Genomic DNA, 55,871 nt, shown 5'->3' with positions numbered 1-55,871 from the left:
GACGGCGACTTCTTGGACAAGTTGACCCCCGCTTTGGTCACAGGCCCGACCAAAGGTACGATCGTTTTTAACCCCGATGGTAACTTCACTTACACTCCTAGCCCTGGCTTTGTCGGTACAGATACCTTCACTTACAGCGTTAGCGACGGGGCCGCGACTGTCCCCGCTACGGTGAATATCAACGTCACTAACAGTCTGCCAACAGCACAACCTGACACCTACAGCATCAGTGCGGGAACAGTCCTCAGCGTAACAGTGCCCGGAGTTTTAGCGAACGACTCCGACGCAGATTTAGACACGCTGACTGCTGCGGTGGCCGCAAATCCGACGAAAGGGTCGATCGCCCTCAACAAAGACGGTTCTTTCACTTATACTCCTGACGCAGGCTTTTCTGGAACAGACACCTTTACCTACACAGTCAGCGACGGGATAGTTAACTCTACACCCGCTACCGTAACTGTAAACGTCAACAATAACCCGCCTACAGCCAATTCTGACAGCTATACCACTGCTTTTAATAGTCCCCTCAACGTGACGGGTTTGGGAGTCTTAATCAACGATACAGACCCGGAAAACGACCCGCTGAGTGCGATTCTGGTGACAAATCCGGCTACAGGGTCGATCGCCCTCAACGCTAACGGTTCTTTCACTTATACTCCGAATCCTGGTTTTGCAGGGACAGACTCTTTTACCTACAAAGCTAATGACGGGAAAGCTGATTCTGCGATCGTCACGGCAAGCATTCTTGTAAATACCCCTCCAACTCCAACTCCAACTCCCACGGAAACTCCAACTCCGACTCCCACGGAAACTCCGACTCCGACTCCCACGGGAACTCCGACTCCGACTCCCACGGGAACTCCGACTCCCACAGAAACTCCGACACCAACTCCCACGGGAACTCCGACTCCCACAGAAACTCCGACACCAACTCCCACGGGAACTCCGACTCCCACAGGAACTCCGACTCCCACAGGAACTCCGACTCCGACTCCCACAGAAACTCCGACACCAACTCCCACGGAAACTCCAACCCCCACGGGAACTCCAACTCCAACTCCCACGGAAACTCCAACCCCCACGGGAACTCCAACTCCAACTCCCACGGAAACTCCAACCCCCACGGGAACTCCAACTCCAACTCCCACGGAAAGTCCAACTCCAACTCCCACGGAAACTCCAACTCCAACTCCAACCGGAACTCCAACTCCCACGGAAACTCCGACTCCAACTCCCACGGAAACTCCAACCCCAACTCCAACTCCAACCGGAACTCCAACTCCCACGGAAACTCCGACTCCAACCGGAACTCCAACTCCCACGGAAACTCCGACTCCAACCGGAACTCCGACTCCCACGGAAACTCCGACTCCAACCGGAACTCCGACTCCCACGGGAACTCCGACTCCAACCGGAACTCCAACTCCCACGGGAACTCCAACTCCAACCGGAACTCCAACTCCAACCGGAACTCCGACTCCAACCGGAACTCCGACTCCCACGGAAACTCCGACTCCCACGGGAACTCCAACTCCAACCGGAACTCCGACTCCAACCGGAACTCCAACTCCAACCGGAACTCCAACTCCAACCGGAACTCCAACTCCAACCGGAACTCCAACTCCGACTCCCACGGAAACTCCAACTCCGACCGGAACTCCAGACGATCGCGATTGCATTTGCGAACAGATTACCCTACCCGCGATCGGTTCGATTCCCAGCCCGAATCCAGTCGATCGCACTTTCAATGGCACTGACGGCGACGACTTCCTCATCGGCAGCAATGTCAACGACGTTATCAGGGGTTTCAACGGCGACGACATTCTGCTGGGCCAAAAAGGCAACGACAATATTTACGGGGGACTGCCCAGCAATATCCCCCTTGGCCCCAATGCAGACAAAGACTTGCTGTTTGGCGGCGCTGGCAATGATTACCTCAACGGCGCCGGCGGCGACGATCGCATTTTCGGGGGTAAGGGCGATGATGTGGCGATCGGCGGCAAAGACGATGACTTGATTTGGGGCGACAAGGGCAATGACACTCTAGTTGGGGCTCAGGGTAACGACTGCTTGTTTGGAGGCAGTTTTGACCCGTTTAGCCCTGACTCGACTGGACGCGATTTGCTCTTTGGCGGTGCTGGCAACGACTTCTTGAACGGGGGAGATGCTGCGGATACTCTAAGCGGCGGCGAGGGCAATGATACGGTTTACGGGGGCAAGGGCAATGACGTTGTGGTGGGGGGTACTGGCAACGATCTGCTGTTGGGCGATCGCGGCAGTGATAGCATTTGCGGCGGCGACGGGGACGATACTATTTTCGGAGACAGGCCGATCGGCTTTAACGGCGAGCCAGATTCCCTGTGCGGCGGTGCTGGCAATGATTTGATGTTTGGCAACGGCGGTAGTGACAAGCTATGCGGCGAGGAGGGCAACGATACTCTCTATGGCGGTAAAGGCGACGATTGTCTGATTGGGGGTTTGGGCAATGATATTCTCAGCGGTGACATTGGGCGCGATCGCTTTGTTTTAACAGCAGGTGAAGGCAGCGATCTAATTACTGATTTCACAAAAGGTGAAGATTTGCTGGTGTTAGCGGGCGGTCTAACTTTTGTTCAACTTAGTATTACCCAAAACGCTAATACAGCTTTCATCAGGATTGGTCAGAATGGTCAACTATTGGCTGCTTTGAACGGAGTGCAAGCTAGTGCGATCGATCTGAATGATTTTACCATCTTCGGGTAAGGACTACATAATCTGCCCGCGTCTTGGTGAATGCCGAGCCAGGTATAGAAGTCCCTCAAACGCTTGCATTTTCGTAGCTTGTAGGTGCGCGCTGCCGTTCTAGGGTATTGGTGCGATCGATCGGCTTTACCTCATCCTACCGGCTGGCGATCGGCAATAAATTAGGTTTATTGCCGATCGCCTGTTAAAAGAAAAAGATTTAACGAGCGCAGCCAGAGAGATTTCAAGCGTTTGAGGGTCTTCTTGACCACCTTGAATCTCTCTGGCACAGCACCCTACAGTTTCTCGTTTCCAGGCTCTGCCTTGTATTTAAACGGGAACCAGAGTCGGCTCCAAAGTTGCCACTAATTTGAGATTGTACTCATCCTCAAAAGACGGCTTTTTATAATCCAAACTCCACAGCTCCAGAGCGCAATCGTCTTCTGGATTGAGCGGTTGCAGCCGCAAATGAAACTCTCGAACTTCTGGGCGGTGTTCGCATTTAAAATCCGAAATTGCGCCAATCTGCCGCCTGTCCAAAGCCACAGCCAACCGCAGAAAAGGATGCAACTTACTAACTACTTCCCGGTATTTTTTGGGAATAATCAAAAAATTTTCGTGCTTCTTTTTCGGAGGGTTTTTTCGGTGATAGCGAGCTAAATTAGCAATGACTTCAATCTCTGTTTCAGTGTATCCTAATAACTCACCATTGCGAATTAAATAGTAAGAATGCTTGTGGTGCGCCGAATGACTGACGTACAAACCGCAGTTGTGCAGAATCGCGGCAGCCCACAGCAACTCGCGTTCTTCGGTTCCCCAATTGTGCAGGATTCCTTGAGTTTGGTCGAAAAAATTGAGCGCAAATGCTGCGGTTCTTTCGCTTAGTTCTAAATTGACTTGATATTTGTTAGCCATGTGCAGAGTGCTGCGCTGGCGGATTGAACCTTGATAGCGCAAGCGGTTTTCAATTAAACCGTGCGCCAGCATCCAGTCAACAATTACGCCTTCTCTCAGAGAGCGATCGCAAACAGTCAGCGATTCCATCCCTAATAGTGTCATCGCTTCCTGCAAAATCAAAGCGCCGGCCAGAATAATTTCTGCCCGCTTGTCCGACATTCCCGGAATTGCCAACCTTTCCGAGTAAGAAAGTTTGCGAAAGCGATTGACTAAATCGCGCAAATCTTTTAAACTTAACTGATATCCGGCTAGGGGACTCGGCACTGTTCCCAACTTTTCGCGAGCGTTAATTGCCGCCAGAGTTTCGATGGTTCCAGCAGTGCCAATCAAGCGCAAAGTTTCGCCAGCATTGAAGTGAGATCGCAATTCGTCGATCGGTCTTTCCAGCGAAATCCGAATATAAGCTTGCAAATAAGCAAACTCCTCCCTGCTAATCGGGTCACTTTTGACAAATTGTCCCGTTAAGCGAACAGCACCAATTTTTGTACTGGTGAGACAGCGAGGCTCAGAACTGTCTCCTAAAATCAACTCTGTAGAACCGCCCCCAATATCAATAATCACCTGCGACTGATTGTTAAACTCCATACCGGAAAGAACGCCGAGATAAATTCTCCGCGCTTCTTCCTGACCGGAAATTAAACTCACATTCAGGTCTAATTCTTCAGCAACTTGTTTGAGAAAATCCCGCCCGTTAGGGGCTTCGCGAACCGCACTCGTAGCAACAGCTATAATTTGTTCAGCATTAAAAGTTTTAGCAATATCTTGAAAGCGGCGCAGAGTGGCGATCGCCCTTTCCATAACTTCGGACTTTAAGCACCCTGTCTTAGCATCGCAATCGCCCAACCGAACCGTATCTTTTTCTCTAGCAATAATCGTAAACGCGGGCAATTTCGGATCGATGCGCGCCAGCACCATGTGAAACGAGTTAGTACCCATATCAATAGCAGCAATAATGCGATTTGACTCCGCCGAAGCAAGTAAATTAACCATTGGAGTGTCTCGGGGTTGACAGATATTTATGATTATTTCACGAATCCAGTTAGGCATTCTATTAAATTAGCAAAAAACGGGAAATGCTGACTGGCCAAGACTTTCACCTGTTGAAAATTCCGGCAGAAATGCCATCGCCAGCAGAGATAGTAAGTGATTCTGCCTAAAATTTGATAAGATCTAAAGTTAAAAATCTCAGATCTAGAATTGAAATGCTTAAAGAGCTCGATCGCCAACCCGAATCCACATTGCTAACCGTCGTGAGGCTTTTGAGATGGGACAAACCAGCAGGAAGGCTCATTTTAATGATTCCAGCCCTCTGGGCCGTCTTTTTAGCAGCCCACGGGAAACCGCCCGCAGCATTGGTGGGCGTGATTGTGTTGGGTACCTTAGCCACGAGTGCGGCTGGATGCGTCATCAACGACTTGTGGGATCGCGATATCGATCCCGAAGTAGAAAGAACGCGATCGCGCCCCCTAGCATCCCGCGCCCTCACCGTGCAAACTGGAATAGGAGTTGCATTAATTTCCTTTGCTTGCGCGGCAATTCTCGCTTTTTATCTCAATCCTTTAAGTTTCTGGTTGTGTGTCGCCGCCGTACCAGTAATTATCTGCTATCCCCTAGCAAAAAGATTCTTCCCAGTGCCGCAATTAGTGTTATCAATTGCCTGGGGTTTTGCCGTCTTAATTAGTTGGAGCGCGGCCGTTGGGAAACTAGAATTAGCTACTTGGCTGCTTTGGGGTGCAGTCGTGCTGTGGACGTTAGGATTTGATACAGTTTATGCGATGAGCGATCGCGAAGACGATTTGCGTTTGGGGGTGAATTCCAGCGCGATATTTTTCGGGAATAATGCCGCTAATGCTGTGGGTTTTTTCTTTGTTGGGACTGTCGGTTTATTGGCGGCAATGGGAATTAATCTGCACTTGCACATTGCTTTTTGGATGGCCATTTGTGCGGCGGCACTTTTGTGGTTTTTGCAGTACATTCAACTGCAAAAAGCGGATATTCCTAGGCGGGTTTATGGTCAAATCTTTCGCCAAAATGTTTGGGTGGGGTTTGTAATATTGGCGGGGATGATTATTGGGGAGATTTTTTAGTTTTTTGTTGGGCTTTTCCCGCAGGAAACGGGTGTGAAACTCGAATGATTGAAGTTTGACAGAAGAGCTTCCGATCGATTTAAGCCTGAAAACCTGTGTCTCTTTGCTTTGTATCGAAGTCTCCAACGGCTGCACGATCCTGAAAAAGGGATGTGCGATCGCTTCTTCTCCCTTTTTCAGGATTATTATACATAAATATACTTAGTTATTAATCCAATTGGATTAAACTTTTCGGAGATATTACTGATGCGCTGGCTTATAAAAACTGATATTATTTTTGTGTATTAGACGAAATTATGCTGAATTATTGGAGTATAAAAAACTACGTCTTTTTGTCAGCAGCTAGGGAAATTGGTTACAGGCAACACTTTCACCGGAAGAAAATAAATGTCAAACGGTGCCATTTCCTACTCGTTATTAAACACTGAGTGTAAAGTTTCATTACAAAACGCATAAAAACTCCGGCGCACTTCTGATAGATACATAGTGGCGGAAAGTTAAGCGAGTTTAACGATTTTATAACCTTTTGCTAATTAAGTTGAATTCGCGTGTCGTTGCGCGGGTTTGCGGCAATTGCTTGGCTGTGTCGGCTGATTTTTTCCATAGAAATTTATCAATCAAGGTGCATCATGTCTAATATATCGATCGGCAATCTGAACGACAATTATTTCTCCATCGACTTCGCAGGTAAAACTGACCCCACAGACACCTATCGTTTTAATCGGCTGAATACAGGCAGCTTTCGAGTTACGGCTGAAGGATTTAGTTCCATTGTCGGGATGCAACTCCTCGACAGCCAGGGAAAAGTCGTCAAAGACATCGAAACCAACGGCACAAATTCGGGAACTTTTAGCATCGATAATTTGGGCGCAACCAATTATGCACTCAAAATTTTTGCACCTTCGGGCGATACAAATTATCAAGTTAGTTTAACCCCAGATGGCAAAGTTGACCCGCTGACAGGTTTAGGGGTTGACTCCGGCTTTTTCGCTACAGATTCCACGGGACAAGTTGGCTTTGACTGGTTGCATGACGGCGGCAATTATCAAGGTGAAGTTGCCATTTTCAGCGTGCTGGGAATGGAGAAATTTACCCCTGGTTCTCAGGAATTTATCAAAGAAGCAGCAAGACGATCCCTGACCAATTCTACCTTTGGTCACGTAGTAATTTCTGACCCCACAGAAGGTGCCAATCCGCTATTTAACGGCCGTTTAGGAGAGGGAAATTATAACGAAGGGCAGTACAGCGCCGCGAAAACATTTCCGATGCAACCGGGAGAGGCTTTTGCGGTGATGCTGGTGCCAAATGGTACTGTGCAAGATGTGTTTAAGAATCCCGGTGCCGGCGGTGACAAACGCCCGCTGTTGTCATTATCTAGCACTAATCCAGATGATGCTTGGTTGTACGGTCAAGTAGCAGATGTAACTGGCAACGGCAAGGCATTTGCAATGGAAGATCAGCGCGTCGATCAGGGTTCAGATAAAGATTACAACGATTTGGTTTTCAATTTAACAGGTGCGACGGGCAAAGCAGTGTCGATCGACAAAGTGATCGATCCAAGTAAGGATTGGACTAAACTTGATGGCGGCAATAAATTGATCGATTATGTCAAATCAAAGCAGCCGGTTGCTGTCGCGCCTCCTGTGGAAACGCCACCGATTGATCCAAAACCGCCGGTTGCTGTCACGCCTCCTGTGGAGACAACGCCTCCTGTGGAGACAAAACCGCCTGTGGAGACAACGCCTCCTGTGGAGACAACGCCTCCTGTGGAGACAAAACCGCCGGTTGCTGTCGCGCCTCCTGTGGAAACAACGCCTCCTGTGGAGACAAAACCGCCGGTTGCTGTCGCGCCTCCTGTGGAGACAAAATCACCTGTTGCTGTAGCGCCACCGATTGAGACAACGCCGCCTGTGGTAACGCCACCTGTGGCAACGCCGCCTGTTGCGACAACGCCACCTGTAGCAACGCTGCCGACCCCTCCAACACCACCCGTGCAACCGCCTACGATCGCCCCGGAACCGCCTCTAGTTGGACTTGAGCCGATCGACGATATGTCGCAGCCGATCGACTCCGAACCACCTGTTGAACCCGATGTACCGATTAGTTCGCCGCCAGAAAATCGCGCCTTTATTGGCATCATCGATACTGGGTTTGCGCCGAACAATCCCGATTTGGATTACTCTAAAGTGACTATGGGGCGCGATCGCATTGACAAAGACAGCAATCCTTTGTTTACTGCTGGCACTGGTAACGAACACGGCACATTTAGCTGGGGTTTAGTTAGTGCAATTCAAGGCAACGACAAAGGCATTGATGGCTACAACGATAAAGCGAATGTTTATCTAAGTCGGGCAATTGGTTCTGGGGAATGGGATTTAGCTTTAACTGATTTTGTGGGTGAGGCGAAAGCACAAAAGAAGAAGAATGCGATCGCACTTCTTCCCCTCGATTTAACTCAGAAAAATGCTGATGGCAGCATTACCACTCGTTACGAATTTACACCCAGAGAACGTGCTGCTTTAGAAAATGCGCGTCAGAATGGAGTGCTGTTAGTTGTAGCGGCTGGTAATGACGGCGGTGTGATGTCAGTTTTGGGTCAATCTTCCCAGGAGTTTGAGAATATTCTGACGGTTGGTTCATCTGATGGCTTTGGGCGATCGGATTATTCCAGCTATGGCTATGGTTTGGATATTTTAGTGCCCGGAGGTTCGATCGAAAATCCGACTTTATCGACTGTTGGTGATGATTTAGGCACGATGGCGGGGACTTCTGTTGCGGCGGCGATTGCGGCGGGGATGGCGTCTAAAGTTTGGGAGAGTAATCCTGATTTGAATCCTACTCAAGTGATTGACGTTTTGACCGGAAGTGCGATCGATTTGAAGGAGCCCGGATGGGATGAAGAAACGGGTTTTGGGGTGGTGAATTTGAATAAAGCTGTGCAAGTGGCGAAGGATACAAAGCCGCAAAGTTACACGCCTTCACCGTTTATCACGCCTACAACTTGGGATGGAGAAGGGAAAGTAACGCCAATGGAAAGGGCGACGCAAAATTGGAATCAGGTAAACACATCCGGGCGGACATTTTATCAAGGTTGGCTAGATGATTCTAATCCATCAGATGTCTACACTTTTACCGTGAATCAACCGACTCCTTTGCAATTCGGAACACTCAACATAGGCAGTGCAACCCTGACGGGTAATAATGGTGTTTATTTACAATCTGTGGGTTCTCAACCTGCTAATGCAAATACACTACCAGGGGGTCAATTGCCAGCAGGTACTTACACAGTGACTGTTGATAAGGGTAGTCTCTCTAAGGTAGATTCATACACCTTGAAAATGAATTTTTACCCCAATGCTAATGGTAGTGAGCCATATGTAGAGGTAAATCTGCCAGAGAAACAAACTCAGAATCCGCCATCGCCTCCTGTGTCAAATCCATTTCAGATAGTGGGAGAGATTGGCAAAGAATATCTCAAAATTGGCGGTGAGAGCCGCCTGGGTAAACCACTTCAAAATCAGGTTGAACAGATTAGCGGCGTTATCACGCAGGTGTTTGAAAAGGGTTCTATGCTTTGGAATGGTAGCAAGGTGGCTACTGTCGATTTTGGAGGGGTTAAGGCTTTCGAGTCTTTCGTTAAGTCTGTGTCTTCTCCTGCACCAATTCCTAGCACTTACGTTGATACTTCAAAAAATTGGAAAGCAGAGGTTTACGATTGGGATCGAGGCAGTGAGTTAAAACCACCTGGAAAGCTAAGTGAGGCAACACCTCAATCGAAATTCCTTAGTGCTTTCGATTTAGGTTCTAACAGCAACAAAGGACTAAAATTTGATTTTGGGAAAGGTTCCCCTCCTGGAATTTCTACTTCACACGCTGACAACTTCGTAATCAAGGCCTACACCGACACGGACTTTGAGGCTAATAAAACCTACAAATTCAGTGCCAGAGGTGATGACGGATTCCGGTTATTTGCCCGACCCCTTGACAAGCCTGATGCGTGGGAATTAATCACTCCTATCACAGATACATCGATTAATCCAGATACTCGCCCTTGGTGGCAAGAGTATTACAGCGCTCCTAAAGAGTACGAATTCAAATTCAAAGAGAGCGGTAAGTATCGTGTAGTTGCTCTTTTCTACGATCGAGATTCAAGCGCTAACTTCGACCTTTCTTGGAATGAGGTACCGCCACCAGTTTCTTCAGGGAATTACTATCCTAGCATTGAAACCGTCTTGGACAATTTCCTAAGTAAGCCAGCTAACACAAAGGGCGAAAAAGGTTGGGCGCAGAAAACTATTGACGAGAAATGGGATCGAATTGGCGGGGAAAGCGCACAGTATGGCCCTGATTATGGCAATTTCCCTGGTGGTGATAAATGGCAAACAGATATGCCAAGTGATGTTCTGAAAATCTACAAAGACCTTTCAACCTCTATCTTTGGTAGTCCAAAAGTTGTGAATACTGGTTATCCTTTTGACAATAGTTATTTAGCTTTGGGGGTGGGTTATCATTCAGGAATGGATATTGCGGCATCAAGCAACGATACGGTTCGAGCAGCGGTAGATGGAATAGTAAATCGTTCCTACCACGAGTACTTAGACAGAAATGGAGACGGTATAAAAGAAACAGACAATGGTTGGTGGGTAAACATTGATGAAGTTGATGCCAACGGTAAGGAAGTAGGCAGAAGATGGTGGTACGGACATATGCAAAAACCAACTGTTCAGGTTGGGGATAAAGTTTTTGCTGGTCAAACTCCTTTAGCTAAGGCTGATAATGGCGGTTTTGGACACTTACATTTAGCAGTGCAAAATGTCTCTGGTTCTGTAGGTAATGGCTCTAGCGTTGCAGATGTACAAAAGCGCACGAGCAGTCCACTTCAAGCTTACTGGAAAGCGCGAAATGGTTTGAAAGAAAGTTCAATCTGGACACTTTAGGAACCGTCAGAAACTCGCTCGACCCGTTTTATCTTTAACAAGAGCGATCGCCCTTTCTAATAATTCAGAAGGGCGATCGCTCTTCAACTTCCCGACTCAAGAGTAAAGATTTATTCATTCTCATCAACATTATCAAAAATATCTTCGATGTCCCGTGCCCCGTGAATCACGCGCAAAATTTCCACCCCTGAATCTATAAGACGGTAGAAAATCAGATATCTTCTAAAACCTTTAATAGCTTGTTGTCGCACATCGATTAAATTAGGATGAGAAAATTGACAGAGTTTTCCCATTTTTGGCGTTTGGGCCAATTGTTTAAATGTTTCTTCGGTCGCGACAAGAAAGCGATCGGAAGCATCCATATTATCTTCCGCAATGTAAGTAGCTAATTCAATCAAATCACGGATAACTTGCGGACGTTTTTGGAGCGAGGTCATTTTTCTCCCTGCAACCCCTGATTCTGGGAAATACGCGATCGCACAGCTTGACGAATCTCCATCCAATCTTCCTCCGTCATCGCCGTAGGATTTCCCGATTCCAAACCCTCTAATAACATCGCTTCCAAACGTTCTGAAGCTTTGCGTTTTTGGTCTTGGCGAATTAACTCACGGAAATACTCGCTAGCTGTACTATAACCACCTTGAGCTACCTGTTCTTCTATATAAGTTCGCATTGAGTCAGGTAGAGAAATATTCATGCTTGTCACGGGTATTACTTACCTCATTTAACTCGTTATTTTTAATATGGCAGATTTTGCCATCTTTTGTCAAGTCTCACAACCAGTAATTTTTTAATAAGAAATTGGGAAGAGCGATCGCCATTTCTGCGCCAGATTTATACAGGCGATAGCCCATAATTCTTTCTTTAAAAGGCTTGAAAATTACAAAGCAAACACGACTCTGAGAGCTCGATCGATTTTTAGTAAAACCTCTGGCTCAACTTCACCTCGGATATCCATCAAGCGAGAAAAATAATCTATAGGGCGCGTTTGCAAACAATCTGCAAGAGATTTTTTTGTTAATCCATTTGCTTCTGAAGGTTCAATCTCCACATTACTTCTAATCTTGGCTTTCTTTTCACTCCAAGCAGTAATTGGAACCACCTGAATTATGGGAACTCTCTCATTATAAGTATTGTTAGTCACAATAATGCAAGGTCTAATTTTTCCAGTTTCAGAACCCCTAGTAGGGTCAAGATTGACTTCAATAATTAGCCCCCGTTTCAGTTTTATTCCTTCGGCCATTCTTCTAAACCTAATTCCGCCAATTCCTGTAACTCTGTCTCTTCTGCATAGACTTCCGCATAGAGCATCGCAGATTCTTGCAACTGCTCGGTTTCTAACGCTAATTCCAACCGTTGAATCGCTATCCTAACCAATTCACTAGGATCTTTAAATCCATAGTTTTGACAGAGTTCTAAAAATTTTATCTGAGATTCATCTAGTTTAAATGTTTGCTCTTTCATAGTAAAAATACTAGGAAGCTTCAGAAAGTTAGTTATGTCAAAAGCTGTTTTTAGGAAGCCACTATCTTTATGATAACATACATTCGTAGATAGTGTGCAAAAAAGCTAGCAAGTATTAATAACACCATATTCACCCCAAAACTATGAAAAAAATCATCATCGGCATCATGGGCCCGGGCGATAGTGCCACAGCAACCGACTTAGAAAACGCCTATCAACTCGGACAATTCATCGCCGAAGCAGGATGGATATTGCTAACTGGCGGTAGAAATGTCGGCGTCATGGATGCAGCCAACAAAGGAGCAAAATCAGCTAACGGTTTAACTGTCGGCATCCTTCCGGGGAATGACACTCGCGGCATTTCTGAAGCTGTAGATATTGCGATCGTCACCGATATGGGAAACGCCAGAAATAATATTAACATTCTTTCTTCAGATGTAATAATTGCTTGCGGTACGGGCACGGGCACGGCTTCGGAAATAGCCCTCGCTCTAAAAGCTAACAAACAAGTTATATTGTTAAATCACAGCGCCGAAAGTCAACTTTTTTTTAAAGGTTTAGCACAATTTAACATCTTTGTGGTAAACAATGCTGTAGAGGCTATGAATCAAGCTCGCGAAATCCTAGTAAATCCCAGATGAAATCCAAGATGAGAGTAAGCAAATTCAACTTTTGTGCGATCGGCATTTTCCTGACTTTGGGGATTTTCGTCAGTACCAAAGCAGACGGAGGAATTGCACAGTTCAGTTTCAGCAACAAATCCACTCCTAAATTAGCACAAACCCTCCCTCCTCCTCCCCCTTTCGCACCGCCTGTTACTGAACAAGAAGCACCACCTATTCGCAGCGAATCCGTACCCGATCAAATAGGTTTAGCAACCCATTTGCAGACCATCAAAGCTAGAATGTACGGTGCTTACTGGTGTCCTCACTGTCACACGCAACAAGAACTTTTCGGCAAAGAAGCATTTACCGCCATTACTTACATTGAGTGCGATCCCAGAGGCAAAGATGCTCAACCGGATTTGTGCAAAGCTGCTAATATTAAAGCTTATCCCACTTGGGAAATTCGGGGTAAATATTACACGGGCCGGCAATCTTTGGAAAAACTTGCTATTTTATCCGGTTATAAAGGCAGCAGCAATTTTCAGCCACAAGTTCCCTCTCCTTAAAAAGATATTATAACTGGCAAGGCAAACATTCTCAGTTACAGCACCGAAATTCACCTAATGGGACTTAGACATTTTAAGGCCCCTCTAGGGGTTTAAAACCTCTGGTTTGCACTCGCAAAGGAAAGAGGTCGATGACTTAACAATGGCTGAAACCCCTGTAAATACTAGATTTATGCCTATTCGATCTGAAAGTCTCGATCCAATCCATCTAGGTTTGAAGCCTTTTTCGCCTCAATTTTTGTCTAAGTCCCTCTAAATCAAATGATTTCTGATTTTCGTCGTTTTAGATCGATCGCAAATCGATCTACCAAGCTCAACAACAAACACTTATCTGTAACTTGCAATTAAGATAAATTTGTCAGGATAACAGTTTCCAGATTGACCTGTAACAGTATTTTCTAATCAGTCAGGCTGCATTGTCTGCGATCGCATCTATAATAATTAGGATGCGATCGCTAATCCTATCAAACAGCATGACAAAAGGTTGCGATGACTCATTGCAAATTTTAATTACTTAGCATAAGATTTAGTAAGGTGAAATCAACCGTGAAATATCAACTCCTTTTTTTTATACCAACCTAAAAAAATGCTCGAGTTCGGTTCACTATAAAATCATCAAAAACTTGAGTTTCTACTACCCCGATCATTTTTTTTAATAGCATAGGAATTGTTAAATGAAACCGAATTTAGTTACGGTAGCTTTAAGTGCGATCGTCCTCCTCGGGCTGCCCAGTTGCAGTACGACGACCAGCAGTGCCACCACGACAACAGCGCCCACGACTGCGGCAACACAAACCCAAACCTCGATTAAAGTTGGGGCGTCAAGCAGCACGTTGGGTCTGATGAAGGTGCTGCAAACCAACTACGAAGCTAGCGCAAAAAACGTCAAAATTACCAACCTAGAACCAGGGCAGTCCGAAAATATAATTGATGGGGTTAAACAGACATTAGTGGATGTAGGTGCAATATCAAGAACATTAAAGCCAGAAGAAAATGATGGCACTTTAGAGTCTCGTGATGTTGCCCATGATGCCCTTTTAGTGGCCACTCATTCCAGCGTCACAGGGGTGAAAAACCTCACTACTGAAGACATCAAAGGCATTTATAGCGGCACTATCACCAACTGGAAGGAACTCGGAGGAACCGATGCTAAAATTGTGCTGCTCGATCGCCCAGAAGATGAATCTGCCAAGCGACTCTTGCGGAAATATTACCTAGGAGCAGATTTAAAAAATTCATTAGAAGCAGTAGTATTTCGGAAAGAAGGGGAATTGATCGAGGCAATTCAAAGCACTCCTTACAGCATCGGTACCTTTTCCCTGGCTCACGCCATTTCCGATAAACTACCTGTCAACCGCCTCAGCCTCGACGGGGTTGAACCAACACGAGAAAATGTCAAAGCGGGCAAGTATCCGATGGTTCGGACAATTTCAATTCTCTGGCACAAAAAACCTTCAGAGGCTACCCAAGCGCTACTTCAATACATCTCTAGTCCGCCAGGAATCAACGCGATGGAGCAGTCTGGCTTTATTTCCGTGACCCAATCCGCCAAGAATTAAGAGCTGTGGCCATCCGATCGAGATACCGGCGGTTACCCGTTTCCGCCAAGTTGTTATCGCCTCTGTTGTTGGCATTTCTGAGTCTATGGACTCTCGGAACCTTGGGTTTTGGTTATTTTGCGAGAAACAATTTAGAACAGATGGCACGAAATGAGATGGTGGATCTGGCTAGTATGCTGCGGGAAACTCTCAAGCAAAGGCAAGAATCACTGAGTGTGAAAACCCGTTCCGTGAGTGAGGATAATGATGTCATCAGAGCAGTAGCTGAGGGCGATCGCGCTTTATTACTGCGAACTGTATTACCAATCCAAGCTGGTTTAAAACTGGATTTGATCAGAATAGTTGACACTGATGGTCAAGTCTTAGTGTCTTCACAGTTGGGAGCAATAAGGCAGGCGAAATTGCAGGATGCCTCTGTCAACCGTGCCGCCCGCATTGGACTAGAGTTATCAGGCATTCTCCTGGCAGAAAACGGGGCTCCATCTTCGATGATTGCCTCCATCTCGATCAAATCATTTGAAAAAGTGCTAGGTGGCTTGGCTGTGGGAGTAGCCATCGACGACACAGCGCTAAAGTCAATTCGTGGCGACACATCCATAAATTTGGTGGCTTTTGAGGGCGAGAGGGTGACGGCAACTACTTTGCCACTTCTGCGCGATCGACCTTGGCAATTTCGACAGCCAGACGGGTTGCCCACCAAAATCAGGATTGCTGGTGAAGAATACCTGATCGCAACAATCGAATTACAAAGTTTTGATGGGGCAACTCTCCAAATTGCTGTACTCAAGTCTGCTAAGGAAATAGACGAAGCAGAACAGTATTTATGGTTTGTGGTGGGTGGCTTTGGTCTATTAGGAAGTGTCCTGATCGCAGTCGTGATGATCGGAGGTTTGCGTCTGACCCAAGCTCTGAGCCTTCGCATTCAAAGACTGACTAAGGCAACCCAGGAATTGGCCAGAGGCAATTTAGCCATTGGTATTCCGGTTGATAGTCAGGATGAAGTGGGGCTTTTAGCTCAGGGATTTAAAAGTATGGCAGAGCAACTTATGGCTCGCGATCGGCAACTGAACCAACAGTTGCAACAACTAGAGAGTACCCTTGAAGAACTGCACCGCACCCAGAGTCAGATGGTGCATAACGAAAAAATGTCGGCACTGGGGCAAATGGTGGCAGGGATAGCGCACGAAATCAACAACCCGGTCAGCTTTATCTACGGCAACCTGTCTTATCTCAACGATCACATCCATGACTTACTGCGATTACTAGATGCCTATCAAAAGCACTATCCCAACCCGTCCCCATCACTTCAAGATGACCTAGACGATGTGGATCTAAATTTCCTACAAGAGGATCTCACTAAGATTCTTAAGTCGATGAAAATGGGCACCAGTCGCATTCGGGACATTGTGGTTTCGTTGCGTAGCTTTTCTCGTCTGGATCACTCGGAATTCAAGGCTGTCGATATCCATGAAGGCATTGATAACACCTTGATGATTTTAGAACATCGCCTTCAAGCCCAGCCAGAACGCCCAACCATTGAAGTAGTAAGAGAATATGGCGAGTTACCGTTGGTAGAATGCTATGCAGGTCAACTTAATCAGGTGTTTATGAACTTGCTATCAAATGCGATCGATGCTTTGGAAGATAGCAATGAAGGACGTAGTTTTCAGGATATTGCTGACCAACCGAATCGGATTTGGATTATGACTACCAAAACAGAACAAGAGTGGGTGCAGATTGCGATCGCCGATAACGGTACTGGCATTCCAGAGAAAGCGCGATCGCGCCTATTCGATCCCTTCTTCACGACTAAACCCGTAGGAAAGGGGACAGGATTAGGCTTATCCATTAGCTATCAGGTGGTGAAGGAAAAGCATGGAGGAAAACTGTGGTGTGATTCCACCCTGGGCGAAGGCACGAAGTTTGTGATTGAGATTCCCATAGATCGGACTCAGCCAATAAATATTTGAGAATCGGTTTGCAGTTTTTCGCCTCACCGTCAACCGTCAATTGTCAACTGTCTTCTGACTAAAATACTCTGCTACAATTTTCAAAATCCGCGACGCTGCCAAACCGTCCCCAAAGGGATTAATTGCCATTGCCATTGCGTTGTAAGCTGCGGAATTGCTGAGCAATTCTGCCGCTGCTGTGAAAATTGTATCACAATTCGTACCGACAAGTTTAGCCGTCCCCCCAGAAATTGCCTCAGGTCTTTCCGTGGTTTCTCGTAATACTAAAACTGGCTTGCCCAAACTAGGTGCTTCTTCTTGCAAGCCGCCGGAATCTGTGAGGATTAAATGACATCTCTGCATCGCTCCTACTAATTCTGCGTAATCTAAAGGTTCAGTTAAAAATACTCTCGGATGGTCGCCCAAAAGAGCTTGCAAAGGTTCTCGAACTGTCGGATTTCGGTGTAGAGGTAAGAGCAAGGCCGTATCGTGAAAATTATCTAAGATTTGGAGAAATGCCTGAGCAATTCCTGCTAAAGGTTCTCCCCAATTTTCCCGGCGGTGAACTGTTGCTAAGATAGTGCGATATTTGCTCCAATCTAAATTAGGAATTTTGCATTCTGGTTCGCGTTTGGCTACTGCAAGCAAAGCATCGATTACTGTGTTGCCTGTACGGTGAATTTCTCCCAAAACGCCCGATCGCCCTAAATTCTCTTGGGCCAGCGCTGTCGGGGCAAAATGCAGCCGTGTGAGCTGAGAAATTAACCGTCGGTTAGCCTCTTCGGGGTAAGGATTGAACACGTCGTCTGTCCGCAATCCGGCTTCTACGTGACCTACGGGTATTTTATGGTAAAATGCAGCCAAAGCAGCGGCAAACGCAGTCGTTGTATCGCCCTGAACTAAGACGATTTCGGGCTGCAATTCTTTAAACAAAGCTTCCAAACCCTGCAAACTCCGGGAAGTAATATCCGTCAAGGTTTGCTGGTGCTGCATAATTGCTAAATCCCGATCGGCTTTTAGATCGAACATTCGCATTACTTGCTCGACCATTTCTCGGTGCTGACCGGTTAAAATTACTTGGGTGTCAAAGGTTGGCGAACTTTTGAACCGTTGAATTACTGGGGCTAGTTTAATCGCTTCCGGGCGAGTTCCTAAGACGATGCAAACGCGGTGTGTGGCTTCGGGCATGGTAAAATTAGGTGTAGGTTTATTCATATTGCCGTGTTCGTGGGGGCGGGCTTTGGAGATTGTGGGTTTTAGGCAATTATTGTCGGTGAAACCCGCCCTTACAGGATTATTGAGATTAGTACATTTTTGTTAATTGCTTATGCCCTATCGCTACATTCTATTTTACAAACCTTATGATGTTTTAACTCAATTCACTGACAACTCCAACGAAAATAAACGCAGCACTCTCAAAGACTATATTCCTATTCCTAACATTTATGCAGTAGGAAGGCTCGATCGCGATAGTGAAGGTTTGTTGCTGCTAACCGATGACGGACAAATGCAGCACCGCCTCAGTGACCCGAAATTCGCTCATCCCCGCACTTACTGGGTGCAAGTTGAACGAATTCCCGATGCAAGTGCGATCGCAGCTTTGCAGACAGGTGTCACAATTCAAGATTATCGGACTCGATCGGCAAAAGTGCAATTATTGTTAGAAGAACCACCTTTGCCGCCCCGCGAACCGCCGATTCGATTTCGCAAAAACATACCGACAGCTTGGCTGGAAATGACCCTGACAGAAGGCCGCAACCGCCAAGTGCGCCGGATGACCGCAGCAGTAGGGTTTCCGACGCTGCGGCTAGTCAGATGTGCGATCGGGCATTTGCGTCTCGAAGGCCTCAAACCCGGTGAATGGCGCGAACTAACTCAAGCTGATTTTAGATTTTAGATTGGAGAATTACAGTCAACAGTCTTGACGGTTAGGACATTCTTGATAGTTGAAACTATGACTGTGCCTGCATTTTCCTTCTTCCTTCTTCCTTCTTCCTTCTTCCTTCTGCTTACTTTCGAGGCGGCAAAATAAAACTCTCCTTTCCATTCCGATCTTTTTTTACCTGAGCTCCCAACTTGACAAGAGCTTCTTTCGCCCTTTGACGCACCAACTTATCAGTTGTTTGAGCATAAACCGTACTCCAAGCAGTAAACCGCACCGGCACGCTATCGGGATCTCTGCGCAAATACTCAGCAGTTGCTCGAAACATCGGCGCCAATTTCGACCCTTCCGGGGTTTTTTCCGCCCACTCAGCGGCCATTTCGTGAGAGTTAATTGACTCAGGAATATCCCCCAATAGCAGCAACTCATCAAGACCTTTAGTTCGCCACACTATCCACGATTGGGAATGAATTTGCGGCGAAAGGGCAAGGGCCCTAGTACCGCGCTCTATAAAATTAACAGCAGTTTCAGGCTTTCCCTGATAAAAAGAAATAGCTGTGGAAAGAAACAAGTAGATGTCAGCCCACCGCGGGTCGCGCTGCGTAACTATGTCAAAATAATCTTGGCTGAGATTGTAGCCCGTTACATCTCGCGCTTCGTCGTCGCCAAAATACTGCAAAAATTTGAGAAATGTCCAATCTGCAATTAAATTGTCAAACCCAAAACTAGGGATAGTTTTTAGCATTTTCAGCCGCAGAGCTTCTTGCTGCGCTTCTTGCTGTGCAGCTTGCTTGAAACTGGCAGCAGAAATTGCAGACAGCGGCTTTTGCCCCTGAACGCCAACAGAGGGCATTCCGCCCAACTCCCCGCTCGACTGCATGGCAACGACCCCCGCCAGCGCTGCTAGACCAATAACTCCATTAACGAGCAGGCTCAACCACTTACGCGAAAATTGTTCGATTTTAGCTTCCACGGCACATTTAAATCCAAGTTTTAAATTAAGTTTATTAAAAGAGAGTAGTAATTGGTTGGCGATCGACTAAGAATCTCGTTAAACTGTCGAAAGGGATCGTGGAGCCTCCACACAATAGTTTAAGTAGTAGTGTGAGATTTTTTAGCAATATAAAATCTCACATCAAAAATCTAAAATCGAATTGAGCCAAATTCAATGAATCAAGCCCGCAGACGCTTTTCTAAGTTACAGGCAGCCCTGTTCAGTGGGGCGATGGCAACAACCGCTTCGATATCTTTACTCGTTCCCGGCCTGAGTCAATCAGTCCGCGCCGAGCTTCAAGATAGCCCCAAAGCTGTCTTAGACGAAGCTTGGCAAATTGTGAACCGAGAGTATGTTGATGGCAGCTTTAACAAGACTGACTGGCAAGTAACTCGCCAAGACTTGCTGAGCAAAAATTATACTTCTCGCGAAGCTGCTTACACCGCCCTCCGCAAAGCCCTAGAGAAATTAAACGACCCCTACACGCGCTTCATGGACCCGAAGCAGTACGAATCGCTGACGAATCAAACCTCCGGGGAACTGACAGGAGTGGGGATGAGGCTGGAAGAAGACGAGAAAACGAAAGCGATTAGGGTAGTCGAGCCGATGGAAAATTCCCCGGCCCTGAAGGCAGGGATTCAAGCGGGCGATACGATTTTGGTGATTGACGGTAAAGCTACCAAAGGCATGACTGTCTCGGATGCGGCTCAAGTAATTCGGGGCGCTGAAGGCACGAAAGTCACGCTGCGGATTGCTCGTGAGGGCAAAAGCGAGTTTGATATCACTCTGACTAGGGCGAGAATTGAGGTAGCAGCGGTTCGCTACAGCCTCAAGAATGAAGGCGGTAAGAATGTCGGTTACATCCGCTTGCAAGAGTTTAGCTCCCACGCGGGCGAACAAATGCAGGCGGCGATTAAAAAGCTCTCGGATCAGAAAGCTGACGCTTTTGTGTTGGATTTGCGGGGCAATCCCGGCGGCTTGCTGCGAGTCAGCATTGATATAGCTCGGATGTGGATGGATACCGGGGCGATCGTCCGTACAGTCGATCGCGCGGGCGATTCTCAGGAAATGCGGGCAAACCGCACTGCAATCACTGACAAGCCTTTGGTGGTGCTCGTGGACGATAACTCGGCCAGCGCTAGCGAGATTTTGGCCGGTGCTCTGAAGGACAACAAGCGCGCAACTGTGATGGGCGGCCAAACTTTTGGCAAAGCTTTGGTGCAGTCGGTGCATTCTTTGGCTGACGGTTCGGGATTGGCGGTGACGATCGCTCACTACTATACTCCCAACGGTACGGATATCAGCCACAAGGGGGTTACTCCCGATGTTAAGGTCGAAGTAACCGACGAACAAAAGCTGAAATTAGCTAACAAACCGACGTTGGTGGCGACTAAGGACGATCCTTGCTACGCGCAGGCGATCGCACTTTTGCAAACTACCGCTTCGTCTGCCCGTCCGGTTGTTGCTAACGAGCTTGTTCCTGTCAAGAAATAGTTCAAATTGGCAGTCATTCAAAATTAGCTTTAAGATAAAACCCGCGCCGGCGGGTTTTGTTTTTTAGTTATTAGTTATAGCAGGAGGAAAAAGGAAGAAGGAGCAAGCGATCGTACCCCTCACCAGAGCTATACAGTCATTGCGACGAAAGACAATCAACCTTTAGCCTTCCTGACTGGTGTTAGTAAAACTCTGACTTCTTAAAAAAGTCGGGGATCTAACATATCTCGCATTTTACGTTTAATTAGGTTGACGTACTTAACAATCTGGAGTTAGTCTTAAATCAATCTTAAATTCATATTAAATTTTAAGAATCATGTCTTCTCAACTTCAGTGGCAACCTCAACCAATTCACAACGACGTATCGAGTCGAGCCGCAGTCTTGCAGTCATCGTTAACCTGGCATCAGACCACGTTTAGTGGAATCTGGTTTGGTGGCTTTGAGTCCGACGATAACGTTCAAGATCATCCCGTCACCATGCTGACTCGCTTCGATCCCGGTGGCTTTTTCCCGCTACACGGGCACCCGGGTGGAGAAGAAATTTTGGTACTCCAGGGTAACTTCGCTGATGAAACCGGTGTGTATCCTCCAGGATCTTATATGCTCAATCCCGAAGGGTTTATCCATCGTCCTTATAGCGATGAAGGTTGCCTGACATTTGTTAAATTACGGCAACATGGTGGAACCACTCGCCAGCACGTGAAAACGAATATTTACGAGTTGTCCTGGCAGCCCAGTGCTATTCCCCAAATTGAAGTAAAGCCCCTTTACGAGCAAGAGGGTTTTCCTGAAAAAGTTTGGGTGGAACGCTGGCAACCTGGCACAGCCTTGTCGAACGTAGTTGAATCTGAGGTGAAAGAAATCTTTGTCATCGAAGGCGCTTGGAGTGATGAGTTAGGAGATTACCCAACTGGTAGTTGGCTGCGGTATTCACCCAATTCTCCCTATAGTCCGTCGTCGGCAACCGGTTGTCTGGTTTATGTGAAGACTTATCCTCTAAATTCAACGCGATTTATTGTTGGAAAAGACTTTCGACAGCCTTTTGAGACAACGAAGTCTTCTAGCTAAGGGTTCGCAGTGTAAATTGTTAGACAAAACTTCCCTTCTGCGGGGGCAAGTCTATAATAAAAGCTACTTCGTTTTTGAGGTGTGCTTACTTAGTTGAGATTCAACTTATATAGTAATTCTCAATTTCCGAAATTTGCAATTGCTAGAAAATAGTTTGCAACAGCAGCCAACTATTTAATCCTACTATAATACTAGCCACTAACCAAGCTACTGCTTTGAGCCAAAATGGATTCACAAACTCTCCCATTAAGTGGCGGTTTGAGGTAAACATTACCAAGGGAATTACTGCAAAAGGTAATTGCAAACTGAGAATAACTTGACTGAAAACCAGCAAATTAGTTGTACTGCCTTCACCGAACAGAATAATTGAGATCAAAGCTGGTACAATTGCCACCAGTCGAGTCAGCAACCGCCGCAACCAAGGCCGCAGACGAAAATTCAAAAACCCTTCCATCACAATCTGTCCTGCTAGAGTTGCAGTCAAGGTTGAGTTCTGCCCCGAAGCCAATAAAGCAAAGGCAAAAATGGCACTGGCTGAACCCACACCCAGCACCGGAGAAAGCAGTTTGTAAGCATCTTGAATTTCAGCTACTTCTTGATAGCCCGAAAAGTGAAATGTTGCAGCAGACAATATCAGAATTGCTGAATTAATAAACAAAGCTATTGACAGCGCTACGGTAGAATCAATTGTGCTAAATTTAATTGCTTCCCATTTTTTCTCGGAAGTTTCTTGCCAAGCACGAGTTTGCACGATCGACGAATGCAAGTAAAGATTGTGCGGCATCACAGTTGCCCCTAAAATACCAACCGCAATATAAAGCATTCCCTGATTTTGCAAAATCTCTAGCTTCGGAACATAACCGAGTAAAACTCCTCCGGCATCTGGTTTGGCAAAAAATATTTCGGCCATAAAACAACCGCCAATAATTGCAATAATCGTAATTACCAAAGCTTCGATATAACGAAAGCCTTTCCCTTGTAAAAATAACACCATTATCACATCTAGCGCAGTGATGCACACTCCCCAAACTAAGGGTATGCCAAATAGCAATTGCAGTCCGATCGCACTACCAACAAGTTCAGCTAAATCGCAAGCCGAAATAGCAATTTCACAAAGTATCCACAGCAAAAAACTAACTCGCGGACTGAAATAATCTCGACAAGCTTGTGCCAAATCACGTCCCGTTACCACTCCCAAACGCACGCAGAGTGATTGAAGCAAAATTGCCATCAAATTAGATAGCAAAATCACGCTTAATAGCGTATAGCCAAACTTTGCTCCCCCCGCTAAATCAGTCGCCCAGTTTCCGGGGTCCATGTAACCCACTGAAACCAAATATCCAGGCCCTGCGTAAGCCAGCATCGTACGCCAGAAACCTTTGCTGTTGGGAACGGGGATGCTGCGGTGGACTTCAGGAAGGCTGGGTCTGTTTTCGGGGTCAGTCATTGGTTTTACCGTTAAATAATTTTCATATTTTTTTCATAATCTCACAAAGGTAGCGGAATTTCATCAGTCGGAACGAAATCCGGCAGAGTCGCGGTATATATTAAGTTGTGTATATTTTGAGCTTGAACCGAGGTGCGCGCGATCGACTATGATGAGGTCGATCGCCAAAAATCACCCTTGTCTGCGAATACTCTATTTCAAAACTCTAGTAGCATTGAAAATAGCAGCTAAAGCCACCCCAACATCAGCAAAAACTGCCTCCCACATGGTAGCTAACCCAAAAGCACCCAAAGCAATAAATATGCCTTTGACTAACATGGCAAAAAGGATATTTTGCCAGACAATATTGTGAGTTTTCCGGGCAATTTGGATGGCTTCAGCCACCTTTGACGGTGCATCTGACATAATTACAACATCGGCAGTTTCGATCGCTGCATCGGAGCCCAAACCCCCCATTGCTATGCCAACATCAGCTCTAGCAAGAACGGGTGCATCATTAATTCCGTCCCCGACAAAGACAATTTTATCGCCTTTTCTAGATTGGCTAATAAGTTTTTCGATCGCCTCGACTTTTCCTTCAGGTAATAACTCCGCTAAATAGGAATCTAAACCGAGCTTTTTCGCAACACTATCAGCTACTGCTTGATTATCTCCTGTGAGCATCACGATTCGCTCAACACCCAGTTTCTTGAGGTCGCGAATAGCCTGTACTGCGTCTTCCTTAAGCTCGTCAGCAATCAAAATATACCCAGCGTAGCGGTTGTCTACCGCTAAATGCACGATCGTACCTTCAGCATTGCAGACATCGTGAGCAATGTTTTCTCGGTGCAGCAAACGGTCATTTCCCGTCAGCACAATTTGATTATTTAATTTGGCTCGGATGCCGTGTCCCGCTATTTCTTCGTAGTCTTTCACATCCGATGAATCAATTTTTCCGCCGTAAGCTTCCAGAATAGATTTCGCGACTGGGTGATTGGATTGAGATTCTACTTTAGCCGCTATTGCCATTAACTCTGTTTGGGAAAAACCATTGTGAGGCACAATTTGTGCTACTTTAAAAACTCCTTTTGTCAGAGTTCCTGTTTTGTCCAAAACAACTGTCTTGACTGCTGTCAGAGTATCTAAAAAAGTCGAGCCTTTAACCAAAATACCGCGCTTGGCTGCACCGCCAATTCCCCCAAAGTATCCCAGAGGAATGCTAATCACCAATCCGCAAGGGCAGGAAATAACTAACAAGACAAGGGCGCGGTAAACCCATAAAAAGCGATCGGCATTAGTTGCCCCTGAAATGAACAAAGGCGGAATTAAAGCCACTGCTAGCGATGCAAATACTACAAAAGGCGTATAGTAACTGGCAAATTTGGTGATAAATTTCTCAGTTTCAGCTTTTTTACTTCTGGCATTTTCTACTAATTCCAGAATTCGGGAGATTGATGATTCGCCGAAGAGTTTGCTAACTTTGACGGTGAGAACTCCTGTCTGATTAATTGTTCCTGCTAAAACTGTTTCTCCAACTTTCACGGTTCGAGGTACTGATTCTCCAGTTAGCGCAGATGTGTCAATCTGAGAGTTGCCGTCGATAATTTCACCGTCTAAGGGAATCTTTTCTCCCGGTTTGACAAGGATGATATCGCCGACGGCTACGGTTTCTGGCGAAACTTTTTTGATGTCGCCGTTGTCCTTGAGGTTGGCATAATCTGGGCGAATTTCTAAAAGCGATTTGATCGATTGACGCGATCGCCCGATCGCAAATTCTTGAAAAAGTTCTCCGATTTTGAAAAACAACATCACCCCGACTGCTTCAGGGAGTTTGTGAATGGCTACAGCGCCCAGTGTTGCTACAGTCATTAAGAAATTTTCATCAAAAAATCGACCTCGCAGAATATTGCGACCCGCAATGGTTAAAACATTCCATCCGCTTAAAAGATAGGCTGGGATGAAAACTAGATATTCACCTATAGAATAGGGCGTGTTGTGCAGTTTTTCTTCAAAAATTAAACCGCCGACAAATAGTACAACAACCAATATCACAGGAATCAATTCTTGCTTGAGGTTAAAATCTCCGTTACCGTGGTCGTGGTCGTGGCCGTGGTCGTGGTCGTGGTTATGATTCTCATGGCTGTGTTCGTGGTGGTCGTCGTGACTACAGCAGCCGGAATCGCTCGATTTGGCTTTTTGCATGGTTTTTCCTGGGTTTATTTTAACACATGATAGTATGAATAGATATTCATATTGTATAGTAAAAAATAAAATATAGTAGATTTTGAGTTAAAAATCTACTATATTTTATAAAAATATTGTTAAGTTGGTAGGGAACGTTACGAGGGATTAAGAGTAATAACTATTCTCAGTTTCCGATTGAGAGAGAGAATGATTATCCATAGTCGTTAGTGATTAACTAATTAAGCCGCCGGATAAATTCTAAAGGCAAACCATCAGTATCGGCAATAAAAGCTACTTCGTAAACATTTTGCCCGATCGCCTGTTGAGTCGGTTCTAATAAAACTTTCAAAGCTTGAAACTGATTTGGTTGGTCTTTAGCAGCTTCCTCAAACCCCTCTTTCAGAGACTGCAACCAGCTAGGCAAGTCAGTTGTCGCCTCAGTTAAATCGAAAGATAAATGATAATATCCAACATAATGCTCGTCTCCGAAAGCATCCGGTCCGGGTTTTGGTTCCGGGATTTGAATGAGTTCGATGCGTCCGTTAAGACCTTCCATCCAACAGGCTAGGGTGTAACCTGTGGTAAAGCGATCGCTCACAGTAAACCCCAACTGTTCGTAAAAGGCGATCGCCCGGTGAATGTTAGCAGTGCGAATCGAGGCGTGGTGCATTCGATTTTAGATTTTAGATTTTAGATTTTAGATTTTAGAAGGGAAGTAGGAATTCAGGCTTGGGATTTTAGATTTTAGAGGGTAAATTCGTAATTCGGAATTAAAAACGGTCGCATCTTTAGCGCGAAAGCAATAGAGCCTTCTTCCCTCTTCCCTCTTCCTTCTTCCTTCTTCCTTCACTTATTCAAACAACCGAAAATAGGGATATCTAATCGGAACTCCCGGCTCTTTTTCCAAATCAAAATTAATCACTTCCCAACAAGGGTCTTCTTGGGGATCGGGGCTAAAATCCACAGGCAAACCGTACAGTCTCGGCCGGGGCGATTCCGACTGGCCCCGCCAAGGCGTGCTGCGTTCCAAATAAGCGCTGATTAAGTCCCGATAGCGTTGGGCAACGATCACGCGAGTTGCTCGGTAGCCTTGAGTATAGAGTCGATCGAGCGCTTCGTGAATTTCAAACCGAATCCCGTCCGGGTGCGTGTGCTGGCGATACCATTCACTCTCCCAGCGGCGCCAGTGCCGCCCAGACTGAAGGTGAACCAGTTCCCCAGTTTTTGGATCTGCCTCAAATGCCCCGTGACGCGGACACAAATAGGTATCCGTGAGCGTTAGAGCCGGAATTGTTTGGCGACAGTGGGGACACTGAATTTCCGGGCCAAACATCGGGTATTGCAAGGCAACTTCAATCATTTATTTGCGTCCCAGCATATTTTCTCTGCAAAAGTGCCAAATACTTTTATTATATCCCGTATCAACAACCAGCTAATCTGCTAGAAGTATAACGATCGACCAACAAATGAGCAATCTCAACGAATCTCTGCCTGCACTTCCTTCCTATTGGCCCAGGCCCGATCTATCTCAAGCGGCTTTTGTCGCTGAAGGTGCTGTTGTCATCGGCAGGGTAGAGGTGGCAGCGGGCGCTAGTATCTGGTACGGGGCGGTGGTGCGGGCGGATATAGAGCGAATTGCGATCGGCTCAACTACTAATATCCAAGATGGAGCAATTCTGCACGGCGATCCGGGAAAACCAACCGTTTTGGAAGATTTCGTGACAGTCGGACACCGAGCCGTGATTCACTCAGCTTACATTGAACGCGGCTGCCTGATCGGGATTGGGGCGATCGTCCTCGATGGAGTGAGGGTGGGAACAGGCTCTATCGTCGGTGCAGGGGCTGTTGTCACCAAAGACGTTCCCCCTCACACGCTAGTTGCGGGAGTGCCTGCCAAGCGATTGCGGGATGTCTCTGAGGAAGAAGCTGAGGAGTTGGTGGAACACGCTAAGCGTTACGAAAAGTTGGCTTTGGTTCACGCGGGAAAAGGTTCTGAGTTGGGATTTGATTAGTTGATAAAATAAGATTTTAAGCAAAAAACTATTAGTTTCCAATGGCTTACACTGCGCAAAAAATCCTCACCTTTGAAACATTCCTCGATCGATATTGTGACAACTTCCGCTACGAGCTCGCTGACGGAGAATTAGTTGACAAGGAACCCACAGGCCCCCACGAAACCGTCAGCGGTAAACTGGCAACTCAAATCGGCATCGTTCTCGCAGCCGAAAAACTACCCTGGTTCATTCCGCGCACTTGTTTGATCCGTCCATTTTCAGATGCAGCTACTGCCCGCCGTCCCGATATTGTCGTGTTAGATGAAACCGCCCTTGTCAGCGAACCTCTCTGGGAAAGAGAACCTGTGATTACGCTGGGGCGATCTATTAAATTGGTGGTAGAAGTAGTCAGCACTAACTGGGAAACTGATTACGCCCGAAAAATTGAAGAGTATGCTCTTTTAGGAATTCCCGAATATTGGATCGTTGATTATCGCGGATTGGGAGGCGTGGCTTTTATCGGTAAACCAAAACAACCTACTATCACCGTTTGCCAACTGATTGACCAAGATTACATCCAGCAACAATTTCGCCTCGGTCAACCGATTATTTCTCCTCTGCTAAAGAACTTGCAACTTCGGTTAGATGATATTCTTCCCCGATAAAGTGGGGTGTCAAACTAAATATAGGAATTACGCACGGGTAGTCAGGGTTTCGACACTTCGACGGAGTTTATTCTGATTCATCTATCATCGGTTTTTGGGCAGCGTGTCGCACAAAAATAATCTGAACTGTATCATCAACAATCGTAAACAGAATCCGATAGGCATTTCGTCCCTTGCCGTAAACAAGTTGTCGTATTTCTTCGTCAAAAAAACTATTCTCAAACGCGAAGGAACAACGAGAAGGCATATTTTCTAGCGATAAGATAGCTTTGTACAAGCCTTCTAACCAATTTCTAGCCTTCTGAGAAGAATGATTACTCAACCAAAAATAAGATTCCTCGATCGCTTTTTGCGCTGCGGGTTGGATAATGACTTGATATTTCTGATTCATCGCTAACTGTCTAGCTTATCAAACAGTTGATTGAAAAAATCCTCCGCTTTTTGCCCTTCCCCTCGATCCATTTGTGCCAAACCCAGTTTAATTCCCTTTAAAGTCTCTAATAACTCAACTGCATCTAAAAGTTTCTGATAGGATTCAGCATCCTGAATAACTAACTCTGCTTTCCCGTTGACAGTTAGAACTAAAGGATGTTTTGTTTGTTTGAGCCGCTGCACAAACTCAGTCGTATTACGTTTAAAATCGGTGAGAGAATGTATGTCTCTTGAAAGGTTAATCATAATGATAACATGAAATTAGCATCTAATTAAATGTTAAACGATACCTGCGGAGTTTGTCAATCTAAGCTTAGGTGATATTCTGCCCCGATAAAGTGCCTTGCTGCAATCTAAAATCTAAAATCTCAATCAGAAACTGGGTTTTTTGTGTAAGTCCTATATATACTATTAAAGCTGTGCCGGAATCGCACCGATCGCCCTTGCCACTAACACCTATCATGAACGATCGCACATCTCATCCAAACATCCCCCCGCACGCCTGGAAACGTCCCATCGGCCTCGGTTGGGAGAATCCCTATACAGTCCGCTACGCAAGCAATCTCGACGACGGCCCCTGGCACGGAATGCCTCTGGGCGGGTTCGGTGCCGGCTGCATCGGGCGATCGTCCCGCGGCGACTTCAACCTCTGGCACATTGACGGCGGCGAGCACATTTTTCGCAGTTTGCCCGCTTGTCAGTTCAGCGTTTTTGAAGAAACTCAAGGCAAGAAACAAGCTTTTGCACTGTCCACTGAACCGCCTACCGATGGCAGTTTATCTAGTTGGAAATGGTATCCTTGCGAAGGAAGAAGGAAGAAGGAAGAAGGAAGAAGGGAAGAAGAAGAAAGAACCGGGGAAGAGTCTAATTCCTCGGGTAGTTATCATGCTTTGTATCCGCGCAGTTGGTTTGTTTACGAAAATGTGTTTCAGGCTCAATTAAGCTGCGAGCAATTTTCGCCAATTTTGCCGAACAATTATCAGGAAAGCAGTTACCCAGTTGCCATGTTTGAATGGGTGGCGCACAATCCTACAGATGCGCCGATTACTCTCAGCATCATGCTGACTTGGGAGAATATTGTCGGTTGGTTTACTAATGCCAATAAGTCACCGAAAGTGATGGTGCGAGATGATGGCAGTCCATTTTATGACTATCAACCCCGGTGGGGAGAAAGTGCCGGAAATTTGAATTTGTTGGTGGAAGATTTTCACCGCATCGGTTGCGTGATGACGCGGTTGACTGCTGAGGACGAACCGCAAGAGGGGGATGGACAATGGGCGATCGCAACTATTACTAATCCGGCGGTAGAAGTATTCTATCAAACTCGCTGGAACCCGGCTGGGAATGGCGACGATATTTGGCGCAACTTTTCTGCTGAAGGTTTCTTGTTGGATGACAAAGACGAGACAGCAGCAGCCGCAGGAGAACATTTGGCTTGTGCGATCGCAGTTCGCTTTACTATTCGACCGGGAAAAACTCGCAAAATTCCCTTTATTATAGCTTGGGATTTGCCAGTTACTGAGTTTGCATCAGGAGTTTGGTACTACCGCCGCTATACAGATTTCTTCGGCCGCAACGGCAAAAATGCTTGGCCGATTATTCGCACTGCAATGAAGCATTCCGATACTTGGCGCGAAAATATTGAAGCTTGGCAAAAACCGATTTTAGAACGGAAAGATTTGTCAGACATTTTTAAAATGGCGCTGTTTAACGAGTTATACGCCCTGACAGATGGCGGTACTCTTTGGAGTGCGGCTGACGAACGCGATCCGAAGGGCCAATTTGCGGTTTTGGAGTGCATTGATTATCGCTGGTACGAAAGTTTGGACGTGCGGCTTTACGGTTCTTTTGCTTTGTTGATGCTGTGGCCGGATTTGGAAAAGTCGGTGGTTTTAGCCTTCGCTAGGGCAATTTCTGCGGGAGACGATACGCCGAGAATTATTGGCTGGAATCAAGCATCTGCTATTAGAAAAGCTGTCGGTGCGACGCCGCACGATTTGGGTGCTCCTAACGAACATCCTTGGGAGAAAACGAATTATACTAGCTATCAAGATTGCAATTTGTGGAAGGATTTGCCTTGCGATTTTGTATTGCAGGTATATCGGGATTTCTTGTTGACTGGCGGCACAGATTGCGAGTTTCTCCAAGAGTGTTGGCCGGCAATTGTTGAGGCTTTGGCTTATCTGAAAACTTTTGATGAGGATGGGGACGGAATTCCTGAGAATTCTGGAGCACCGGATCAGACGTTTGATGACTGGCAAATGCGGGGGATAAGTGCGTATTGCGGGGGTTTGTGGTTGGCCGCGCTGGAGGCTGCGATCGCGATCGGCGAAATCTTGGAAGATGCAGCACCGCAGATAATTCCTAACCCTCAAGCAAAGATAGCATTATATCACAGTTGGCTGCTACAAGCAAGACCGAGCTATCAAGAAAAACTGTGGAACGGTCAATATTACCGTTTGGACAGCGAGAGTAATTCCGAAGTGGTGATGGCCGACCAACTGTGCGGTCAATTTTACGCGAAACTGTTAGGATTGCCGGATATTGTGCCACCGGAATGTGCAGTCAGCGCTTTAGAGACTGTGTACGAATCTTGCTTTTTGAAGTTCAACGATGGCGAGTTCGGTGCGGCGAATGGGGTGATGCTGAACGGTTCGCCGGAAAATCCCAATGCAACTCATCCTTTGGAAGTTTGGACGGGGATTAATTTTGGGTTGGCGGCTTTTTTGGTACAGATGGGGATGGAGGAGAAAGCGTTTAAATTGACGGATGCGGTAGTGAAACAGATTTATGAGAATGGGTTGCAGTTTCGGACGCCGGAAGCGATTACGGCGGGGGGGACTTTTCGGGCGAGTCACTATTTGCGGGCGATGGCTATTTGGGCAATTTACGGGGTGTTGACTAATTTTAAATAGGGAATTGGTATATTAGCTGATGAATCCCACTAAAATTAAACAAATTACGCCTTAAAGCCCATTATTAGCAAGGAAAAAGGTTAATTAAACTATCAATTTTATTGACAGTAAAAGTTTTCCGCATTCGAGGAAGACATTAATGTTTCACGAGCAAACTTTACCTATGCTAAAATTTGATCGTGAAACAGCACTGGGATGAAAGGAGGATCGAGACTCGGCTATAAACGAGAGATACAAAAGGTTTGAGGCAATTGTTGACACCAATCCAGTCCGCACCTTACTTGTATATAATTGGGAGCGATCGCCAATTTCAAGATATAATAGAAAAATGTCAAATCCCTTACTTTCCCTCAACTACGAACCCGCCATCGAATCCCTCGGCGGCGACTATTTTGATGAAGTCCCTGCGGCCGATTTTCCGCAGCATATTCTCCGCTTCCGCAACGACCAATTATTGCCGATACTGGGTTTAGACCCCGCACAAGTAACCGACCAACATTTCATCGAAGCGTTCGGCGAATTTCACTGTGTCCGTCCCTTTCTCGCACTCCGTTACCACGGCTATCAATTCAACGAATACAACCCGAATTTAGGCGACGGTAGAGGCTTTTTGTACGGCCAAGTTCGCGGCACTGACGGCAGACTTTACGACTTCGGCACTAAAGGTTCTGGCCGCACGCCCTACTCGCGGCACGCTGATGGTAGACTCACTCTCAAAGGGGGAATTCGCGAAGTTTTAGCCGCCGAAGCTTTGCACCGGTTGGGAGTTCGGACATCTAGGTGTTTTAGTTTAGTTGAAACGGGCGAGGCTTTGTGGCGGGGCGACGAACCATCACCCACGCGATCCTCCGTAATGGTGCGTTTCAGTCATTCTCACATCCGGTTTGGAACTTTTGAAAGATTGCACTATATCCGCAGGCCGGATTTAACTAAAAAACTTTTAGATTTTGTTATTGAATATTACTATCCAGAACTGCATTTACAAGCAAGTAATGCGGGTGTTTCGCCGCCGGAAAAGTATGCGCTATTTTATGCAGATTTAGTCAAGCGAGTAGCCGAATTAGTCGCTCAGTGGATGGCGGCAGGATTTTGTCACGCAGTGCTGAATACTGATAATATGTCGATTACTGGAGAAAGTTTCGATTACGGGCCTTTCGCTTTTATCCCAACTTACAAGCCGGAATTTACAGCAGCTTATTTCGACCATTACGGTCTTTATTGTTACGGCAATCAACCGTTTATTTGTAAGAGCAATTTAGAGAAGCTCCAGCAACCGCTAGCAGCCGCAATTCCTCAAGCTGATATGGATGCTGCTTTGGAAAAGTTTGGCGAGTATTATAATGCAGCTTATCGGCAGTTGATGCTCAATAGATTGGGATTTGATGATTTGCCAGAGGCGGAGGGAGATGAGTTGTTGAAGGTGACAATTAAAATGCTGGCGGAGTCTCAAGTAGGCTATCACGATTTCTTTTTTGAACTGCGAAGACAGTTCGATCGCACTTGGCGAGATGATGCTAGTCAAATTTTTGCTGAGGCGGAACCGGCGGACTTAATAGCACCTTGGCGGCAGTTTTATTATCACGTTTTGCAAAGTTTGTCGGCGGATGATATGGACAAAATGGCGGACAGGTTGCTCCGGCACAATCCCGAACAATCGCTGTTGAGACCGACGATTGAGGCTGTTTGGGAACCCATAGCTATTGAGGATAATTGGGAACCGTTTTATGAATTGGTTAAACGAATTCAAAACCCAGAAAATTGATTGATAATAGCTTGCATTAATAGCGCTCCGGGACCGATTCACCTGCATTTTCTGTTGGTATTAAAGATTAAGGTGAACCAGCCCCGGAGCAATATGAGATGATAAAAATCTACCACATAAGAAATATAACACCGAGAAATAATGACTAATGACTAATGACTACTTGAGCTTTTCAATCTCAAATTGTGCATCTTTGTAACCGCCAGTTAGTCCTTGATCGAGAAACATTTTGCCGGCTTTTTCTAAATCGCTAATCGCTCCTGCTTTGTCTCCCAATGAGCGGCGAACGATGCCTCTACCGTAGTAAGCAGCAGCATAATTCGGATTGATCCGAATAGCTTGCACGTAATCGGCGATCGCACTGTTGTAATTATTTAACTGCTGGTAAATCTTAGCCCGATTGGCGTAAGCTTCAGCATTGTTGGGATTGAACCCAATTGCTGCTGTAAAATCTGCGATCGCCCCCTGCGCGTCACCCCCAGCACTGCGAGCTAAAGCACGATTGTTAAAAGCATTATAATCATTCGGATTCACTTTCAGCGCTTGAGTGCAATCGGCAATTGCTTTCGGATAATCCTTCAAATTTAAATAAGCAATACAGCGATTGTTGTAAGGAACCCCATCCCGATCGCTCAGCGAAATTGCCTGAGTGCAATCGTCAATTGCCGCTTGATGGGCTCCCAAATTCAACTGCGTGCTGCAACGATTAGCGTAAGCATCTCCACTCTTGGGATCGAGCGCAATTACCTGAGAATAATCCGCCAAAGCTCCCTGATAATCTCCTAAGTGAAAGCGAGCTCTCCCCCGACTGTAGAAAGCATCAACATTCTTAGCATCAAGTTTAATTGCCTCAGTATAATCTCCAATCGCCCCCTGCAAATCTGCACTCGCAGCGCGAGCCAACCCCCGCGAATGATAACCTTTAGCCAGGTTTGGCTGCAACCGAATTACTTCGGTAAAATCCTGAATAGCCGCCTTGTAATCTTGCAGCTCTAAATAAGCAACTCCTCTTTCATAATAGGTATCAAAATCGTCGGGCTGGAGATTCAAAGCTTGAGTGTAGTCCTCAATCGCCCCGCGCTTGTCGTTAAAATCGTGACGGGTTAGCCCGCGGTTAAAATAAGCCTGAACATATTTAGGATTGAGAGCGATCGCCTGAGAATAATCCGCAATTGCTTCTTGATATTTTTGTAAATCATAATTAGCATTACCCCGGCGATAAAAACTCTCAGGATTGTTAGGATTTAATTGAATTGACTTATTAAAAGCTTGCAAAGCTCCCGCAGCATCTTGATTGCGAGACTTTTCCACTCCCTGTTCGTGATATTCCTTAGCTTTAATCGGATTCGGTCGGCTCAAATAACTAAACAGAAATACCAGAATTATTGCTGCCCCAAAAACAGCCAAAATCAGCCACCAAAACCGAGTTTTAAAACGTGACGAAAAACTCTCAGAAGACAGTAAGCTCGGAGGAATAGTTTTCTTTGGAGCCTTATTCACCGGCTCTAGGCGGTGTCTCAACTTGCTGAGATCTACCAAAACTTCCTCCGCAGAGTGATAGCGTTTGCCAAATTGGTGACAGACCATTTTGTCAATTATATTGGCTAGTCCCACAGAACATTGCGATCGGTTTCGCCAAACAATTTCCCCCGTGTGAGAAGGACTCGGATCTTGCAATTTTGGCAAATCCGTACCGGGCAAACCCGTGATAGCTTGGACTGCCATCATCCCGACTGCATAGAGGTCGCTGCTAAATTGCGGGTTGCCTTGAAATTGTTCGATCGGCATATAAGCCGGAGTTCCAGTAGCAATGGTGCGCGGAAATTCTGTATCGTAGTCACTGACGTGACTTGCAACTTCTTTAACCGAGCCGAAGTCAATTAAAACTAATTTGCCGTCTGGTTTGCGGCGGATTAAGTTGGAGGGATTAACATCGCGGTGAATCACTCCCTGAGAGTGTACGAAAGCGAGAAGTTGTAACACTTCTTCCAACAGATCCAGCACTCGTTCTTCCCGCCAAGGTTGACCGGCCACAATTTCCCTATTTAGGGCGTGTCCGGGCACAAACTCTTCGACGAGGTAGAATTGATTTCCTTCCTCAAAATAAGCTAGTAAAAATGGAATTTGATCGTGTTTGCCCAGCTTTTCTAATATTTCTGCTTCTTGTTTAAATAAGCGGTAAGCTGTTTTGAGAACGGTGGAAGTGTTGCTGGGAGGGCGCAGTTGTTTCACTACACATTGAGGGTGGCCAGGGCGGCGAGTATCAACAGCCAAATAAGTTTGTCCGAAAGCTCCTGAACTTAGAATTTGCACTACGCGATAACGCCTGTCTAAAAGTTGACCAACCATGTTCATATCAGGAATTGAGAATTGGGAATTAGTGATTGGGGATGGGAAATTGGAAATTGGAAATTGAGAATTGGTGATTGGTGGTTTAGCCTTCTTCCTTCTTCCTGCTTCATTTTGCATTCTTCATTTTTCCTCATGACTGATGACTGAACACTAATAACTGATAACTAATAGCTTATTTAGGATCGTTGATTTGTGCTTGTGCATTTTGGAAACCATCAGCTCTTCCTTGTTCTAGAAAAAGCGTTGCAGCTTTCTGAAAATCCTCGATCGCCCCAGCACGGTCTTTGAGTTGGCGGCGGACGAGGCCTCGGCTGTAAAAAGCGCTAGCATTGTTGGGGTTGAGCCGCAGCGAGTGAGCGAAATCCTCAACCGCTAAAGGGTAATTTTTTAGTTCTGAGTAAATAGTACCGCGATTGCTGTAAGCTACTGCATCGCTGGGATTGAGCCGAATGGCTTGAGTAAAATCTTCCACAGCCCCCTGCTTGTCTCCCGAAGCCGATCGAGCTAATCCTCGATTGCTGTATGCTTTGGGATTGTTGCCGTTGAGTCCGATCGTCAAACTGCAATCTTCGCTGGCCTTTTGAAATTGTTTTAAATTCAGATAAGCAATGCAGCGGTTGTTGTAAGCTGCTTCATCTTTTGGATCGAGGCGAATTCCTTGGGTGCAATCTGCAATCGCTTTGTCGTAGCTTGCCAAATTTAAGTAAGCGCTGCACCGATTGATATAAGCATCAGCTAGCTCTGGTTCCAATTCTATCGCCTTAGTATAATCCTCCATCGCTCCTTGATAATCTGCCAGATTAAACCGCGATCGACCCCGACTGTAGTAAACGCCAGCTTGTTTGGGGCTAATTTGAATCGCTTGGGTAAAATCTGCCATTGCTCCTGTTTTGTCGCCTGCGGCCGATCGAGCTAAACCCCGATTGCTGTAAGCTGTAGCATCGTTGGGAGTGATCCGAATTGCTTGAGTGTAGTCTTCAATTGCCGTGCGGTAGTCGCCTAAATCGTAGTAAGCTAAACCCCGCTGAGAGTATGCCTCACCGTCGCTGGGATTGAGCCGCACTACTTGGGTGAAATCTTCCACAGCTCCCCGCTTGTCGCCGGTGTCGCGGCGGGCCAGACCTCGATTGTAGATGGCTTTGGTGTGGCTGGGATTGACTTTAATTGCTTGCGTGTAATCCTGTATTGCTAGATCGGTCGCGCCCGTGTCATAGCGAGCGTTGGCCCGCTTGTAGTAAGTTTCCGCATCGCTGGCATTCATGGCGATCGCTTGGGTATAATCGGCGATCGCACCTGTTTTGTCGCCTTGCTGCGCTTTTGCCACGCCGCGAGCGAACAATTCTTGTGCCCTCGCCGGACTTTTACTCTGCCAAAAATAAATCATGATTGCTGTCAAGATTAAAGCTCCGGCTGTTGCAGCCAGCAGCAGCAGTCTGATTTGGCGCTGTCTCGGCGGTTTACTCATAGCGTCCGTGATGATTGTGACTGGCGGCGGCTCAACCTCCCATTTTACGGCGATTTGTTTGAGGTCTGCCAAAACATCGGCGGCCTCCTGATAGCGTTCCTCGCAGTCGGAGCGCACCATTAGATCGATAATATCTGCTAGGGCAAGCGAACAAGTTGCCCGATTTCGCCACGGAATTTCGCTTTTGTTGTTTTTTAAGGCACTCAGTTCGTTGGGTGAGAGTCCCGTCACGGCAAGCTGGGCGATCGTACCTAGAGCGTAGATGTCGCTATTGTAGCGGGGGTTGCCGATCGATTGCTCGATCGGCACGTATAACTCCTGGGCAGCCAACTCGTGTTTTTTTGCTAAAGGCCCTTTAACAGAGTTGGGGGAGGTTTGCGCCAACAAATGACAATTAGCGAGTTCCGGGTTAATTTCTTTGTCTAAGCTAAAGTCAATCAGCACAAATTTGCCGTCTGACTCGCGCCGGATAGCTCTGTCTGGCTGAATTCTGCGGTGAATGAAACCCTTCTCGTGTATGAACACCAAAATTTCTAATATTTCTGATAGCAGACCAACTACTTTGTCTTCAGACCAAGGTTCACCGGGTATTAGTTCTTGACTTAAAGGCGAGCCGGCAATAAATTCTTCTATTAAGTATAAACTTTGATTTTCCTCAAAATACGCCAATAATTCGGGGATTTTGTCGTGTTTTCCCAATTTTTCAATTATTTCTGCGTTTCTTTGAAATATAACTTTGACTAATTCTGGAGTTTGCGAACTGGTGCCGGGGAGCAGCATTTCTCTAACAGTGCATTGCGGATACCCGGGACGGTGAGTATCTGCTGCTAGATAAGTTTTTCCCACCTCACTTGAGTCTGTGACTTTAATGATGCGGTAACGTCTGTCTAGAAGTTGACCAATCATGCTTTGCCCTCTACCCTGTCAATTTTCCATTATCGCATGAAATCAGAATAGCCAAAATATTTGGCTGAGTAATTTAAGTTCGATCGAACCGTGACTCCCACCCAAAAACGGATAGTTGCTTTCCGACATGAGTCGTTAGCCTCCCAAAGGTTTAGACCCGAGTTGAAGATCCCGATTCATCTGTGGAGTCAATCTAAAATCTAAAATCTAAAATCTAAAATCGACTGACTGAGCAAACGGGCGATCGGATTGACGATCCAACTCAAGCGCGGCGTTAGCCCTATTCTAATATCTTAGAAAAAAATCGCTAAAATTGTTTATCCTGCCAATGAGATAGGTATAATTTAACAACCAAGCCGGAGGTCAGTCAAATGAACGTACAACTGGTTGAATGCCTAATTCAAGTTATCTTGTCTCTCGCAGCCGACGAGCAATTAGCGCTCGCAGGCAAGATATTAAAAAATATTCCCTACCCTTTGACTCAGGAACTCGTGCAGCTTGCCCAAAAGGGCGGGTATTTTATTTTTTTGAATAACAAACCAGAGATTTATACTCTCCAATATCGAGAAGCAATTGCCTGATACTCAAAAACAGGAGATTGAGATAACTTTTAAATGTGTGAACAATAAAAATGTCTGAATCACTAACAAAAGGAGGGACGATCGCAGCGATCGCCACTGCCATAGTTCCCCAACAAGGCAGCGTCGGCATTGTGCGAGTTTCCGGTTCCGCAGCCTTAAAAATTGCCGAAACTCTGTTTCGCGCCCCAGGACGGCAAATCTGGGAGTCTCACCGCATTCTTTACGGTCACATCCGTTGCCCCAAAACTCAAGAATTAGTCGATGAAGCTTTATTGTTAATTATGAAAGCGCCGCGTTCTTTTACTCGCGAAGATGTGGTGGAATTTCACTGTCACGGCGGTATTATGGCCGTGCAGCAAGTCTTGCAGTTGTGTTTGGAACAGGGGGCGAGATTAGCGCAACCGGGAGAGTTTTCGCTGCGGGCTTTTTTGAACGGCAGGCTGGATTTAACTCAAGCTGAAAGTATCTCAGATTTGGTGGGAGCAAAATCGCCGGCTGCTGCACAAAGTGCTTTGGCTGGTTTGCAGGGAAAATTAGCCGCACCGATCCGCAAGTTGAGAACAACTTGTTTGGATGTGCTGGCAGAAATTGAGGCGAGAATTGATTTTGAGGAAGATTTACCGCCTTTAGATGAAGCTAAAACTTCTTTGGAAATAAATCATATTTTGGCGGAATTGTCAACTATTTTGGCGACGGCAGATCGCGGAGAATTGTTGAGAACCGGTTTGAAAGTAGCGATTGTTGGGCGGCCGAATGTGGGAAAATCGAGTTTGTTGAATGCGTGGAGCCGGAGCGATCGGGCGATCGTCACGGATTTGCCCGGTACGACGCGGGACGTGGTAGAATCGCAGCTAGTTGTGGGCGGAATTCCGGTGCAGGTACTCGATACTGCGGGCATTCGAGAAACCGAAGACAAGGTAGAAAAAATTGGCGTTGAGCGATCGCGCGCAGCAGCAAAACAAGCCGATTTAGTGTTGTTGACAATTGACGCGGAATCTGGTTGGACAGAGGAAGATTCGGAAATTTACGAACAAGTAAAGCACCGCCAGCTAATTATAATTATCAACAAAATCGACCTAGTAAAAACAATCCCCGAACTACCTTTTTCCTCTGAAGTTCATCCAATAGTTGCCGCAGCCGCCGCCTTCGATCGAGGCATAGAAGACTTAGAAACAGCAATCTTAAATGCCGTTAGCGGGGAAAATTTGCAAGCAGCAAACTCAGACTTAGCAATCAACCAGCGGCAAGCAGCGGCGTTAACTAAAGCTAAAATTTATCTGGAACAATGCACGGATACGATGAGCAATAAATTGCCTTTAGATTTTTGGACAATAGATTTACGCGGTGCAATTCAAGCATTGGGGGAAGTTACGGGCGAAGAAGTGACTGAATCAGTGCTAGACAGAATATTTAGCAGATTTTGCATTGGCAAATAGCAATAGCAGGACTTACGTAAAACCTGTATAGTACAGGTTTGCAATCCTCACTTTACCGCTATCACTTTAAAATTCAGAAAATTGACTGACTCGCTTGTTTGATTTTTTGCAGATTGAGTAGTTCCTACCGTAAATCAGCAACGCCAATCCTTCAATCTCAAATCTCAAATCTAAAATCTAAAATCGATAGATTGACTGACTCGCTTGTTTCATTTTTTGCAGATTGAGTGGTTCCTACCGTAAATCAGCAACGCCAATCCTTCAATCTCAAATCTCAAATCTAAAATCTAAAATCGATAGATTGACTGACTCGCTTGTTTCATTTTTTGCAGATTGAGTGGTTCCTACCGTAAATCAGCCAGGCCAATTCTTCAATCTCAAATCTAAAATCTAAAATCTAAAATCGATTGACTCATTCTCACGATCGAGGTCTTCCCAGACTTGTAATATAAAGCACAGCCTCACCCGCAGGAATACCCAGAACGTCATTGACGCGATCGTCAAAAAAGCCCGCGATACCGCTGACACCCAAACGCAGTTGAATAGCTGCTAAATTCAACCGCTGGCCCAAATGACCCGCGTCCATGTGCAAATAGCGGTAAACTCGATCGCCATATTTTGCTACAGCCCTGTTCAAATCCGCCGTGTGAAACAACAGCGCCCCCGCATCTCTGCCTAAATCTTGCCCCAAACACAAAAAATGCAATTCCCTGCGGAAATTTTTAAACCGAATTTGCCGCAATTCTTGAGCTTTCGGAGCGTAATAGTAACAGCCTTCTTCTAACCCATTCACTCCCGAAACAGCAATAAAAGTCTCGATCAAACTTAGATCGAAATAATCTGGATAACCGTCTAATCCTTGGTCGATATAGTGCTGCGGCTGATAAGTAAAATCGAGCATAGCTAGCAGTTCGCCCAAGCTCAAAGAAGCACCTGTATAAGCACGGGTAGAACGCCTTTTAAGCATAGTGTTTTCTAAAGTTTCCAGGTTCACTCCCCAAGGAATTGAAGGAGTGACAGTCGAAACTTTAGTACAAAAAGGAAAGTTGTATTTATCCTCTAATTCTCCTTCACTTTCATCAAGTTTCCAACCGTCCGCTCCGGTAGGATCTGATTCTAAATGCGTCGCTCTGTGAAGGTATTTTAACAGTTTACCTTCGGAAATTTGCGGGTAATCTGTCGTGGTGTTTCCGGGCAAAGCTGTTTTAAATTTAGGCAAGTTTTGGTCAATATCTAGCAAGTCGGCTAAAGCAACTACACAAATCGCTCCTTCTTGCTCCGAGTCGATGTACAGTAATTCATTGATAGCTTCGTCAGTGAATCCTCCAATCAGGTGAGGTCGGTAATCGTTGACGGCGCAAGCTAATTCAATATTGCTCAGTAAATGACCGGTGTCTAGGAAAATTCGCCGATAAGCTCGGTCTTCGTAACGCCAAGAAGAACGAAAAAAAACAGTGGTAATCGCGATCGCCAATTGCGTATTTTCTAGCGCGGGCGACTGGAAACAAGCTGCTTGCAAGGTCGGCCAAACTTGACTGTCCCAAAAATGAACAAGTGAATGAGTTCTGCACTGATAGTTGTAAAGTCCGGCCGGCAACTGCGCAGTGCCGCGGGATATTAAATAAACCTCTGCTGGGTAGAGCCCGCCCGCCGACGGTGCGGATCGCAAATACAGGTAGCTGTCGTCTACCGTTTGCACTTTCGCCGTCAACCCGTAGCTGCACAGCAACAAGCTGGATAACCGATGCCACCAAACCGCATCGGGATCGGCATCGGAATCATCCGAGGGGTCTTTTAGATAAGGCTTGAGGTCAAAATACGCTCCTATTTTATATTCTTTGAACGGCACGGGTTGCTCTGTCCAATCTAGCTGTTTGCTTTTGGCAGCAAGGGTTTCAGGATCGTATTTCGTCCGTTCGTGGTAGTGCTGAGCAATGGAGGGAGGAAGTTCTGGCATATTTCAGTAGAGGATTGACTTTGGTTTCTCGATCTTGACATTACTAACCGCTTACTGGTCGAGCAAGGCAGAAATTGACAAATATAAAAAAAATATTAGAAAAAATGCGAGCGTTGTTACATAAGCTTAACATAAGAATATGCCTAAGTATAAATACGCAGTAAAATAACCATTAATTATCGTTATAAATTGACTGCATTAGCTGTCGTCATGAGGGGTGAAAATGCAAAAGCTAAGCGCTGAGGAATTGCTCGCTCAGTATGCTGAGGGGAAGCGAAACTTTAACGCAGTTGACTTAAGTGGAGATAACTTGTTTCAAGCAGACTTAGCAGAAATAAATCTTTCTGGTAGCGTTCTGAGGCGAGCTTATTTGCCCTACGGAAATTTGACTGAAGCCAATCTTTATAAAACTGATTTACAAGATGCTGAATTGGGCGACATTCAACTTTATCAAGCCAACTTGTCGGAAGCAAATTTATCAAGATCAAATTTATGCAGAGCAAATTTGCGCCACGCCAATTTACAAGGTGCCAATTTGCAGAAAGCCAATTTGCAAGGTGCGGATTTGTACAATGCAGATTTGACGAATGCCGATTTGAGATATGCAGATTTGAGCCGAGCTAATTTGGATAAAGCAAAGTTAACCAAAGCTCAATTAGCGGGCTGCAACTTATTTCGATCGCGCTTGGTCGATTTGTCAGAAGCTGAGTGCGATCGCACTACTATTGGCCCCGAAGGATATTGATGATGTGCAGCGCCTAGTCTAGGGCGATCGGCTTAATTAGTCGTGAAGCGTAGCTATCCCGTAGGGAATCGCCCTTTTTAAAATTTCTTAACATTTCTCGACAGCGGGGAAAATGTGAGTTACAGTTGTAAAAAACTTATCACTACCCAACATTGACAATCAATAACACATTTTTACCGTGGGAAATAGGGTAAAATTTATGAACTCTCCCGATAAAAAAGCAAGAGAACTCCGGCACAAAGAACAAGAACTGCGGAAGCGCGAACAAGAAATTCGACTGCGCGAACTAGAAGCCGAAATCGACCGCTCAGTGCCAGAACATCTAACGACAAAGTACGAAGAACCAGACAGCCAAGTTAACGGGAAACTCAAACAGTGGCGCCGAAAAATTATAGCAGCCGCTCAATTTACAGGCATTGTTATTGCTGTTATTGTTGCAGTTCGCATAGCATCTTGGCTGGCAGCCGCGCTGATAGTTGGAGGCATTGCTTTGATCGCTTACAAAATGTTTATTGAAGAAGACAGAAGTTGAAAAGCCCAAGCTGGAAATTCTCAGGAAATACTCATGAACCTTAAAGTCGAAACTAGCAACTTTCTCAACGATTTAGAGCGAGTAGCCGCAGTCCGCCGAGAAATAGCCGATCGCCTCAGCAACATCGCCACAGCAATCAACCAATCAGAATTAGCCGGAGCCGAAGCATCGGGAAAACTCGGTTTAGAAACCGACAGCGCCGACATCAATCTCGCCAGTAAAAACTTGCGCCAAGGAGTCTTTCGGCTGCTAGTTTTAGGCGACATGAAACGCGGCAAAAGCACTTTTCTCAATGCCTTAATCGGCGAAAACTTACTGCCCAGCGACGTAAATCCCTGTACAGCTTTGCTGACGATTTTGCGCTACGGTTCAGAAAAAAAAGTTACCGTTTATTTCAATGATGGCAAAAGCCCAAAACAGCTAGATTTTAAAAGTTTTAAACAGAACTATACAATTGACCCCGCTGAGGCAAAACGCTTAGAAGAAGAAAAGAAACCAGCATTTCCCGATATCGACTGCGCCGTAGTAGAATATCCCTTACCTTTGTTAGAAAAAGGCATAGAAATAGTAGACAGTCCCGGACTGAACGATACAGAAGCCCGCAACGAATTATCTCTCGGTTACATCAACAACTGCCACGCTATTTTGTTCGTACTCAGGGCAACTCAGCCTTGCACGATGGGTGAAAGACGCTATCTAGAAAATTACATCAAAAATCGCGGCTTGAGCATTTTCTTTCTGATTAATGCTTGGGATCAAGTGCGGGAAAGTTTGATTGACCCGGACGATTCTGAAGAATTAGCAGAAGCAGAAGGGAAACTGCGGCGGGTTTTTCAAGCTAATTTGGCTGAATATTGTTTGACAGAAGGACACGATATTTACGACGAGAGAGTGTTTGCGATTACCTCAATTAAGGCATTAAGGTTGCGGATGAAAAACCCAGATGCGGATTTGGCAGGAACTGGTTTTCCCGAGTTCATGGCGGCACTGAATACGTTTTTGACCCAGGAAAGGGCGATTTCGGAATTGCGTCCGGCGAGGACTTTGGCGCGTCAAATTTCTGCTCGCGTCCGCGAAGCTGTTGGACGCCGTTTACCATTACTCGATCGCGATGTCAATGAGTTGAAGGAAAAGATTAATTCAGTTGAGCCGGAGTTTAAAAAGCTGACTCAAATTCGCGATGAATTTCAACAAGAAATTATCGGCGTTAGAAATAGTAAATCTCGGGCGATCGCAGATTCTTTCCGCGCCTACGTTCTCAACTTAGAAAATACCTTTGAAACAGATTTCTTGCGGTATCAACCGGAGCTGAGATTTCTGGATTTCTTCAGCCAAGACAAGCGCGAAGCATTTGAAGCATCGCTCAAACGAGCATTCGAGCAGTACATCAACGACAAACTAGCAGCTTGGACTCTCACGGCTGAACAAGAGATGAATTCAGCATTTTCGCAGCTATCGAAAAGTGCGGCAAATTACGGAGCATCTTACACGAAAGTGACTGAAAAAATCACCGAAAAACTGACCGGGCAAAAAATACCGGCAGCAGTCAGCAACTCGAAGGAAGATAATTCGCCATCTTGGGCAAAATGGGCAATGGGATTGTTTTCATTAACGACCGGAAATCTAGCGGGCGTAGCTATGGCAGGAGCGGGTTTTGACTGGAAAAATATCCTGCTCAATTTAATTACTGTCTTGAGCGTCAGTACGATTTTTGCTAGTTTTACGGGTGTTGTTTTGGGGCCGCTGTACTTGGCTTTATTGGGGATGGGTGTTGGGGTTTTGCAAGCAGACGGAGCTCACAAACAGTTGGTGAAAGCGGCGAAAAAAGAGCTGGTGAAATATCTGCCGCAGGTGGCTCAAGAGCAGTGGCAGCCGATTCACGATGCTGTTAAAGAGTGTTTTGATGTTTACGGGCGGGAAGTGGGCGATCGCATGAATGATGATATTAATTCTCGGAAAGCAGAATTAGATAATTTGCTGCAACAAAAGGAATCTCGCGAGATTAATTGTCAGGCTGAATCTGAGCGTTTGAAAAAATTGGAGGCTGATGTTTCTGCCCAGTCGCACAGTATAGAATCGCTATATCAAGGTTTCCTAGCATCTGCAGGAAGCTAGACGTGTTTTCAAACTTGAAATTAGCTTAAATTGTAGTTGGGTTTCGTTTATCAACCCAACCTAAATAATAGTTTGAAAACACGCTCTAAGCCCCCAGTCAAATTACCGCTGTTCTTGAGGCGAGATTGGGAATGGTCGCAAAAAGAAAATTGACATCGTGCGGATGCTGCTGCAGAATGGGCTTAAGGATGTGGATGAGTAGATGCAAACATTAGGGGGTAAATATGGATAATGATAAAGTTTTACAGAAAAAATTAGAGAGATTAGAAAGGAACTTGAAAATTATTCAAGCCCTGGAAGACACCTCTGCCAAAATCAATCGACTTATCAAAATGGCTCAACAGTTTAAACTTATCGATCGCCATGAGAAAGCTCAGGAAATTTATCATCAAGCCTTAGAACTTTCCCAAAACTTTTCGGATAGCTATGATAAGGTTTGTTTGCTACAAAAATTGGGCTTGTGGCAAGAGGCAACTCTCATTAATCAAAAGCTGCTGAACAACAGGCTTAACCAAAATCTGCCAGATGGCTCTGAAAAGATAGATATACTTAAACAACTAGGTCGTTTTCAAGAGGCGATCGAAATTACTCAAAGATTGACAAATGGCTATACAAAGGCAGCTACCCTAATTGAAATTGCCAATCTCATCCAAGAATCCAATCAGAAAAATCATCTCTGGCAAGAGGCAGTTTTGGTGGCAGAAACAATTAAAGATATAGAAGAAAAAGATAGAACATTAGTCCATATGGTTAAAAAAAAATTAGAGAGTAAGCTCGATCGTTCCCATGAATTATTGCCTGAAAAACTGCTAGATAATTCAAGAGTTATTGCAGTGATATATGAAAAAATTTCAGAAGAGCAATACAAGCAAGCTCTTCAAATTGCTCTAAGAATTGAGCAGATAGAACACAGAAATACTGCATTGTACGATCTGGCCTGTTCTCGATCTGATAATAGAGATTGGGGGATCGACCTCATCAATCAACACTATATTGTTACTCCCCCAGATTTTTCTCATAAACAAGTACAAGGAATGCAGTTTAGGCAGAGCTGGTATTCAAATACATTAGCTGCATTTGAAGAGCCATCTTTATCAAATTGGGCAGATCGGGAGAAGATACAAACTGCCTATCGCTTTATTTATATACCTAGTTTTCATCCCAGCTTAGTCATTCGAGTTGGGGGATATATACTCAGTACACCTTGCTTGCAGGCTGTTACAAAAGTAGGAAGCAAGGTAGGGAGTGAAGAGCCTTGGATGCTCACAGAAGCAAAATCTTGGGAATTACTGACAGCCATCAATGAGAATAAATTTTGGCCTTCCATTACTTGGGATTTGTCTATGGGTTTTGATGGCTCGCGTTGGGTGTTTGAAGGCTGGAATCAAGGAAAATACAAATGCTTGGATGCTTGGAGTCCTAATAATGGACCAGCATATCGCCTTGGGAAAGTTTTCTTGTCTCTCTTCCCAGAAAACTTATTAGAACTAACTAGAATTTACTGAACCTCCTACAGGCTCACGAGAATAAGTAATATCAGACTCGATCGATCGCTTATAATATATCTAGGTTGGGCCTTGGAACGAACCCTACGCTTCGCCCAACAAATCTACAAAACCCAACAAATCTACAAAAAAGGTTGGGTTGAACGAAGTGAAACCCAACCTACAGCTAACGAGGATACAACAATATGCAAGAACCAGAGGCTTATCAAAATTTGATGAATTATCTGAAACCAGCACTCGGTATTCTCGAACTTGACAAAAACTCCCAACTGTATCGAGATACCACCTCAATCTGCGACTATCTCGCCAAACCAACTTTTCAAATCGCTGTCTTTGGCCCGTTTAATTACGGCAAGTCAACTTTGCTCAATGCTTTGCTGGGAAATCGTGCTTTGCCGATCGACCTCGTGCCCACTACAGGTGCTGCCATTTATGTCAACTACGGCGAGGAATTGCACGCAAAAATTACCCTGAAAGACGGCACGGAAATTAGCGAACCGGGGACTGATGTTTTGAAACGCTACGCCATTCTTGACGACGCGAGACAAATGCGGGATGATGTGGCCGCCGTGAATGTTTACTGTCCCCATCCATTCCTGAAAACAGGTGTGGAATTGCTGGATTTGCCGGGAACCAACGATCGGGAAGAACAGGATAATTTGGTTCGGGATAAATTGCTAACGGCTGATTTGGTTGTGCAGGTTTTAGATGCTCGCAAATTGATGACTTTAGGCGAACGAGAGAACTTGAGAGATTGGTTGAGCGATCGCAACATCAACACTGTCCTCTTTGTTGCCAATTTTCTCAATCTACTGGAACCAGACGACCAAAAACAAGTTTACAATCGGTTGTTGTTTGTTGCCGAAAGTTTTCGCTCCAACTTACCGAACAATATCAGCAATATCTACCGCGTCGATGCTTTGCCGGCTTTGAGGGCTAGGCTGAAAGGAGATGTGGCGGCCGCCCAAACTACAGGAATTGCCACCTTTGAATCGGCTTTGCAAAGTATTGTGGCAGCTCAACAGGAACAACTAGCAGTTAAGTTGCCCAGAATTGAAGCTATAGCTACTAAAATTTGCCAATCTCTCCGAGCCAAATCTGAAACTGTCACCGCAGAAATAGCCGCATTTCAACAAAAGCACAAGCACAGAATTGAAATTAAACAAAAAGCCGAAAAATTGATATCAAAAGGCTTTCACGCCAGCGTTTCCGAATTCGAGATTTGGCTTTACCAGCCCACACTTTTACAGCGCTATCAATCGGAAATGGCGCTGTCGCTTCAGGAAGGGAGTTTTGATGCGTGGAAGCTAAAATTTCAGCGAGAGGTCTTACATCAGCAGCAAACCATCGCAGAATGGGTAAATAAAGCTTGCGAATTCTTTGAGAAAGAACAGCCGATCGCACTTTTGATTTCCTTTCCTCCATCCCCGCAAGTCAGTTTACCGGAGCCGCCGCCACCTCCAACTCAAAAGTCGATCGAGGGCGAAGTAACTCCAGTGGCGATCGCCACCGGCTTAGGTTGGCTGTTGGGCGGGCCTGTGGGAGCCGCAGTAGTCGGCGGTGCTAGCTATATTTTGAATAAAAGAACTGTGTATGAAAAGCCGCCTGAATCGTCAGAAGCTTATCTCAATCAAGTAACGGAAATTTGCAGCGAGGCTGCTAAAAACTATCTCGCTCGCTTCAGCACCGATACTTTTTCCATGCTGCAACACTACAAGGAAATCGCCGGAAAAGTTATCTGTTTTCAAGACAGCAAAGAGCTGCTAAAGACAAATATTCAGGAATACCAGATACAGTTAATCAATAATTTGTTAGAAAACATCGAATCCTGCCTTCAAATGACCAAATCTGTAATTAACGGCAAATGATCCGAACCGACATAGCGGTCAGTATTAATTTTTAAAACATCAATTTCTTGGCGGACTAGAAAGCGATCGATCGGAATATAAGCCAGTGGCATAAAAGTCGGCCAAGTCGGTAAAATGCCAAAGCCCGATCGCGCATTTCGCAAATTTCCGGTTTTTACCATATTTTTGTAGAATGGCGACCACATTGTGGTATTGAAATTCTCAACCAGTGAAAGCTTTAATTATACTTAGTATGCAGAACTACCTGGGGAAGAACGGCTGTGAGTGAAGACGCTTCGCAGTGCTTGAGTTGCCGTGCGATCGCACAGGCGGAATTCTAGAAAAGTAACCTCAAACAGACACTAGCGGTATGTCCTTGGGTGGTATGTCCTGGGAAAGATGCGAGCGCACAGTTGCCTCCCTAGGATTGTAAGAATTGAAAGCCCCCACTCCACAAAGATTGTCTGGTAGAGAGAGAAGCAATCCTAGACAAACGAGCGTGGAGCAATTACAGAGGATTTTATATGGTGAGAAACTGTTCGTTGACCCGGCCGTTGGCTGTCGTGACGGGTGCCTCTAGCGGCATCGGCTACGAACTCGCCAAACAGTTTGCCCGAAACCGCTTCGATCTTTTGGTGACATCGACTGGTTCAAGTATTGATGAGGCTGCTAAAAGCTTTAAGGGACTGGGCGCCAAAGTCGAAACATTACAGACTGACCTCGCCACTGACGGTGGGGTTGAGACGCTTTACAACCACATCCAGAAGACAGGACGACCCGTAGATGCGATCGCGATCGGTGCAGGTGTCGGCGTCGGCGGCGAGTTTACTGAATGCCGCTAACCCACGCTGCACGCAGGGTCTGCGCGCCTACCAGTGGATGATGGAGGTCGATCGCAGTAAAGACGTGAGGCTTTTTTGCAGTCACGATGCTATTGAGTCGAAAGCCTTCGCTGACGGGTCTAGTAGCTCTCAAAACTAGAAATTTCATCATTATTTTTTGAGTAACTGATTCTGATGGTTCGATCGACAATCGGCGTGTCCAAAGCTTTTTTATCCGCGATCTCCTTTTAGTAAATTTCATGGCATCGATATAAAGAAGGTATTCTATGAAGCTCCTTAAACTCCTACTATTTCTTGCAGTCGTCGGTTTTCTCGGCTCTGCTGTTTATGCCCAGTCTCAACCCGCCAAGATCGATCTAACAACGCTGCCCAGAGAGCAAACTCTTGGCGATATCGAACCCGTCGCGATCTTCAACGGCCCCATGCCTACAGGTGTTACTGTTTCCCAAAGCGGACGCATCTTCGTGAACTTTCCCAAATGGGGCGATCGCGTAGAGTACACTGTTGCCGAAGTCAGAAATGGTCAGACGGTTGCGTATCCTAATCCTGAAATGAATCGCCCGAACCCAAGCGACCCATCAAAGTCTCTGCTTTCGGTTCAAAGTGTGGTGGTTGACCCGCGCGATCGCTTGTGGATTTTGGATACTGGCAGCGTCAACTTTGCACCCGCTCCGCCCGGTGGAGCCAAATTGGTCGGAGTGGATCTCAAGCAAAACCAGGTTTTCAAAACCATTGTCTTTCCCCCAAATGTGGCATTGCCAACAACTTACCTGAACGATGTTCGCTTCGATCTGCGACGAGGTAAGGCTGGAATGGCATTCATCACCGACTCGTCCGACAAGGGGCCCAATGGAATTATTGTGGTTGACTTGGACTCCGGCAGGAGTTGGCGGCGGTTGAACGACCATCCTTCCACGAAAGCAGTCCCCAATTTTCTACCCAGTGTGGAAGGGATGCCTATTATGAATCGTCAACCGGGTCAACCGCCCAGCCCAATCAAGATGGGTGCCGACGGGATTGCAATTAGTGCCGATGGGAAGCAATTGTTCTACTGTCCGCTTGCCGGACGACGGCTCTACAGCGTTGATGTTGATGCGCTAGCGGATGAGCGGTTGTCCGACCAAGAGGTGGCAAAGACGGTAGTGGATCGCGGCGAGAAGGGAGGAGCTTCCGATGGCTTGGAGTCGGATGCTCAAAACCGCATTTACCTGACGAACTACGAACAGAATGCGATACAGCGTCGTTTGCCAGACGGCACGATCGAACGGCTGGTGCATGACCCGCGAGTGCTGTGGCCTGACACCCTTTCAGTGGCGCAGGATGGTTATCTTTATTTCACGGCAAATCAACTCCATCGCCAAGCCAGGTATCACAACGGTCAGGATTTGCGGCAGAAACCCTACAGCCTGTTTCGAGTTCGGATTAACGCTCAACCTGTAGCACTGCGGTGAACTACCGCCGTTCGCAGTCACCCAGTGAAGTAAGCGCGTTTGCATTCCGGGCGATCGCGCGATCGGTGGCGGTCAATGCTAGAAAAGTAGCCTCAAGCACGCAAAGCGCGCTCGTTAGTTGGAAAGACGCAATCGCACGGCTCATTATTATTTACTGGAGGAGTTTGTGAAAAAGCACCGCCTATTGAGAAACAGTCCCCGATGAACGCTCGCAACAACCCCACGCCGACAGATGCAGTAATGGGCGTGCTTGCCAAACAGGGCAAACCCGCAGTGGAAATGGTCGGTGATCTCAGCCATCTACTCATACCAGGCCCAGCGGGTGATCTGTTGGCGCGTATTTACAAGCCGCAGGGACAAGGCCCCTTCCCCGTGCTTGTCTATTTCCACGGCGGTTGGGTCATCGCCAACCTCGATACCTACGACTCCTCTTCTCTTGCTCATTTGCCCAATTTGAACTTATTAATCAATAATGCAGGAATCTCGCAGCGTATTCAGTTGAGTGATACTCATGCAGGTGAGCTAGAAGAAAAGCTTCGTAGCGAAGTTGAGATAGACTGCATCGCTCCAATTCTTCTTTTAGCAACTCAACTTCTGCCACACCTGAAACTTTGAAAGGAATAGAGGGCGATCGCTTTGAGATAGAGGTTGGGAAAAGTAAAAGTTTAGCTCTGCTTTCACGGATATCGCCCAGTTTTGCTTACTCAGTCATTAACGCCAGAGAGTAGTAAACGCTAAACTTTGAAGGATTTATGAGCAAGGCCTACAAACTACTTTATGAAACAGAAGAGGATTAACCGTGTTTCTGAGAATTTGGCGCTTTATTACTATTATTCTTGTTGCACTTTTCATGGGTTTGGAGTTCTCCCATGCGTTAGAACTGCCAGCCAAAATGCAGTATGACGGGCCGCTCTACGTGACGCTCCAAAATACTCTGTACCGATACTTTGGAATGCCCGGCCCGGGTGCGTTCATCACGCTTGGGATGCTGACCTCGGCAGCCGTATTAACGTTCCTTGTCCGCAAACACCGGCAAGTTTTTTACTGGACATTAATTGGCACAATCTGCTTGGCGCTGGCTTTCCCGGTGGTCTTCTTCCTATTCATCGAGCCTGTGAATGTTGTAATTGAGCAGGCAACCGCTCAATCTATACCATCGGACTGGCTGCGGCTGCGGAGCCAGTGGGAATCTGCACACGCTGCAAACTTCGTTCTTAGTTTAATCGGGTTCAGTGCGCTGCTGATTTCTTTACTGGGTGAGACTTCGCCGAATCGTCCGCACGATCGCCTCACTCCTGAAATCGCGCAACTAACTAGATGACAGGTTGCAGACCAGCATCAAAAGTGTTTTTGCAACATCCTCAAACCACACGAAATTACAAGGAGAAATTTATGAATATCAGCAGACGCAATTTGTTAAAAGTAACTTCTGCTTCGGGTTTAGTTGCCGCAGGGCTGGCAGCTTCCGAAGGGTTTTTCAAACCTTTGTTAGCTCAAGATGAACCGACCCAAGTATACGCTGAAAGTGCAGTTGCCCAAGGTCAAACTCAAAGCGGCGAGATGAGTTACAGGACGCTGGGACGCACGGGAGAGCGAGTGTCTGCGATCGGCTTGGGGGGACACCATATCGGACGGCTTCGAGAGGAGCAAGAAAGTATTAAGCTCATTCGCAGTGCGATCGACCGCGGCATCAATTTTATGGACAATTCCTGGGATTATCACAACGGGCGCAGCCACCGATGGATGGGGCAAGCGCTGAAGGATGGCTACCGGCAAAAGGCGTTTCTGATGACCAAGATTGACGGCCGCACTAAGGGCGCTGCTATGATGCAGATTGACGAGTCGCTGAAGGCGTTGCAGACAGATCGCATCGACCTAATGCAGCATCACGAAATTATTCGGATGGAAGACCCCGATCGCATTTTTGCTCCCGGTGGGGCTATGGAGGCGGTAGTGGAAGCGCAGAAGGCGGGCAAGATTCGCTACATCGGGTTTACAGGACACAAAGACCCTTTGGTTCATCTGCGAGTGCTGGAAATTGCCGCTCAAAACAATTTCCGTTTTGACGCGGTACAGATGCCGCTGAACGTGATGGATGCTCATTTTAGAAGTTTTGAGCAACAAGTTCTGCCAGTGCTGGTGAAGAACCAAATAGGTGTATTGGGGATGAAATCTATGGGCGACCCTTACGTGCTTAGAAGCAATACAGTAAGTCCGATCGAATGTCTCCACTATGCGATGAATCTGCCTACTTCAGTGGTGATTACTGGCATTGATAGTATGCAACTCCTCGATCAAGCGTTAGAGGCTGCTCGCACGTTTAAGCCGATGGATCGAGCACAAGTTGCAGCAATGCTGAATCGCACTCGCGAGGCGGCGGCAAAAGGGCAATACGAACTGTATAAAACTACCAACCAATTTGACAGTACCGCAATGAACCCATCGTGGCTAGGATAAGTGTTTATGCGACCAAAAGTTGCGATCGACATCATCGATATAAAATACGAAGCGGCACAAACTGGCAAAACTATTACCTTACCGCCCGTTTCAAGACTGGATGCCACTCGTGGCCCTGCTCCCAGAATGTTGAAATAATCGACGGTTGCAAAAGCAGTTAAGCCCAAACAAGCGGATGGGTTTTGAAGATGCCTTATTTTTCCCAAAGGGATAATTGTTGCAAGTTGCAAAAGCAGTTAAGCTCAAACAAGCGGATGGGGGCGGTTCTGGTAAAGCCCCTATCGCCTTAATTTCTGTTTAAATTGATGTTCCAATTCCTTCAGCCCAGTTAGGATTATTAACAATATGAGTTGGGATATGGATAATTTTTGAGCCAATAGTTTAGAGAGACTAACGCCGATGTTGTCATTTGTGCCGCAAGAGATGAAAGAGCCTGCTCCTTATCATCTGTTGACAAGTATTGTTGCTCCTAGACCCATTGCCTGGGTTTCAACGATCAGTGCTGCTGGAATTCCCAATCTCGCTCCCTATTCGTTCTTCAATGCGATCGCAGGGTTTCCGCCAACCATTATGTTCTCAGTCGCCTACCGCAGACAGGAACCAAAAGAAAAAGACACGCTCCGCAATGTTCAAGAGGTGGATGAATTTGTCTGTCATGTCGTGGATGAAACATTGTCTACTGCAATGGCTCAAACAGGGGCAGAATTTCCCTACGAGGTCAATGAGTTTGATATGGCACATTTGGAAGCGGTTCCTTCTATCGATGTTCGACCGCTGCGGATTGAAAACTCCCCGGTAGCAATGGAGTGTAAAGTGACACAAATCGTTCCTGTTGAAGGAGCCACGAATGTGATGGTATTAGGTCGAGTCTTACGATTTCATGTGCGTGAAGACTTGTACCGCCCGGAAGTGGGGTTAGTAGATACGGTGCGGATGCAGCCAATTACAAGATTAGGCGGCCCGGTTGAGTACACGAAGATTGGGCAAAGGTTTGAGTTGTCAACCCCAAAGGTTTGAGACGTAGAACATTATTAGGGTGATGATTAGTGGACATTTCTCTAATGATTTCGCGGGTGGGAGCGCCTGACGTGCAAATAAAAGTCGCCGATAAACGCTCGCAATAATCCTACGGTGGCAGATGCGGTTATGGGTGCGATCGCCAAAGTCAAGACACAGCATCCCCAGGAAACTGGAAGACTAGAAGCGATCGCAGTCGGAGGTATTCTGGCACCCGATCGGGCGATCTCTCTGAATACAAACCTGTTATAACGTTCTCATCTTGAGAGAAGTTCCCAGGGTAAGGATAACGTTCGCAATCACCGGACGCGATAAACTTTGCTGCTAACCGACCAAATTGAGCCGTTCCAGTGCATTGCGCTTGTTAGACCGCATCACTGGAATTGGCATAAATCAGGGGGGCTCGCGATGGCATTGCACCACCACCACGCGCACGTCGCAGAGGGTACGGGCAGAGGCAGAATAGGATGCGCTGATTGGCGCGGTGTATAACAAACCCTGTGACCGATTACGTCCGCGGTGCTCCACGATCTACGCATCGCTGGTCTGCTGCCACAGAGCAATTGTGCTTCTTGTGTGGCTCGGTTCGGTGCAGCGCGCCAAACCGAGCCACACAACAGAGTTGTTCCGTGCCCGCCGCAGGCGAACATTATGCCGTGGGAACGCGACCGCCTCATTTTATTGAGGAGCTATCAAAGTCGTTTGGAGGACTTCGAATGACCTCGGACTGATCCCGATACTGCTCCGGAGCGGGTAATCTAGGGCGACGATTAGGAAGAAGAATAGACCGATCGATAGAGCTATAACGCCTGTCACCGCCAAGTGGGTTGCCCGGCTCTCCAGTGAAAGAAACCAACTTGCCCCAATGAGAAGGGCCGCACCGAGAAGCAGAACTTGGTAGAGGATATCGAGCAGCCCGTTATTTAGGGCTTGCTGAATAATCGATCGCAAACCAATAACAGGAGCGATCGATATCTGAAAGCTCAGTTAAAGATAAGTTA

At 46.2% G+C, this 55,871-nt stretch carries 49 protein-coding genes; 29 read left to right on the top strand and 20 right to left on the bottom strand.

All coding sequences use genetic code 11. The features are described from left to right. Positions 1 to 2,742, top strand: a 2,742-nt coding sequence (locus QUA13_RS03965; RefSeq protein WP_333196795.1) for an Ig-like domain-containing protein, incomplete at its 5' end; no start/stop codon positions are given. Between the two features lie 309 nt (positions 2,743 to 3,051). On the opposite strand, the gene QUA13_RS03960 is transcribed toward QUA13_RS03965, so the two are convergent. Beyond that, positions 3,052 to 4,668: a Ppx/GppA phosphatase family protein gene (locus QUA13_RS03960; protein ID WP_333196793.1), complete on the bottom strand. Its 1,617-nt coding sequence runs from the start codon at positions 4,666 to 4,668 to the stop codon at positions 3,052 to 3,054. Between the two features lie 212 nt (positions 4,669 to 4,880). Here QUA13_RS03960 and QUA13_RS03955 point away from each other — a divergent pair, with 212 nt between their 5' ends. Together QUA13_RS03955 and QUA13_RS03950 are read left to right on the top strand one after the other, a co-directional pair. Next, positions 4,881 to 5,765, top strand: a complete 885-nt coding sequence (locus tag QUA13_RS03955; protein ID WP_333196791.1) for a 4-hydroxybenzoate solanesyltransferase — start codon at positions 4,881 to 4,883, stop codon at positions 5,763 to 5,765. A 629-nt stretch (positions 5,766 to 6,394) separates the two neighbouring features. Continuing rightward, entirely contained in the window at positions 6,395 to 10,702 is a 4,308-nt protein-coding gene (locus QUA13_RS03950; RefSeq protein WP_333196790.1) for a S8 family serine peptidase, read from the top strand. 110 nt (positions 10,703 to 10,812) lie between these two features. Here the strand turns inward: QUA13_RS03950 and QUA13_RS03945 are convergent, their stop codons facing one another. The 4 genes from QUA13_RS03945 to QUA13_RS03930 form a co-directional block, all read right to left on the bottom strand. Further along, a complete protein-coding gene (locus QUA13_RS03945) occupies positions 10,813 to 11,139 on the bottom strand; it encodes a type II toxin-antitoxin system RelE/ParE family toxin (protein WP_333196788.1) in 327 nt (108 codons plus the stop codon). Further along, the gene (locus QUA13_RS03940) at positions 11,136 to 11,399 is read right to left on the bottom strand and encodes a type II toxin-antitoxin system ParD family antitoxin (RefSeq protein WP_333196787.1); all 264 of its coding nucleotides are present in this window, start codon (positions 11,397 to 11,399) and stop codon (positions 11,136 to 11,138) included. Before QUA13_RS03940 ends, QUA13_RS03945 begins: the two co-directional genes overlap by 4 nt. A 183-nt stretch (positions 11,400 to 11,582) precedes the next feature. Then, the gene (locus QUA13_RS03935; protein ID WP_333196785.1) at positions 11,583 to 11,945 is read right to left on the bottom strand and encodes a type II toxin-antitoxin system PemK/MazF family toxin; all 363 of its coding nucleotides are present in this window, start codon (positions 11,943 to 11,945) and stop codon (positions 11,583 to 11,585) included. Next, the gene (locus tag QUA13_RS03930; RefSeq protein WP_333196782.1) at positions 11,930 to 12,166 is read right to left on the bottom strand and encodes a hypothetical protein; all 237 of its coding nucleotides are present in this window, start codon (positions 12,164 to 12,166) and stop codon (positions 11,930 to 11,932) included. The genes QUA13_RS03935 and QUA13_RS03930 overlap by 16 nt, the downstream gene beginning before the upstream one ends. 143 nt (positions 12,167 to 12,309) lie before the next feature. Here QUA13_RS03930 and QUA13_RS03925 point away from each other — a divergent pair, with 143 nt between their 5' ends. The 4 genes from QUA13_RS03925 (at position 12,310) to QUA13_RS03910 (ending at position 16,866) form a co-directional block, all read left to right on the top strand. Further along, complete coding sequence (locus QUA13_RS03925; RefSeq protein ID WP_333196780.1) at positions 12,310 to 12,807, top strand: TIGR00725 family protein; 498 nt, start codon at positions 12,310 to 12,312, stop codon at positions 12,805 to 12,807. Positions 12,808 to 12,815: 8 nt separating this feature from the next. Continuing rightward, positions 12,816 to 13,337: a hypothetical protein gene (locus tag QUA13_RS03920; protein ID WP_333196779.1), complete on the top strand. Its 522-nt coding sequence runs from the start codon at positions 12,816 to 12,818 to the stop codon at positions 13,335 to 13,337. Positions 13,338 to 14,011: 674 nt separating this feature from the next. Next, positions 14,012 to 14,896, top strand: a complete 885-nt coding sequence (locus tag QUA13_RS03915; protein ID WP_333196777.1) for a substrate-binding domain-containing protein — start codon at positions 14,012 to 14,014, stop codon at positions 14,894 to 14,896. A 140-nt stretch (positions 14,897 to 15,036) separates the two neighbouring features. Beyond that, a complete protein-coding gene (locus QUA13_RS03910) occupies positions 15,037 to 16,866 on the top strand; it encodes an ATP-binding protein (RefSeq protein WP_333196776.1) in 1,830 nt (609 codons plus the stop codon). A gap of 36 nt (positions 16,867 to 16,902) precedes the next feature. Here the strand turns inward: QUA13_RS03910 and wecB are convergent, their stop codons facing one another. Then, a complete protein-coding gene (gene wecB, locus QUA13_RS03905) occupies positions 16,903 to 18,033 on the bottom strand; it encodes a non-hydrolyzing UDP-N-acetylglucosamine 2-epimerase (protein ID WP_333196859.1) in 1,131 nt (376 codons plus the stop codon). 139 nt (positions 18,034 to 18,172) lie between these two features. Between wecB and QUA13_RS03900 the strand changes: the two genes are divergently transcribed. Continuing rightward, the gene (locus QUA13_RS03900) at positions 18,173 to 18,742 is read left to right on the top strand and encodes a pseudouridine synthase (protein ID WP_333196775.1); all 570 of its coding nucleotides are present in this window, start codon (positions 18,173 to 18,175) and stop codon (positions 18,740 to 18,742) included. Positions 18,743 to 18,854: 112 nt separating this feature from the next. Here QUA13_RS03900 and QUA13_RS03895 read toward each other — a convergent pair whose 3' ends face one another. Further along, a complete protein-coding gene (locus QUA13_RS03895; RefSeq protein ID WP_333196774.1) occupies positions 18,855 to 19,700 on the bottom strand; it encodes a hypothetical protein in 846 nt (281 codons plus the stop codon). A gap of 195 nt (positions 19,701 to 19,895) precedes the next feature. Here QUA13_RS03895 and ctpB point away from each other — a divergent pair, with 195 nt between their 5' ends. Further along, complete coding sequence (ctpB, locus tag QUA13_RS03890) at positions 19,896 to 21,215, top strand: carboxyl-terminal processing protease CtpB (RefSeq protein WP_333196772.1); 1,320 nt, start codon at positions 19,896 to 19,898, stop codon at positions 21,213 to 21,215. Positions 21,216 to 21,531: 316 nt separating this feature from the next. Next, positions 21,532 to 22,284 (top strand): cupin domain-containing protein, encoded by a 753-nt coding sequence (locus QUA13_RS03885; RefSeq protein ID WP_333196770.1) that lies wholly within the window; start codon positions 21,532 to 21,534, stop codon positions 22,282 to 22,284. Between the two features lie 142 nt (positions 22,285 to 22,426). On the opposite strand, the gene QUA13_RS03880 is transcribed toward QUA13_RS03885, so the two are convergent. The 4 genes from QUA13_RS03880 to QUA13_RS03865 form a co-directional block, all read right to left on the bottom strand. Then, positions 22,427 to 23,731, bottom strand: a complete 1,305-nt coding sequence (locus tag QUA13_RS03880) for an Nramp family divalent metal transporter (protein ID WP_333196769.1) — start codon at positions 23,729 to 23,731, stop codon at positions 22,427 to 22,429. 192 nt (positions 23,732 to 23,923) lie between these two features. Then, the gene (locus QUA13_RS03875) at positions 23,924 to 25,912 is read right to left on the bottom strand and encodes a heavy metal translocating P-type ATPase (RefSeq protein ID WP_333196768.1); all 1,989 of its coding nucleotides are present in this window, start codon (positions 25,910 to 25,912) and stop codon (positions 23,924 to 23,926) included. 217 nt (positions 25,913 to 26,129) lie between these two features. Next, on the bottom strand, positions 26,130 to 26,564 hold the full coding sequence (locus tag QUA13_RS03870) for a VOC family protein (protein ID WP_333196766.1): 435 nt from the start codon (positions 26,562 to 26,564) through the stop codon (positions 26,130 to 26,132). A gap of 180 nt (positions 26,565 to 26,744) precedes the next feature. Continuing rightward, positions 26,745 to 27,254, bottom strand: coding sequence for a TIGR02652 family protein (locus QUA13_RS03865; protein WP_172187154.1), 510 nt, complete (start codon positions 27,252 to 27,254; stop codon positions 26,745 to 26,747). A gap of 106 nt (positions 27,255 to 27,360) precedes the next feature. Between QUA13_RS03865 and QUA13_RS03860 the strand changes: the two genes are divergently transcribed. Together QUA13_RS03860 and QUA13_RS03855 are read left to right on the top strand one after the other, a co-directional pair. Then, positions 27,361 to 27,906, top strand: a complete 546-nt coding sequence (locus QUA13_RS03860) for a gamma carbonic anhydrase family protein (protein ID WP_333196763.1) — start codon at positions 27,361 to 27,363, stop codon at positions 27,904 to 27,906. A gap of 41 nt (positions 27,907 to 27,947) precedes the next feature. Beyond that, positions 27,948 to 28,553, top strand: a complete 606-nt coding sequence (locus tag QUA13_RS03855) for a Uma2 family endonuclease (protein WP_333196761.1) — start codon at positions 27,948 to 27,950, stop codon at positions 28,551 to 28,553. A 67-nt stretch (positions 28,554 to 28,620) separates the two neighbouring features. Here the strand turns inward: QUA13_RS03855 and QUA13_RS03850 are convergent, their stop codons facing one another. Both QUA13_RS03850 and QUA13_RS03845 read right to left on the bottom strand, forming a co-directional pair. Continuing rightward, the gene (locus QUA13_RS03850; protein WP_172187148.1) at positions 28,621 to 28,944 is read right to left on the bottom strand and encodes a type II toxin-antitoxin system RelE/ParE family toxin; all 324 of its coding nucleotides are present in this window, start codon (positions 28,942 to 28,944) and stop codon (positions 28,621 to 28,623) included. A 2-nt stretch (positions 28,945 to 28,946) separates the two neighbouring features. Beyond that, positions 28,947 to 29,231, bottom strand: a complete 285-nt coding sequence (locus QUA13_RS03845) for a type II toxin-antitoxin system Phd/YefM family antitoxin (protein WP_172187146.1) — start codon at positions 29,229 to 29,231, stop codon at positions 28,947 to 28,949. 215 nt (positions 29,232 to 29,446) lie between these two features. Here QUA13_RS03845 and QUA13_RS03840 point away from each other — a divergent pair, with 215 nt between their 5' ends. Continuing rightward, positions 29,447 to 31,900, top strand: coding sequence for a GH116 family glycosyl hydrolase (locus QUA13_RS03840; protein WP_333196857.1), 2,454 nt, complete (start codon positions 29,447 to 29,449; stop codon positions 31,898 to 31,900). 328 nt (positions 31,901 to 32,228) lie between these two features. Next, a complete protein-coding gene (locus QUA13_RS03835; protein WP_333196760.1) occupies positions 32,229 to 33,662 on the top strand; it encodes a protein adenylyltransferase SelO family protein in 1,434 nt (477 codons plus the stop codon). Positions 33,663 to 33,821: 159 nt separating this feature from the next. On the opposite strand, the gene QUA13_RS03830 is transcribed toward QUA13_RS03835, so the two are convergent. Continuing rightward, positions 33,822 to 36,011 (bottom strand): tetratricopeptide repeat protein, encoded by a 2,190-nt coding sequence (locus QUA13_RS03830; RefSeq protein WP_445242676.1) that lies wholly within the window; start codon positions 36,009 to 36,011, stop codon positions 33,822 to 33,824. Positions 36,012 to 36,186: 175 nt separating this feature from the next. Beyond that, entirely contained in the window at positions 36,187 to 38,385 is a 2,199-nt protein-coding gene (locus QUA13_RS03825) for a tetratricopeptide repeat protein (RefSeq protein WP_333196757.1), read from the bottom strand. A 371-nt stretch (positions 38,386 to 38,756) separates the two neighbouring features. Here QUA13_RS03825 and QUA13_RS03820 point away from each other — a divergent pair, with 371 nt between their 5' ends. Together QUA13_RS03820 and mnmE are read left to right on the top strand one after the other, a co-directional pair. Next, positions 38,757 to 38,966, top strand: coding sequence for a hypothetical protein (locus tag QUA13_RS03820; RefSeq protein WP_333196755.1), 210 nt, complete (start codon positions 38,757 to 38,759; stop codon positions 38,964 to 38,966). Positions 38,967 to 39,016: 50 nt separating this feature from the next. After that, positions 39,017 to 40,402 carry a tRNA uridine-5-carboxymethylaminomethyl(34) synthesis GTPase MnmE gene (gene mnmE, locus QUA13_RS03815; protein WP_333196753.1) on the top strand — a complete coding sequence of 462 codons (1,386 nt, stop codon included), beginning with the start codon at positions 39,017 to 39,019 and terminating at the stop codon, positions 40,400 to 40,402. A gap of 418 nt (positions 40,403 to 40,820) precedes the next feature. Here the strand turns inward: mnmE and QUA13_RS03810 are convergent, their stop codons facing one another. After that, on the bottom strand, positions 40,821 to 42,359 hold the full coding sequence (locus QUA13_RS03810; protein ID WP_333196752.1) for a SagB/ThcOx family dehydrogenase: 1,539 nt from the start codon (positions 42,357 to 42,359) through the stop codon (positions 40,821 to 40,823). 223 nt (positions 42,360 to 42,582) lie between these two features. On the opposite strand from QUA13_RS03810, the gene QUA13_RS03805 reads away from it, so the two are divergent. From QUA13_RS03805 to QUA13_RS03785, 5 genes are all read left to right on the top strand, one after another. Beyond that, positions 42,583 to 43,104 carry a pentapeptide repeat-containing protein gene (locus QUA13_RS03805; RefSeq protein ID WP_172187138.1) on the top strand — a complete coding sequence of 174 codons (522 nt, stop codon included), beginning with the start codon at positions 42,583 to 42,585 and terminating at the stop codon, positions 43,102 to 43,104. Between the two features lie 199 nt (positions 43,105 to 43,303). Then, complete coding sequence (locus QUA13_RS03800) at positions 43,304 to 43,636, top strand: DMT family transporter (RefSeq protein WP_333196749.1); 333 nt, start codon at positions 43,304 to 43,306, stop codon at positions 43,634 to 43,636. A 33-nt stretch (positions 43,637 to 43,669) separates the two neighbouring features. Next, entirely contained in the window at positions 43,670 to 45,751 is a 2,082-nt protein-coding gene (locus QUA13_RS03795) for a dynamin family protein (protein ID WP_333196747.1), read from the top strand. Between the two features lie 224 nt (positions 45,752 to 45,975). Next, positions 45,976 to 47,256, top strand: a complete 1,281-nt coding sequence (locus tag QUA13_RS03790) for a hypothetical protein (RefSeq protein WP_333196745.1) — start codon at positions 45,976 to 45,978, stop codon at positions 47,254 to 47,256. Between the two features lie 185 nt (positions 47,257 to 47,441). Then, positions 47,442 to 49,124, top strand: coding sequence for a dynamin family protein (locus QUA13_RS03785; protein WP_333196743.1), 1,683 nt, complete (start codon positions 47,442 to 47,444; stop codon positions 49,122 to 49,124). On the opposite strand, the gene QUA13_RS03780 is transcribed toward QUA13_RS03785, so the two are convergent. Continuing rightward, positions 49,091 to 49,285: a hypothetical protein gene (locus tag QUA13_RS03780; protein WP_333196742.1), complete on the bottom strand. Its 195-nt coding sequence runs from the start codon at positions 49,283 to 49,285 to the stop codon at positions 49,091 to 49,093. The genes QUA13_RS03785 and QUA13_RS03780 overlap by 34 nt on opposite strands. Positions 49,286 to 49,627: 342 nt before the next feature. Here QUA13_RS03780 and QUA13_RS03775 point away from each other — a divergent pair, with 342 nt between their 5' ends. After that, positions 49,628 to 49,945, top strand: a complete 318-nt coding sequence (locus tag QUA13_RS03775; protein ID WP_333196740.1) for an SDR family NAD(P)-dependent oxidoreductase — start codon at positions 49,628 to 49,630, stop codon at positions 49,943 to 49,945. Here QUA13_RS03775 and QUA13_RS03770 read toward each other — a convergent pair. Then, positions 49,929 to 50,096 (bottom strand): hypothetical protein, encoded by a 168-nt coding sequence (locus QUA13_RS03770; protein WP_333196739.1) that lies wholly within the window; start codon positions 50,094 to 50,096, stop codon positions 49,929 to 49,931. The two genes, QUA13_RS03775 and QUA13_RS03770, sit on opposite strands and share 17 nt — an antisense overlap. A 115-nt stretch (positions 50,097 to 50,211) precedes the next feature. Here QUA13_RS03770 and QUA13_RS03765 point away from each other — a divergent pair, with 115 nt between their 5' ends. Further along, complete coding sequence (locus tag QUA13_RS03765) at positions 50,212 to 51,396, top strand: L-dopachrome tautomerase-related protein (protein WP_333196737.1); 1,185 nt, start codon at positions 50,212 to 50,214, stop codon at positions 51,394 to 51,396. 1 nt (position 51,397) lies between these two features. On the opposite strand, the gene QUA13_RS03760 is transcribed toward QUA13_RS03765, so the two are convergent. Then, complete coding sequence (locus QUA13_RS03760) at positions 51,398 to 51,541, bottom strand: hypothetical protein (protein ID WP_333196735.1); 144 nt, start codon at positions 51,539 to 51,541, stop codon at positions 51,398 to 51,400. Positions 51,542 to 51,597: 56 nt separating this feature from the next. Here QUA13_RS03760 and QUA13_RS03755 point away from each other — a divergent pair, with 56 nt between their 5' ends. The 6 genes from QUA13_RS03755 (at position 51,598) to QUA13_RS03730 (ending at position 55,122) form a co-directional block, all read left to right on the top strand. Beyond that, positions 51,598 to 52,011: a hypothetical protein gene (locus QUA13_RS03755; RefSeq protein WP_333196733.1), complete on the top strand. Its 414-nt coding sequence runs from the start codon at positions 51,598 to 51,600 to the stop codon at positions 52,009 to 52,011. Positions 52,012 to 52,195: 184 nt separating this feature from the next. Then, positions 52,196 to 52,717 (top strand): hypothetical protein, encoded by a 522-nt coding sequence (locus QUA13_RS03750; RefSeq protein WP_333196732.1) that lies wholly within the window; start codon positions 52,196 to 52,198, stop codon positions 52,715 to 52,717. 71 nt (positions 52,718 to 52,788) lie between these two features. Then, the gene (locus QUA13_RS03745; RefSeq protein ID WP_333196731.1) at positions 52,789 to 53,853 is read left to right on the top strand and encodes an aldo/keto reductase; all 1,065 of its coding nucleotides are present in this window, start codon (positions 52,789 to 52,791) and stop codon (positions 53,851 to 53,853) included. A gap of 6 nt (positions 53,854 to 53,859) precedes the next feature. After that, entirely contained in the window at positions 53,860 to 53,991 is a 132-nt protein-coding gene (locus QUA13_RS03740) for a hypothetical protein (protein WP_333196729.1), read from the top strand. Between the two features lie 261 nt (positions 53,992 to 54,252). Next, complete coding sequence (locus QUA13_RS03735; RefSeq protein ID WP_333196728.1) at positions 54,253 to 54,870, top strand: flavin reductase family protein; 618 nt, start codon at positions 54,253 to 54,255, stop codon at positions 54,868 to 54,870. Positions 54,871 to 54,984: 114 nt separating this feature from the next. Then, positions 54,985 to 55,122, top strand: coding sequence for a hypothetical protein (locus QUA13_RS03730; protein ID WP_333196727.1), 138 nt, complete (start codon positions 54,985 to 54,987; stop codon positions 55,120 to 55,122). Between the two features lie 426 nt (positions 55,123 to 55,548). Here QUA13_RS03730 and QUA13_RS32685 read toward each other — a convergent pair whose 3' ends face one another. Next, positions 55,549 to 55,821, bottom strand: coding sequence for a bestrophin-like domain (locus tag QUA13_RS32685; protein ID WP_445242675.1), 273 nt, complete (start codon positions 55,819 to 55,821; stop codon positions 55,549 to 55,551). Positions 55,822 to 55,871 lie beyond the last annotated feature (50 nt).

Source organism: Microcoleus sp. S28C3, from assembly GCF_036700785.1.
Taxonomy (GTDB): domain Bacteria; phylum Cyanobacteriota; class Cyanobacteriia; order Cyanobacteriales; family Microcoleaceae; genus Microcoleus; species Microcoleus asticus.
The sequence above is the reverse complement of the archived record's forward strand: the minus strand, read 5'-3'. Positions and strand labels throughout refer to the sequence as shown.

What these genes read in the sequence shown, in the direction of transcription:
- QUA13_RS03825 (WP_333196757.1), bottom strand. Translation starts at nt 38,385, where the DNA reads ATGATTGGTCAACTTCTAGACAGACGTTACCGCATCATTAAAGTCACA.
- QUA13_RS03760 (WP_333196735.1), bottom strand. Translation starts at nt 51,541, where the DNA reads ATGAGCCGTGCGATTGCGTCTTTCCAACTAACGAGCGCGCTTTGCGTG.
- QUA13_RS03940 (WP_333196787.1), bottom strand. Translation starts at nt 11,399, where the DNA reads ATGAATATTTCTCTACCTGACTCAATGCGAACTTATATAGAAGAACAG.
- QUA13_RS03915 (WP_333196777.1), top strand. Translation starts at nt 14,012, where the DNA reads ATGAAACCGAATTTAGTTACGGTAGCTTTAAGTGCGATCGTCCTCCTC.
- QUA13_RS03845 (WP_172187146.1), bottom strand. Translation starts at nt 29,231, where the DNA reads ATGATTAACCTTTCAAGAGACATACATTCTCTCACCGATTTTAAACGT.
- QUA13_RS03865 (WP_172187154.1), bottom strand. Translation starts at nt 27,254, where the DNA reads ATGATTGAAGTTGCCTTGCAATACCCGATGTTTGGCCCGGAAATTCAG.
- QUA13_RS03850 (WP_172187148.1), bottom strand. Translation starts at nt 28,944, where the DNA reads ATGAATCAGAAATATCAAGTCATTATCCAACCCGCAGCGCAAAAAGCG.
- QUA13_RS03870 (WP_333196766.1), bottom strand. Translation starts at nt 26,564, where the DNA reads ATGCACCACGCCTCGATTCGCACTGCTAACATTCACCGGGCGATCGCC.
- QUA13_RS03805 (WP_172187138.1), top strand. Translation starts at nt 42,583, where the DNA reads ATGCAAAAGCTAAGCGCTGAGGAATTGCTCGCTCAGTATGCTGAGGGG.
- QUA13_RS03840 (WP_333196857.1), top strand. Translation starts at nt 29,447, where the DNA reads ATGAACGATCGCACATCTCATCCAAACATCCCCCCGCACGCCTGGAAA.
- QUA13_RS03740 (WP_333196729.1), top strand. Translation starts at nt 53,860, where the DNA reads ATGCGACCAAAAGTTGCGATCGACATCATCGATATAAAATACGAAGCG.
- QUA13_RS03930 (WP_333196782.1), bottom strand. Translation starts at nt 12,166, where the DNA reads ATGAAAGAGCAAACATTTAAACTAGATGAATCTCAGATAAAATTTTTA.
- QUA13_RS03910 (WP_333196776.1), top strand. Translation starts at nt 15,037, where the DNA reads ATGGCACGAAATGAGATGGTGGATCTGGCTAGTATGCTGCGGGAAACT.
- QUA13_RS03945 (WP_333196788.1), bottom strand. Translation starts at nt 11,139, where the DNA reads ATGACCTCGCTCCAAAAACGTCCGCAAGTTATCCGTGATTTGATTGAA.
- QUA13_RS03880 (WP_333196769.1), bottom strand. Translation starts at nt 23,731, where the DNA reads ATGACTGACCCCGAAAACAGACCCAGCCTTCCTGAAGTCCACCGCAGC.
- QUA13_RS03780 (WP_333196742.1), bottom strand. Translation starts at nt 49,285, where the DNA reads ATGGTAAAAACCGGAAATTTGCGAAATGCGCGATCGGGCTTTGGCATT.
- QUA13_RS03960 (WP_333196793.1), bottom strand. Translation starts at nt 4,668, where the DNA reads ATGGTTAATTTACTTGCTTCGGCGGAGTCAAATCGCATTATTGCTGCT.
- QUA13_RS03735 (WP_333196728.1), top strand. Translation starts at nt 54,253, where the DNA reads ATGTTGTCATTTGTGCCGCAAGAGATGAAAGAGCCTGCTCCTTATCAT.
- QUA13_RS03900 (WP_333196775.1), top strand. Translation starts at nt 18,173, where the DNA reads ATGCCCTATCGCTACATTCTATTTTACAAACCTTATGATGTTTTAACT.
- QUA13_RS03795 (WP_333196747.1), top strand. Translation starts at nt 43,670, where the DNA reads ATGAACCTTAAAGTCGAAACTAGCAACTTTCTCAACGATTTAGAGCGA.
- QUA13_RS03835 (WP_333196760.1), top strand. Translation starts at nt 32,229, where the DNA reads ATGTCAAATCCCTTACTTTCCCTCAACTACGAACCCGCCATCGAATCC.
- QUA13_RS03755 (WP_333196733.1), top strand. Translation starts at nt 51,598, where the DNA reads ATGAACGCTCGCAACAACCCCACGCCGACAGATGCAGTAATGGGCGTG.
- QUA13_RS03935 (WP_333196785.1), bottom strand. Translation starts at nt 11,945, where the DNA reads ATGGCCGAAGGAATAAAACTGAAACGGGGGCTAATTATTGAAGTCAAT.
- QUA13_RS03955 (WP_333196791.1), top strand. Translation starts at nt 4,881, where the DNA reads ATGCTTAAAGAGCTCGATCGCCAACCCGAATCCACATTGCTAACCGTC.
- QUA13_RS03830 (WP_445242676.1), bottom strand. Translation starts at nt 36,011, where the DNA reads ATGGTTGGTCAACTTTTAGACAGGCGTTATCGCGTAGTGCAAATTCTA.
- ctpB (WP_333196772.1), top strand. Translation starts at nt 19,896, where the DNA reads ATGAATCAAGCCCGCAGACGCTTTTCTAAGTTACAGGCAGCCCTGTTC.
- QUA13_RS03860 (WP_333196763.1), top strand. Translation starts at nt 27,361, where the DNA reads ATGAGCAATCTCAACGAATCTCTGCCTGCACTTCCTTCCTATTGGCCC.
- QUA13_RS03785 (WP_333196743.1), top strand. Translation starts at nt 47,442, where the DNA reads ATGCAAGAACCAGAGGCTTATCAAAATTTGATGAATTATCTGAAACCA.
- QUA13_RS03950 (WP_333196790.1), top strand. Translation starts at nt 6,395, where the DNA reads ATGTCTAATATATCGATCGGCAATCTGAACGACAATTATTTCTCCATC.
- QUA13_RS03775 (WP_333196740.1), top strand. Translation starts at nt 49,628, where the DNA reads ATGGTGAGAAACTGTTCGTTGACCCGGCCGTTGGCTGTCGTGACGGGT.
- QUA13_RS03920 (WP_333196779.1), top strand. Translation starts at nt 12,816, where the DNA reads ATGAGAGTAAGCAAATTCAACTTTTGTGCGATCGGCATTTTCCTGACT.
- QUA13_RS03875 (WP_333196768.1), bottom strand. Translation starts at nt 25,912, where the DNA reads ATGCAAAAAGCCAAATCGAGCGATTCCGGCTGCTGTAGTCACGACGAC.
- QUA13_RS03790 (WP_333196745.1), top strand. Translation starts at nt 45,976, where the DNA reads ATGGATAATGATAAAGTTTTACAGAAAAAATTAGAGAGATTAGAAAGG.
- wecB (WP_333196859.1), bottom strand. Translation starts at nt 18,033, where the DNA reads ATGCCCGAAGCCACACACCGCGTTTGCATCGTCTTAGGAACTCGCCCG.
- QUA13_RS03855 (WP_333196761.1), top strand. Translation starts at nt 27,948, where the DNA reads ATGGCTTACACTGCGCAAAAAATCCTCACCTTTGAAACATTCCTCGAT.
- QUA13_RS03885 (WP_333196770.1), top strand. Translation starts at nt 21,532, where the DNA reads ATGTCTTCTCAACTTCAGTGGCAACCTCAACCAATTCACAACGACGTA.
- QUA13_RS03745 (WP_333196731.1), top strand. Translation starts at nt 52,789, where the DNA reads ATGAATATCAGCAGACGCAATTTGTTAAAAGTAACTTCTGCTTCGGGT.
- QUA13_RS03925 (WP_333196780.1), top strand. Translation starts at nt 12,310, where the DNA reads ATGAAAAAAATCATCATCGGCATCATGGGCCCGGGCGATAGTGCCACA.
- QUA13_RS03770 (WP_333196739.1), bottom strand. Translation starts at nt 50,096, where the DNA reads ATGATGAAATTTCTAGTTTTGAGAGCTACTAGACCCGTCAGCGAAGGC.
- QUA13_RS03765 (WP_333196737.1), top strand. Translation starts at nt 50,212, where the DNA reads ATGAAGCTCCTTAAACTCCTACTATTTCTTGCAGTCGTCGGTTTTCTC.
- QUA13_RS03810 (WP_333196752.1), bottom strand. Translation starts at nt 42,359, where the DNA reads ATGCCAGAACTTCCTCCCTCCATTGCTCAGCACTACCACGAACGGACG.
- QUA13_RS03800 (WP_333196749.1), top strand. Translation starts at nt 43,304, where the DNA reads ATGAACTCTCCCGATAAAAAAGCAAGAGAACTCCGGCACAAAGAACAA.
- QUA13_RS03820 (WP_333196755.1), top strand. Translation starts at nt 38,757, where the DNA reads ATGAACGTACAACTGGTTGAATGCCTAATTCAAGTTATCTTGTCTCTC.
- mnmE (WP_333196753.1), top strand. Translation starts at nt 39,017, where the DNA reads ATGTCTGAATCACTAACAAAAGGAGGGACGATCGCAGCGATCGCCACT.